Origin of the sequence: Frankia sp. KB5 (assembly GCF_002099325.1) — a bacterium.
GTDB lineage: Bacteria > Actinomycetota > Actinomycetes > Frankiales > Frankiaceae > Frankia > Frankia casuarinae.
In genome coordinates, this window is sequence record NZ_MRUJ01000024.1 from 1 (window position 1) to 48,973 (window position 48,973).

The window sequence follows — 48,973 nt, forward strand, 5'->3', positions numbered from 1 at the left end:
GTACGCGCACGCCCGGCCGGCCGGCGCGGTGCCCAGACCGGTCTTCTGGCCGCAGCCGAACGTTGATTCAGGGCTGGTGGCCTTCGCCCGCAGGCCCCTGCCCGGTCCGGCGCGGCTGCGGGCGGACGTGTTCGCCGCGATCGATGCCGCGTTCGCGCAGCGCCGCAAGACCCTGCGTACGGCCCTGGCGCCCTGGGCCGGATCGCCCGCCGCCGTCGGGGACTTGGCGCGTGCCGCCGAGGTCGATCCCGGTGCCCGGGGCGAGACCCTCGACATCGCGGCCTTCTGCCGGCTGGCCGCTGCCCGCGCTGCCCGCGCCGCCCGCTCCGACTGAGCCACCCGGCGCAACTGGGCCACCCGGCGCAACGGCGGGGAAGGGCGCAACGGCGGGGGAGGTCAGAGGTGCGAGATCCCGATCGCGCGCCGGACGCCGGCGAGCACCGGCCGGGCCCGGTCGCGGGCCCGCTCGGCACCCGCCGCGAGGATGCCGTCCAGCTCGCTGTCCGGGGCGATGAGCTCGGTGTAGCGCTCCCGCAGCGGTGACAGCCAGTCGTTGAGCGTCTCGAACAGGGCGTTCTTCACCTCGCCCCACCCGGTGCCGCCCTGCTCCAGACGGCCGCGCATCTCCTTGATCGTTTCTGGAGTCGCGAAGTTCTCGAGCAGAACGAAGGCCGCGGAACTGTCCGGGTCCTTCGGGTCCGCCAGCGGTGTGCTGTCGCTCACGATCCCACGGACGAGTTTCCGTAGCTGCTTCTCCGGCGCGAAGAGGGGGATTGTGTTCCGGTATGACTTGCTCATCTTGCGGCCGTCGATGCCGGGCAGTACCTTCGCCGAGCTCCCGGCCGGGAGGACCACCTCCGGGATCTTCAGGCTGAACACGTCGCCGAACAGATGGTTGAAGGAGCCGGCGATGTCGGCGGCGTATTCCACATGCTGCGACTGGTCCTGGCCAACGGGGACCACGTCGGCATTCATGATGAGAATGTCGACGGCCATCAGAATCGGATAGTTGAACRGGCCCATGTTGATGCCGGCGTCCAGATCGGGGACGCCGGCCTCGGCGTTGCGGTCACGGGCCGCCTTGTAGGCGTGGGCCCGGTTCATCAGACCCTTGCCGGTGACGCAGGACAGCACCCAGGTCAGCTCGAAGATCTCGGGGACGTCGGACTGGCGGTAGAAGATCGTGCYCGTCGGGTCGAGCCCGAGCACGAGCCACGTGGCCGCCACCGAGYGGGTATAGCTCGCCAACTCCTCGCGACTACGCACGGATGTCAGGGCGTGATAGTCGGCGACGAAGTAGATCGACTCGTAGGCCGAGGTGAGCTCCAGCGACGGCCGGATCGCTCCGATGTAGTTGCCGAGGTGCGGCTCGCCCGTCGGCTTGATCCCGGTGAGAGACACCTTCGGCTGTTGCGCTGCCATGGCAGGGCAGTCTACGGACGCGGGGCGGCCGCCGGGACGCCCCAGGTCGTTCGCCGCGGCCGTTCGCCTGCCCGCGCCTGTCTCGCGGCGGGGTGGGGATGCGAGCCTCGGTCAGGCGTCTCCGCCGAACAGGCCGGTCACCGACCCGTCCTCGAACACGGCCTTGATGGCCGCGGCCAGCAGCGGGGCGATGGACAGTTCGGTGATCTTGTCGATGCGAGCCTCGCTGGGCAGGGGCAGCGTGTTCGTGAGGACGACCTCGCTGATCTCCGAGTTCTTCAGCCGGTCGGCGGCGGGGCCGGAGAGCACGCCGTGGGTTGCCGCCGCGATGACGCCCGYCGCGCCGTGCTCCTTGAGTGACTCCGCGGCCTTCGTGATCGTGCCGGCAGTGTCGATCATGTCGTCGACGATGACGCAGGTCCGTCCGTGCACCTCGCCGACCACGTCGAACATCTTCACCTGGTTGGGAACGTCCGGGTCACGCCGCTTGTGGATGATGGCCAGCGGGCAGCCGAGCCGGTCGGTCCACCGCTCGGCCACGCGGACCCGGCCCGAGTCGGGGGCGACGACGGTCACCTCGGACGTGTCCAGCTTGGACTCGATGTAGTCGGTGAGCAGCGGCAACGCGAAGAGATGGTCCACCGGCCCGTCGAAGAAGCCCTGAATCTGGGCGGTGTGCAGGTCGACCGACATGAGCCGGTGCGCGCCGGCACCACCGTCGTCGACCCGCGGACCACCTGGATCGACGCCGACGTCACTCTCGAACCGGACACGACTATCGCCCCCAACACCTTCCTGCACGGCCGGACGCACGTCGCTCGCGGCGCCGTCATCGGCCCCGAATGCACCTTGACGGACACGACGGTAGGCGCGGGCGCGACCGTCCTGCGGACCACGGCCGAGCGGGCCGAGATCGGCTCCCGGCCACGGTGCTTCTTGTCCTGGCGCGCATAGGGGTAGAAGGGCGCGACGACGGTGATCCGTTTGGCGCTGGCCCGCTTCAGCGCGTCCACCATGATCAGCTGTTCCATCAGCCAGGTGTTCACCGGAGCCGAATGGCACTGGAGCACGAAGGCGTCGCAGCCCCGAACCGATTCGGAGAAGCGGACGAAGATCTCGCCGCTGGCGAATTCGTAGGCATGGGTGGGGACGGGCTCGACGTCGAGCGCGGCCGCGACCTCCGCCGTGAGGCCCGGGTGCGAACGTCCCGCGAAGAGCATCAGATTGCGCCGGTTCTCGGTCTGGTAGGCCACCGCGTACTCCTCGGGCGTGACGGGATGATCGGGCTGGCGTGATCGGGCTGGCGGGGGCAGCCCCCGGGCGGGTGACCCGTCCGGGGGAACGGCCGTGAGGCTGCACGGTTCAACACTCGGGCATACCCGGCCCCGCCCCTGTTTGYGCAGGCGGGATGGTACCCACGTGCCCGGATCGCCGCCTGCGGACCCCGGGCGGCCGACCCGGGCGGGGCAGGTCGGGCGGTGTGCATCCCCTCGCTGGCCAGAAGGTTTGGACGGACGTCTCTTTACGTTCTGCTCCCCGCGCCGGGAATGCCAGCGATGCCGGCCTCGCCCTCGCCGGTATGCGGCAACTCACTCCGGTGCGCCACGTCACCCTGATGAGCTGGGATCGGCACGGYGGCCTCGGCCGCGGACGGTTGCGGCATTTCATCGGGATGCTCGGGATCCCCGACGCTGCCGGGGGCCTGGACGCCGGCAGCGGCGGCCGCTCGTGCCGCCGGGCTGCCGGGACGGCGGCGGGAGACCCAGCCTTCGATGATCCGTTGCCGCCCCTCCCGGACCGCCAGCGCGCCCGGCGGAACGTCCTCCCGGATCACGGATCCGGCGCCGGTGTAGGCCCCGTCCCCGACCGTGACCGGAGCAACGAGCATGGTATCGCTGCCGATCCGGACGTCCGAGCCGATCACCGTGCGGTGCTTGGCCACCCCGTCGTAGTTCACGAAGACCGTCGTGCATCCGATGTTGCTGCGCTCGCCGACCACCGCGTCGCCGACATACGCCAGATGCGGGACCTTCGTCTGGTTCCCGAGATCGGCCGACTTCGTCTCGACGAAGGAGCCGATCTTGCCTTCGCGGCCCAGTCGGGTGCCCGGTCGGAGATGGCTGTAAGGCCCGACCACGGCCCCGGCGCCGATCTCGGCCCGCTCGGCCGTGGTCCGCAGGACGGTCGCGCCCGCGCCTACCGTCGTGTCCGTCAAGGTGCATTCGGGGCCGATGACGGCGCCGCGAGCGACGTGCGTCCGGCCGTGCAGGAAGGTGTTGGGGGCGATAGTCGTGTCCGGTTCGAGAGTGACGTCGGCGTCGATCCAGGTGGTCCGCGGGTCGACGACGGTGGTGCCGGCGCGCATCGCCGCCTCGACGATCCGAGAGATCAACACCGGCGTGTACGCGTTCGCAGCGGGCCCGCTCCAGACCGCGCTCGCGCGGCTGACCAGGGATAATGCTCAAGGCGAGGAGTACCTCACCGACGTCGTCGGGCTGCTGGTCGCCGCCGGGCAGCACGACCACCGTGTCGCCGGGCGCCAGCTCGCCGAGCGCCGCCAGGGCCACCCGGACGGCGTGGCCCGTGCCGTGTTGGCGGTCCTGGACGACCGGGACGACCTCGGGAGCCTGCTCCGCCAGCATCGCCGCGACCTGTTCGCGGCCGTGGCCCACGACGACCGCGGTACGCGCCGCCGCGAGGGCTCCGGCCGCGCTCAGCACGTGGTGGAGAAGGGAGCGCCCAGCGATGTGGTGCAGCACCTTCGGTCTCGTCGAGCGCATGCGCTTGCCTTCGCCCGCTGCCAGGATGATGACGGCCACCGGACGTGATGATGTCACGCGATCTCCCGAGTCTTCGGACCTGGACAGCGGTGGGGCGACGGCGCCCACACTACTCGTCGACCGGAAGGCGCCGGCAGATGCCACGGCCATCCCGGGAACACGCCGGCCCCGGACCGGGAAATGATGTGGGCCTGGYCACCGCCGTGGTGATGGTGCGGCGGCGGTGCTTCCGGAATATTCTTTTCGATGGTATTACTGGTGGTGCCTGGTAGTGCTCCGCCGCCACGACTCGAACGTGGACTAAGAGAACCAAAATCTCCTGTGCTGCCGATTACACTACGGCGGACCGCGAGAAAACACGCCAACTCTACCATCGTGGGGTGGCTCGGATGGTAAAAGCCGGGCCGCCACCGRCTACCCGGCCCGCCGGCCGGCGCGGGCGGCCGGCGCGGGCGGGCGTCCCGGACCGGGTTTGGCCGGCTGTCGTTCATCTCTTCGTCGCCTGACTGTCACTGACTGTCACCGACTGTCGGCTGATGGCGTTAAATGTCATTGGATGTCATTATTTGTCATCGGCTTGTCATCGACCTGTCGGTGATCGTGGTGCGCGGCGGTGCCGATCGATCCGGGTCGGGTCGGCGACGGATGGTTTGTTTGCGTGGCGGACGTGGAGGAGGGGGGACGTTGTCATGTCGGCGGGCTACCGTGGCGGATGGAGCGCCGGCACAGTGGGCCAGCCGCGACGGATGGAACGAGGCAATGACCGCTACCGACACGGTGACGCCGAGCGATAATCGGGCACCGCGGGACAACCGCGAACCCACCACGGGTCCGGTTCCCCGCCGGGCTGATCCCGCGAACAGCCGCGGTAACGCCACGCGGCCCCGCTCGATGGCGAAGGCCCACGCCGAGCAGGTCGTGATGGTGGTGACGATCGTGGTGCCGCTGGTCGCCCTGGCGGTCGCGATCCCGGCGATGTGGGGGCAGTGGATCTCCTGGCGGGACGTCGTCCTCGCCGTGGTGTTCTACGGCATCACCGGCCACGGCGTGACGATCGGCTTTCACCGTTACTTCACCCACCGCGGCTTCCGGACGTCCAGGCCGGTGCGGATCGCGTTGGCGGTCGCCGGCAACATGGCGATCGAGGGTCCGGTCATCCGCTGGGTGGCCGACCACCGGCGTCATCACGCCTTCAGCGACACCGAGGGCGACCCGCACTCGCCGTGGCGTTACGGTCCGGGGACGTGGTCGCTGATCAAGGGTCTCTGGCACGCCCACGTGGGTTGGCTGTTCGACGTCGAGCAGACCGACCAGCGTCGGTTCGCCCCGGACCTGCTCGACGATCCCGACATCATGAAGGTCAGCCGCTCGTTCGCGCTGTGCGCGTTCGCCAGCCTCGCGCTGCCCGCCGTGATCGGCGGCCTGTGGGGGGGTTCGTTCGCCGCGGCGCTGGAGGCGTTCTTCTGGGYCGGGCTGGTCCGTATCGCGCTGCTGCACCACGTCACGTGGTCGGTGAACAGCATCTGCCACGTCCTCGGCTCGCGTCCCTACCGGTCGCGGGACCGGTCGACCAACGTGTGGCCGCTGGCCCTGCTGTCGATGGGCGAATCCTGGCACAACCTGCATCACGCCGAGCCGACCTCGGCCCGGCACGGGGTGCGGCCCTGGCAGATCGACACCAGCTTCTACCTGATCAAGATGATGGAGACCGTTCACCTGGTGTGGGACGTCCGCTGGCCGGACCCGGCGCGTCTCGCGGCGAAACGCGCCACCGCCTGACCGGACGGCGGGTGGCGGTGGCTTGTCAGCCACCCTCGATCTCGGCGGCGAGGGTGAGCCAGGCCTCCTCGGTGCTGTCCTTGTCCGCGACGACGGCGCGCAGCTCGGCGTCCAGCGTCAGCAGACGCTCGTGATCCGTCGCGGCCTCGGCCAGCTCGTGATGCAGCTCCTGCTCGCGTCGGCTCAGGCGATCCAGGGCGCGCTCGAGCCGGGTCAGCTCCTTGCGGGCGGCGCGCAGCTCGCCCCCGGACAGGACGGGCGGCCCACCTGTCCGCCCGGCTTCGGCGACGGTGGTGGTCTGTCCGCCCGCTCCGCAGCCGGCGGCCGACGAACCCCGGGATGACGGTGCCCGAGCCGCGGCGTCCTGCCGGGCGGCCGCGCGCCGGGCGAGGTACTCCTCGATGCCGCCGGGCARCATGCGCAGGTGCCCGTCGCCAAGTAGCGCCAGTGTCACGTCGCAGGTGCGTTCGAGGAAATAGCGGTCGTGGCTGACCACGATCAGGCTGCCCGGCCACGAGTCGAGGAGGTCCTCGAGCGCGGTGAGGGTGTCGGTGTCGAGGTCGTTGGTCGGCTCGTCGAGGAGCAGCACGTTCGGTCTGGCCATCAGCAGGCGCAGCAGCTGCAGCCGGCGGCGTTCGCCGCCGGAGAGGTCCCCGACCCGCGTCCACTGCCGTGACGACGGGAGGCCGAACTGCTCGAGTAACTGGCCGGCGGTCCGTTCCCGGCCCTTCTCGACCTCCAGGACCTGCCCGACCTGTTCGACGGCCTCCAGCGCCCGCAGCGACGCCGGTAGTTCGGCAATCTCCTGGGACAGCAGGGCCGGTCGCACGCTGGCCCCCACCCGGACCCGGCCGGCCTCCGGCGTCACCGCACCCAGCAGCACGCGTAGCAGGGTGGTCTTGCCGGCTCCGTTGACACCGACCAGCCCGATCCGGTCCCCCGGTCCGACCAGCCAGGTGACGTCGTCGAACAACGTCCGGTCCCCGATCCGGACCGTGATGTGCTCGGCGTCGTAGACGTCCTTGCCCAGCCGGGATGCCGCGAAGCTGCGCAGCGCCATGGTGTCCCGGGGCGGCGGCTCGTCGGCGATCAGCGCATTGGCGGCGTCGATGCGGAAGCGCGGCTTACTGGTCCGGGCGGGCGGGCCGCGGCGTAGCCAGGCGAGTTCCTTACGCAGCAGGTTCTGGCGCCTGGCTTCGGTGGYGTCGGCCCGCCGGGTGCGTTCGGYCCGCGCGAGCACGTACGCTGAGTAGCCGCCCTCGTACGCGTCGACACGCCCGTCCACGACTTCCCAGACCCGTCCGCACACCTCGTCGAGGAACCAGCGGTCGTGGGTCGCGACGAGCAGTCCACCGCGGAAGCCGGCTAGATGCCGGGCGAGCCAGGCGACCCCCTCGACGTCCAGGTGGTTCGTCGGCTCGTCCAGGATCAGCAGGTCGGTGTCCTGGACGAGGAGCCGGGCCAGCGCCACCCGGCGGCGTTCCCCGCCCGACATCGGTCCGACCGGGTCGTCGAGCCGTTCGAGCAGCCCGAGCCCGGCGAGGATGCCCCGCTGCCGGGGATCCGCCGCCCACTCGTGCTCAGCGACGGTGCCCACGACAATCTCGCGCACGGTGCGCTCRGCGGGGAGCACGTCTGCCTGCGCCAGGGTGGCGACCCGGGTGGAACCGGCGGGCACGACCCGGCCGGCGTCCGGGGCCACCTCGCCGGCGATGATCCGCAGCAGGGTGGACTTCCCGGCCCCGTTGCGCCCCACGACCCCGATCCGTTCCCCGGCGCCGATCCCCAGGCTCACCCGGTCGAGCAACGTCCGGGTGCCGAACGCGGCGTTGACGTTCTCGAGGCTGACCAGGACGGCGCTCACGGCGCTTCGCCTGCTCCCTCCACCATCCTGGCGCCGCTCGCCGGCCCGGAGGCCCGGCGTACCGCGCGGGCGACCCCCATCCCGGCGAGGCTCGCCGCGAGCGCGATGCTCTCCTGCGCTCCGGCCGCGAGGAAGGCGCAGGTCGGGCCGGAGCCGCTCACGATCGCCCCGACGGCTCCCAGCTCCCGGCCCGCCTCCAGGACGCGGCGCAGGGACGGCCGAAGCCGCAGTGCTGCCGGCTGCAGGTCGTTGACCAGGGCGGCTCCGAGCTGGCCGGGGTCGCCGGTGCGCAGCGCGGCGAGCACGTTGTCGGCGGGGGTCGGGCCGGTCCGCAGTTTGCCCTCGGTCAGCCGGTCGAACTCCTTGTAGACCGCGGGGGTGGACAGGCCGCCGTCGGCGAGCGCGAACACCCAGTAGTACTCGCCCGTCGCCAGGACGTCGGTGAGCTGCTCGCCGCGCCCGGTGCCGAGTGCGGTGCCGCCGGCCAGGGGGAACGGGACGTCGCTGCCGAGCTGGGCGGCGAGTCGGGTCAGGGTCGCCCGGTCCAGGCCGGTCTGCCAGAGCGCGTCGCAGGCGACGAGCGCCGCCGCCGCGTCGGCGCTGCCCCCGGCCATCCCCGCGGCGACGGGGATGCCCTTCGTCAGGGTGAGATGAACCCGTTCCGAGGTGATGCCCGCGGCCTCGRCAACCAGGTGAGCGGCCCGGACGGCGATGTTGTCCCGGCCGGTGGGGACGATGGAGACCTCCGGCGTGGACGTCGCCGGACCCAGCGACGCCGGGTCGGCGCCCTCCCCGGACACCTCGACGGTCACGACGATGTCCCCGCTGGACCGGCCGTTCCCGTCGGACCCGCCGTTCCCGTCGGTGGTCGATGGCCCCGGGTCGTGGAACCGCGGGGGATCGACGGACGTCGCCGAGACGTCGTCGAACAGCGAGACGGCCTGCAGCACTGTGATGACGTCGTGGTAGCCGTCCGGTCGGAGCGGTCCGACGCCGAGATGCAGGTTGACCTTGGCGGGGGCTCGCACGGTGACGGTGGCGGGGCCGGCTCCGACGCTTCGGCGCGGACCCGGGTGGGATCGAGGCAGCGGATGCTCCTTCGCTCGGACRCACGCGCGCCCGCTGGGCGGCGTGGCGTTCGGTGGCGGCCGGCACCCAAACCTATCCGCCCACGCCGGGAGCGGATGAGCGTCCGCCCGCGAAGGATCGCGAGGGACGCAGCGAATCGGCCCCCGGCGACGCGGCGGGGACGATGCGCGCTTCCGTTCAGTGATCGTAGCTGTGCCGACGGGAACGGGTTGTTGTCCGACCGGAGAATTCGGGTATCCCTGATCGTGAACGGCCGCACCGGAGAGCGCCCGGACGGATCGTCCCTCGACGTCCCGCTCCTGGTCGGACCTGACCCCTTCCACCGCTTCGGGCGCTCCGACGATGCCGGCCAGGAAGGAGCACCATGACCACCACAACCAGCGCGGCCGGGCCCGAGGCGAAGGCCTCGGACGCAGGTGGTGCGCGTCGCACCACCGTGCCGGAGCGCAAGATATCCACCGAGCTGGTGACCGGCCGGGGCCGGACGTCGATCGCGGACGCCGTCGTCAGCAAGATCGCCGGTGTCGCGGCACGCGAGGTCTCCGGGGTACACAACCTGGGCTCGAGCGGGGCCCGCGCGATGGGTTCGTTCCGGGCCCGCATCCCCGGCGCGTYGGCCAGCGTCTCCCAGGGGGTCGCGGTGGAGGTCGGGGAACGGCAGGCCGCGATCGACCTCGACGTCGTCTGCGACTACGGGGTCTCCATCGTGGATCTGTCCCACTCGATCCGGCACAACGTCGTCACCTCTGTGGAGGGAATGACGGGCCTGGAGGTCACCGAGGTGAACATCGCGATCGACGACGTCTACATCGGCGAGGAGGAGTCGGAAGAGCCGCGGCGGGTCGAATGAGCACGAACCCGACAGCGGCCGGGCCGGTGAGCGGGTTCGCCTGGAACCCGGATGCCGTGGCCCGGACCGTGCTGTCCTGTCCCGGTGTCGTCCGGCTCATCGGCGCGCCGGTCCGGCACAAGGATCGTCACCGTGTTCCGGACGGCGGGGCGGGTGCCGCGGCCGAGGTCGCGACCTACCTTCCGGGCCGCCGGGTGGAGGGGGTACGGGTACGGCCGGACGGGATCCTGGTGCAGATCGTGTGCCGGTACGGGGAACGGCTCGGTGAGCTCGCCGCCCGGGTGCGCGCCGCGGTGCTGGTGGTCGAACCCGRCTGTCCCCGGGTCGACGTCGTCATCCGTGATCTGGCAATTCCGGATCCGGACCTGTCGTGTCCGCAGGGGCCGGACGCGGCGGTAGTCGGTCCGGGGACGCCCCGTTCGGGGACGCCCCGTTCGGGGGTGCCGGGTGCGGGGGTGCCGGAGATGGGGGTGCCGGAGATGGGGGTGCCGTGACCTCCGATCGGCGGCAGGAGTCATCCCGACGCCAGCTCGACGCCGCCCGACGCAGGGCCGAGATCCGCGCGTTCATCCGCACGCACCATCCGGATCGGGGAGGTGATCCACAGGCGTTCGCCGCCGGCCTGCGGGCCCTGCGATCCACGCCGGATGGGCCGGACGGGCCGGGTGTTCCGGGTGTCCGCCTCACCACCCATCACCGGCCCAACGCCGCGGACATCCTGTTCGCCTGGGTTCGCGGTCGCGGGCGCCGCTGTTCCGACTCCACGCGTCGGTGGTGGTCGCACCGCMGGGCGCGGTTCGGCCCCGGCCGTGGTCCTCGGGTGCGCTGAGGCGACACCGGGTCCGCGGRACCGCACCCCGGGCTCGGTTCCATGTGACGATCACGCGGGATGCCCCTCGATCTGCCGGTCCAGAGGGGYGGACCGGGTACTGCGGCCGGGCTGGACGGGGCCGGGCTGGACGGGGCCGGGCTGGATGGGCCAGGAAAGGGGAAGAGCCACATGCGATCGAGCGCGCTTGGCCTGATCATCGGTCTGATCGCCGGACTCGCCCTCGCCTTCGGGGGCTTCAGCGAGTTTCTGATCGTGCTGGTCTTCGGTGCGATAGGGCTGGTCATCGGCAAGGTGGTGGATGGTGATCTCGATATCACCCGTTATGTGGGCGGTGACCGGCGTCGGGGGCGGCGGTGAACGAGAGGGAGCGTGCGCGACCGGGCCGTCCCGCGGGTAGGCGGGCGGGGGCCGGTTCCCTGCGGGTGGCGGACCGGGTTGTCGAGAAGATCGCGGCCATGGCGGCGGCGGATGTCGTCGGCGTTACCGGACCGCCACGCGGATTCCCGCGCCATGGCGGCGCGCGGCGTCGTGGGCGTGCCGRGCGRCCACGGGTCTCGGYGAAGATGGAGGGAGCCACCGCCCGACTGACGATGTCGTTCTCCGTGCGTTACCCGATCCCGGTCACGGAGACGGCCGAGCTGGTCCGTTGCGAGGTGCGGGACCGGGTCGCGGCGCTCACGGGTGTGCGCGTGGCACATCTGGACATCGATATCCCGTCGCTGCCCTCCGATGGGTAGCGGCCCTCTTCTGTCCCTCCGGTTCGCGTTCAGACCACGGGTAACAGACCACGGGTAACAGACCACGGGTAACAGACAAGGTTGGGCTCGGTGAGGGGAGGGTGCCGTGCGGGTGGGGCGCAGGATCGTCGCCGGACTGCTCGCCGCGCTGATCGTGGCCGCCGGGGTCATCACCGTCATCGAGATCGTGGCCGCGGCCGGCRGTGGCAGGGGCTACGTCGTGGTCGACTGGCCGGCGTGGGCGGACGACCTGGCGGACACGGCCTGGTCCTCCGGGCCGGTCCGACTGGCCGCGGGGGTCTGCGTTCTAGTTGGCCTGCTGCTGATCTGGCTCGGAGCGCGGCGCGGAACGCCGTCCCGACTCGCCGTGCGGCGCGGCTGCGCGCAGACCATTGTCTTCGTCGAGCGGCGAGGGGTTGCGCGGGCGCTGCGCTCCGCAGCCCTGACCGTCGACGGGGTGCGGGCCGCCCGGGTTCGGGTCCGTGACCGGACCGCCGACGTCCGCCTGCGCCTTCGGCAGCGTGTCGCCGGTGGCGCGCGGGAGCGCGCGGGTGCCGTCCTGGCCTCTACGCTTGTCTCCTTCGAGCTGGCTGAGCCGCTCGAGCTGCGCATCCAGGCGACCCCGCCGGCCGCGGACCGGACCGTCAACGGGGCGGACCGGGCCGCTGGCGGTGCGGCATGACCGAGACGCGGGCAGCGGGCGGGCAGGCCGCCGAGGGCCGCTCGGCGGGTGGCGGGGTACCCGCGGAGCCCGGCGGGAGGCCGGCCGGGCTGTCCGAGCCGCCGCCCGACCGCCTCAACCGGGTCGCCCTGGTCGGAATCGGGTTGCTCTGCCTCGCGGCCGGTGTTCTCGCGTTGCTGGTGGGGGCCGGTGCGTTCGGAAACGACGTCGCCGACGAGGCGGTGCTCGACGCCGACACCCGTTCCTACCCGACCTCCCACGCCTGGTTCTGGCTCGTCGTGGGGATCGGTTCCGGGCTGGTCGTCCTGCTCGCCCTCGGGTGGCTTCGGGCGCAGACGGCGCTGGCGGCGCGGSGTCGTGGACTCTACGTGACGGATGATGCGCTCGGCGGTGTCCATTTGTCCGCCGCGGCACTGACCGACGCCGTCGAGGACGACGTGCTCGGGATCGTGGGCGTCGAGGCGGTGCGGGCGGTGCTGCGCGGCCGGCGGGAACCCGTGCTGGAGATCGCGGTCACCGTTGTCCCGGGGCCGGGGGTCGCCGGCGTGCTCGACGACATCCGTGGCCCGGTGCTCCATCGAGCCCGGACCGCGGTCGGTCGTCCGCGGCTACCCGCCAAGGTGGAGGTCCGCCCCGCTGCCACCATCCGGCCGCAGGTGCGCTGAGGTGCGGCCCGGCGTGACCGGGCAGGGTGACCAAGGCCGCGACGCACCCAGGGGCTTGACAGAACGGGGTCGTTTCCCCCATGCCATGGCGCGTCCGGTACTGTGAAGGACCGCGCCGCGGTGGTTCCACCGCCCTCCGGCGCCGGATCCCCAGTTTAGGAAAGGATGAGCGCCGCCATGTCCGAGGTCCGCATCGCCGCGGAGCCGCGCACCGAGTTCGGTAAGGGCGGGGCTCGTCGCACCCGTCGGGCCGGCAAGGTCCCGGCTGTTCTCTATGGTCACGGTAAGCCGCCGCGTCACATCGCGCTGCCCGCACACGACCTCCTCCACGCCTTCAAGACCGACGCCGGCACGAACGTCCTGTTGACGCTCGAACTGGCCGAGGGGACCGAACTCGCGCTCGCGAAGGACGTCCAGCGCCACCCGATCAAGGGCAGCTTCGAGCACATCGACCTCGTGCTCGTGGCCCGGGGCGAGAAGGTCGTGGCCGACATCCCCGTGCAGGTGATCGGGGAACCACACCCGGACACCCTGGTCGACCAGCAGGTCACCACGATCGCGGTGAAGGCCGACGCCACCCGGCTGCCCGGCCCGATCGAGGTCGATATCACCGGGCTCGAGCCAGGTACGAGCATTCTCGCCCGCCAGCTGGTCCTGCCGGCCGGCTCCGAGCTCGACGCCGATCCCGACCTGGTCGTCGTGCAGTGCCTGGCCAAGCGGACGAACGCCCAGCAGGAGGCCTCGCTCGGCGAGACTCCGGTGGCGGAGGAGGCCGGCGTCGCGAGCGCGTCCGTCTAGGCGGATCCGCTCCATCGCCGATGTCGCCTGCCGATGATGATCACCCCGACCGGCGATGGGCCCTGGCTCGTCGCCGGTCTCGGCAATCCCGGACCGACCTATGCCGGGAATCGGCACAACGCCGGCTTCATGGTCGTGGACCTGCTCGCCGAGCGGACCGGGTCACGGCTGAAGTCGCACCGTTCCCGGGCCGATGTCGCAGAGACCCGCCTGGCCGGGGCGCGGGCGGTCCTTGCCCGTCCGCTCTCCTTCATGAATCTCTCCGGCGGTCCTGTCGCGGCGGCCCGGAGCTTCTACAAGGTCGAGGTCTCCCGGCTCATCGTGGTGCACGATGAGCTTGACATCCCCTTCGGGGCAGTGCGGCTCAAACGCGGCGGTGGGGACAACGGCCACAACGGTCTGCGGTCCATCTCCTCAGCGCTCGGGACGCGGGACTATCTGCGGGTCCGGGTCGGCATCGGCCGTCCGCCCGGCCGGATGGATCCGGCCGACTTCGTGCTGCGGGACTTCACCTCGACCGAACGCCGTGAGCTGCCCCTCCTGCTCGAACACGCGGCCGACTCGGTCGAGATGCTCATCGCCGACGGTCTGGAGCCCGCGCAGAACCGCTATCACGCGTTGCTCTGAACCGCTCGACGGACGCCGCGTGTTTCTGCCGGTCCGGCGGGCACTCCGGGTGCTTGGCTACTTCAAGTGTTGGCATGGATGCGAAAGGTCAAYGGCATGGCCGGTTGCCGGGGAACCGGGGARCGGAGGCTTCGTGCACTGGCATGAGGGGGAGAGAAAGGGCGGGCGAGCGCGGAGGAGTGCCGGATGCTGGCGTTGACGGCGGGCCCGCCGGCCGATGGGCGGGCGTACAGCGTCGTGGCCCTCGGGGCACATGCGGACGACGTGGAGATCGGCGCCGCTGCCACGATCATGCAGTTGCTGGCCGCCCATCCGGAGGCCACCGTGCACTGGGTGGTCTTCTCGGGCGAGGGYGAGCGCGGCTCGGAGGCGGAGGAGAGCGCGCGTGAACTGCTCGGCTCCTCGCTCGGTTCGCTGCACCTGCACGAGGTCCGGGACGGTTTCCTCCCGCGGGAGTGGAGCGGGGTCAAGGAGGTCCTGCTGCAGATCGCCCGCCAGGTCACCCCGGACATCGTGTTCGCCCCGGCGCTCGCGGATGCCCACCAGGATCACCGGGTGCTCGGCGAGCTGGCGTGGCAGGCCTTTCGCGGGGCGCTCATCCTCGGCTACGAGATCCCGAAATGGGAGGCTGACCGGCTGTCCCCCAGCCTGTACGTCCCGATCCTCGAGGAGACGGTCGGGGCAAAACTCGATCATCTCAAACGTCATTTCCGCAGCCAGCAGGACCGCGCCTGGTTCGACGACGAGACCTTCCGCGCGACCCTGCGGCTGCRCGGCGTAGAGTGCGGGACGCGCTACGCGGAGGCGTTCGACGCCCGCAAGGTGATGCTCACCTTCTGATATGTCTCCCGCCCACCGGTCTTCCGCCCACCGGTCTGCTCCGTCGGCTCGGTGAGGCCCGGCGGGCAGGGACTCAGGCTGGCGTCAGATGTTCCTGGATGCGACCGATGAGCGCCGTGTGGTCGAGTTCCTGTAGCACGTAGGCCTGGCCGGCTGTTCCGATCTCGGCCGCCTTCCAGGGCTGTTCCAGCAGGCTGCAGGCGGCGTCGGCGAAGGCGCCCGCGTCCTCGGCGACGAGGAGGTGGGTACCGGGCGTCCAGCCGAGGYCGCGGCTGCCGGTGGGTGTGCTCACGACCGGCGTTCCCGCCGCCATTGCCTCGATCGCCTTGATGTTCACGCCGGATCCCGAACGCATCGGGTTCACCGACAGGGTGGCGGTGGCGAGGTAACCGGCGACGCTCGGCACGTCGGTGTGCAACTCCACGCCCTCGAAGCCACCGAGCCATGCCGCCAGGCCCTCCTCCGGACGCCGCCCCACCACCTGGAAGGTCGCGTCGGGATGGCGGACCCGGATCGTCGGCCAGCAGCCGCCGAGGAACCAGCGCAGGGCTTCGATGTTGGTCGGGGTGTCCAGCGAGCCGACAAAGATCAGCTTTTTGCCGGCGCTGTCCCGAGGCGCCGGCTTCCGGCCCGGCGGGRCCGGCTCGGTACCGGCCGACCCGGTGCCCGTCGGTGYGGTGAGGGCGYCGACGGGCAGGAACGGCGGYAGGTGGAACGTTGGGATGCTCGCCCGCGTACGCCGCCAGTTGTGGTCTTCCAGCGAGATGTCCGCGATGCAGGTGATGAGCGGAGAGTGGTGCATCGAAAGCTCCGCCAGCCGCAGTTTGTGATACTCCAGCTCGTAGGCGACGGCGCGCGGCCCCGAGCTGTTGCGGGCCAGCACCCGGAAGAACTCCGAGTCGACGTTGTGCGCGCGCACCAGATGCGGCAGCTTCCAGATCCGGGCGACCTCCTCGCCGAGATGCGACGTCCGGCAGCTGTAACTGATCACGGCGTCGGCCCGTGGCGGTGTCGACTCCAGCGCGCGGCGCAACGGACCGACCGGCCGGGATGCGTGCATGAATGGCCGGGCCRTCAGGTGTGCCCGTGGGCTGTCGTCACGAGGCAGCCGGATGACGGCCGAACCCGGCACGGCCTCCTCGTACACGGCGATATCCAGGTTCTCCCGGGAAGGCACCAGGACCTGCATCCGAACGCCGGCCGCGGAAGCCGCGGTGAGGAAGCTGAAGGTCTCCACCCGGCCGCCCGCGTCCGCCGGGAGAAACGGTTCCTCGACAACGACGATCCAGCGTGTGGAGTCGCTCACCGGACAACTGTAACGACCGTGGGGTCGGGTAACGACTGCGGGCTCGGTACTCGCGCGGGGTGTCGCGGACAGTTCCAGGTAGATGACAAGAGTGTCGTGAGGTGAGGTGAGGTGAGGTGAGGGTGGGGTCGAGGTGCGCGCAGGCCCGCCGGGGGTCCATCCGATTCCGCGGGACGACTTTGGCGCGGTGCGGGTGTCACGGCTGCGCGGCGTCATGGCGTCATGGCRTCAATGGCGCCGTACCRCAAAGGACGGAGCCGTTGGTTGTGGCTGACCGGCGGAACGCTACGGTAACCGCCATGACAGGTGTCCGGACCATCGGTCGAGGTGCCGCCGTGGCGGCGCTGGGAGCCACAACCGTTTACGGTCACGTCTTGTATCCGATCTATATCGGATTGCGCAGCCGTGGTCTGGAGTCGACGGCACCGCCGGACCCTGAGATCTGGCCGGGACTGAGCGTGGTCGTCTCCGCCTATCGGGAGTCGGCGGTGATCGGGGCGAAACTGGATGAACTCACCCGCGCGGACTATCCCGGGCCGATGGAGATCATCGTCGTGGCCGACGATCCGGAGACGGCCGAGGCCTCGCGCCGGCCCGGCGTGCGGGTGCTGTCGTCCGGGGAACGCCTCGGCAAGGCGCGGGCGGTCAACCGGGGAGTCGCCGCCGCCACCCACGAGCTCGTGGTGCTCACCGATGCGAACGCTGTGCTCGCGCCCGGTGCCCTGCGGGCAGCCGCCCGTCATTTCACCGACGAGACGGTCGGCGCGGTGGCGGGGGAGAAGCAGGTTGACGATCCCGACGGCGCCCAGGGCTTCTACTGGAAGTTCGAGTCCTGGCTGAAGCGCCGCGAGTCGGCGACCGGGGCGACCATCGGYGTGGTCGGCGAGATGCTGGCCTTCCGCCGCCAGGCGTTTCGGCCCCTGCCCGCGGACGTGGCCGTCGACGATGCCTGGCTGGCTCTCGACATCCTCGAAGGGGGGCTGCGGGTCGTCTACGAACCCGAGGCGTACTCGATCGAGTCGTCGAGCCCGGACTACTCGGCGGAGTGGGAGCGGCGGACCCGGATCGTCGCTGGCAACCTCGACATGCTCTGGCGGCGCCGGGCGGCGCTGGTGCCCGGCGCGCTGCCGGTCACCCCGCAACTGTGGGGCCACCGGCTGGTCCGCTCGTCATTCGGCCCGTTGGCGCAGGTCGTCCTGGTGGGGCTCGCCCTCCCGGCCGCCCGCCGGAGCTGGATTGCCCGGCTGTTCCTGGCCGGCAACGCCGTCGGCGCTGTGAGTACCGCGGCGCTGCTGACCGGGCGCACGCCGCCCGGTCCGACCCGCCTGGTCGCGCAGGTCTTCTTCCTGCAGGCCGTCGCGCTCGGCGGGGTGCGGCGCTTTGTGGCCCGGGACCGGCCCGCCGTCTGGCCCAAGCCGGAGCGGCCGGCCGTGGCCTCCGCGACGTCACCGGCGCCCCCGGGGTCGGTCCTGCCACCGGGGCAGACGACGCCGCCTGGCCCGCCGACCGAGTTGGCCCCGGCCGGCAACTGACCTGCTCCGGCAACTGACCTGCTCCGGCAACTGACGCCGCTGACGCCGGCCGGGACCGGCCTCGACCGGAGAACCCACCGCGGCCCRTCACCGGCTACGCCTATCGAAATACCACCCGCCGTGGGGTGGGAATACCGTGTGGCGCGACACCGCAACACCGCACGAGGCGTGGATATCCACCTGAGTGCGCGTCAGCACACGCAGTGAGGAGCGTRCCGCCATGTCCGTCGAGAAGTCCAACCGGTCCAGGTGGCAGTACGAGCTGGTACTGGTCAGTTTTCACAGCCGTGGCCAGCTCGAGCAGCTCTTCGCGACCCTTCCGTTGGACATGCCGGTTGTGATCATCGATAACGCGGAGGGCGTCGACCGCGTTGACGAGCTGATCGCGGACCGGCCCAACAGCCGTTACCTCGACTCCGGTGGCGGCAAGGGATTCGCGAAGGCCGCCAACATGGGCATCCGTTCGTCGCGCTACGAGTACGTGGTGCTCGGCAACCCGGACAGCCGGCCCACCGTGGAGGTCATCGACACGCTGGTCGACGACCTCATCGCCGATCCCGAACTGGTGACCAGCGCGGCCACCATGAAGGGGCACGACGACAAGCCCGAGCTCGGTAACGGCGGCTGGGAGCCGACGCCTCGCCGGGTGCTGCTGCACGTGCTGGGAGCGCACAAGGTGGCGCCGAGCTCGGCGCTGTTCGCCCGGCCGACACCGGGCCGCCCGATGAACCCCGAGTGGCTGACCGGCGCCTGCATGGCCGTCCGTCGGTCCACCTTCCTCGAACTGGGCGCCTTTGATGAGACGTTCTACGTCTACAACGAGGACATGGCGCTCGGCCGGGCGATCCGTGAGGCGGGGCTGCGGCAGAAGCTGCGCACCGATCTGCTGGTACCCCACGGGGCGGGAGGTTCCGGGGCCGGTAAGACATGGATGCTGCAGATGCGCGGTGCGTCCATGGTGCGTTATCTGCGTAAGCACAATGCGCCGGCTCGGGTGAACGTGATGCGCTCGATGCTCGTCGCCGGCTACGCCGGGCGTACGGTGCTCTCTCGGGCCCGGGGCAGGAAGGCAGTGGCCGACGAGCACGCCGCATATATCAAGGGCCTGCTGGTCGGACCGCCGGCCCAGTAGCCGCGCCCGTTCCTCGTTCGTTCCCTGCCTGTTCAGTGGGCTGTTTGTCCGATTCGTCCCTCTGGCCAGGCAGGGAAGTGAACTCGCTGGTCCCGGGCTCGCTGGTCCCGGGCTCGCTGGTCCCGGGCTCAGGTGAAGCGGGYCACCCGCCATTCCCGGCGACCGCGGCGGACCAGGATGACCGAGCCGTGCAGCAGATCCTTGGTCCCGACGGTGGCTTCCACGCCGACCCGTTCCCCGTTCACCAGGACCGCATGGTTGCCCAGGTGCTCGCGCGCATCCCGCTTGCTGCTGGCGAGGCCGGTGGCGATCAGCAGATCGACAACCGGCCAGCCGTCATCCTCGAGCCGGGCGGCCGGCTCCTCGACCGTGGGCACGTCGGCGAAGACGTCGGAGAGCAGATCCGCGCCGATCGCCTTCACGTCCCCGCTGAACAACGCCGCCGACGCCGCCTCGGCCGCGTCCACCGCGGCCTGACCGTGCACCAGTGCGGTGATCTCCCGCGCCAGGTGACGCTGCAACGCCCGCTTACCCGGAGCCTCGGCGTGCTCGGCGAACAGCCGCTCCAGCGGCTCACGGTCGATGAGCGAGAAGAACAGGGCGAACCGGCGTGCCTCGTCGTCGGACAGATTGATCACGAACTGGTACAGGGTGTAGGGCGAGGTACGGTCGGCCGAGAGCCAGACCGCACCCTTCTCCGACTTGCCGAACTTCGTGCCGTCCGAACGCAGCAGCAGCGGGCAGGTCAGCCCGTGTACCTGGGTGCGCAGCACCCGTCGCACGTAGTCGATCCCGGCGACGATGTTGCCCCACTGGTCGGAGGCGCCCATCTGAAGGGTGACCCCGTGGTCCTCRCACAGGCGGCGGAAGTCGTACGCCTGGAGCAGGGAGTAGCTGAACTCGGTGTAGGTCAGGCCGACGTCGGGATCGTCCAGCCGCCGGCGCACCGAGTCACGGCGGACCATCTCGGTGACGGGGAAGTGCTTGCCGACGTCCCGCAAAAACTCGATCATTCCGAGTCCGTCGAGCCAGTCGGCGTTGTCGACGAACTGTGGTAGCTGGCTGGAGTCCAGGGCCCGGGCGAAGACGGACTCCATGATCTCCTGTTGTCCGAGCATGTTCGTCCGTACCTCCTGGGCGGTGAGCAGGCTACGTTCCACCGACTTGCCCGACGGGTCGCCGATCAGACCCGTGCCACCGCCGAACAGGGTGACCGCGCCGATCCCCGCCCGTGCGGCCCGGATCAGCAGGGTCATCGGCAGCAGGTTGCCGATCGTCAGCGAGGGGGCCGTCGGGTCGAAGCCGATGTAGCAGCGCCGCCGTCCGCTGTCGAGGTGCTCCCGCAGCTCGGCGGGATCGGTGCTGTCGTGGAGGAGTCCACGCCAGGACAGCTCGTCCAGGAGCGCGTGTGTCATGGGCCCATGGTAGAAGTGGCGCGCCGGTCCGCAGTGACACCGCGAGATCACCCGGTAGGGGAGCGCGGGCGGACGCGGCTGCCCGCGCGGCCCGGTCCCGCCCGCGTCGCGCGCTGCCAGGCGTACAGCAGATGTGTCACGATCCCGAGCAGGACGCCCAACGAGGCCGCGATCCCGAGCCCGGCGGTCCAGACCAGTGGCGAGGGTTTCGATGAGTCTGGGCCGGCTGCGCCGATCGGACCGGTGTTCGTGAGTGTGGCGCCGGCCCCGTGGGTCGTCGCGTCGCCGGCGGACCCCCGGGCCTGCCCGCCGGGCATGATGCGGCCGGCGGCCGGCGCGGGCCCCCCCACCCCCCAGCGTGTCGGTGCCGACAGCAGCGGATTGCTCCTGACCACCGGCACGGCCCGGGTCAGCGCCGCGACGGGGTCGACGATGCCAAAGCCGAACTCGTCGTCGCGGCCAGGAGAGCCCGCATCCCGCGCGGTGTAGACGAGCCGCTCGATGACGTTGGGTGCGTCCAGGTCCGGCTGGGCGGCCCGGATGAGGGCGACAACGCCCGCGACGATCGCCGCGGAGTTCGAGGTGYCGCCCCCGGTGTCCAGGCCGTCCGGGGAGACCCGGGTCGGGACGGGGGCCCGGATACCGGGGGCCGGCGCGGCGATGACGGCCCGCGGCCCGTGGGCCGATTCCCGCCAGAAACCACCAGCGGCCGTCGATCCGGTCACCGCGACCACCCCCGGGATACTGGCGGGGGAGTTGATCGCGGTGTCGCCGGACTCGACGTTCCCCGCCGAGGCGACCACCACCACGTCGTGCGCGAGGGCGTAGCCGACCGCTTTCTCCTCGTCCGGGGTCGCCGTCCCCGTCGAGCCCAGGGAGAGGTTGATGACGTCGGCACCCAGGTCGACTGCCCGGCGGATGCCGATCGCGACCTCCTCCGAGTTCGCCTCGGCGCCGGTCGAGACGGGCAGGATCTTGGCGGCCGGGGCGATGCCGCGGACCTCGGGCCGGCCGTTGTCGTTGCGACCGGCGATGATGCCCGCCATGGCGGTGCCGTGGCCGTTCGGATCATCGTCGCGCCAACCGTCCCGCGCCGCCCCGGGGCCGATGCCGGTACCGGGAAGCAGCTGACCCCACAACTTGGGTTGGCTGGCGTCGACCCCGCCGTCGATGACGGCCACCACCGTGCCCGCGCCCTGGCTGATCCGGTGCGCCTGGGCGAGTCCCAGGACAGCGTGGTACCACTGCGAGCCTCGGGCGGGCGCGATCGAAGCCGGGCCGGGCCCGGCCGCGTGCGGCGGGACGGCGGCGCCGGCCGGAGCGGTCGTCATCACGAGGCCGACCAGCAGCGCGAGGCCGACCAGCAGGCCGAGCATGGCGCGGTGGTGCATGAGGGGGTCCTGCCTCCGGGGGCTGCCRCTCGGCGGGCGTGGCTGATCGTGTCCGGTTACGCGCCCTGTCTGAGGAAGTTTTCCACATTGCATGGTCTATGCAGACCACTGTTACAAAGCAGATAGCTCGTCCGGATAGCCCGAGGTGGTTTTCCCGGCTTCAGTGCCTTCGACGGCGCAGGAGACGATCGATGCCCAGTGGGGCGTGGCTCTGCCGGGTGACCGCCTCCCCGGTCCCGGTCCCGGTCGACGCGCAACCTCCACCGGACCGGGGCACGCTCCTCGCGTCCCTGGTTGCCGCCCTGGCCTGATGGTCGCTCCGTCGCCTACCAACACTTACGTGACGGTAGAGTGCCGAGGAACCGCGTATGGGCGCCGCGAAGAGTCGCACCGAGAGGGGCCGCAGCAATGACCGACAGAAGGGACGTCGGCACGGACGTCGGCGAGGGCGTCGCGTCACCGCCGGAACATCCGCGGATCGCCGAGTTGACCGCGCGTGCCRCCACGAGTGAGATCCCGACCGCGGCGCTGTGCCGTGATCTCGCCGTCGCGCACGAGCGGGCCGGCGACGACGCCGGGGCCRTGCGGTGGGCCCTGGCGCTCACCGACGCCGGCAGCGACCTCGGTGCCTGGTCGGCCGCTGCCGGCGTGCTGCGCCGCGTCCTGCCGCGGGTCGCGCCGCTGCCGAGGTCCGCGCGGGTGGCCGTGCTCGGCAGTTACACGACGTCGCAGTTCGCCGCGCTGTTGCCGCTGGCCGCGGCGCGAGCCGGGGTCGCCGTCGAGGTCTACGAATGCGGCTATGGGCAGTACCGCCAGGAGGTCCTGGACCCCGCGAGTGAGCTCTACCGGTTCCGGCCCGACGTCGTCGTGCTCGCGGTGCACGCCGGGGAGACCGCCCTGCCGGCGGTCGCCGACGACCCGGCCGCCGCGGTGGCCACCGAGGTCGAGCGTTGGACGTCGCTGTGGGACATGATCATAAATCGGTGCGGGGCCCGGATCGTCCAGCACACCTTCGCCATCCCCGGCGAGGTCGCGCTCGGCCATCTGGCGTTGCGGGTTCCCGGCTCCCGGCCGGCGATGCTCGCGCGGGTCAACGCCGAACTCGGCCGGGTGTCCGGCGAGCGGGGCGACGGGGTCGCCTTCGTCGACTGCGAGCGGCTCGCCGCCGACGTGGGCAAGCGTGCCTGGTTCGACGCGCGGTACTGGCACCGGTCCAAGCAGGCGGTGTCGCTCGCGCAGGTGCCGCTGCTGGCCCGGCACACCGCCGCGGTGATCGGGGCTCAGCTGGGAACGAGCCGGAAGTGCCTGGTCCTCGACCTCGACAACACTCTGTGGGGCGGCGTGCTCGGGGAGGAGGGCCTGGCCGGCATCGCGCTCGGCGATGGCGCTGTCGGGGAGGCGTTCGCCGCGTTCCAGACGTACGTCGCCGAGTTGAAGGCCCGCGGGGTCGTGCTCGCCGTCTGTTCCAAGAACAACGACGCCGACGCCCGGGAGGCGTTCGAGCGTCATCCGGGGATGCGGCTCGGCCTCGATGACATCGCGGTGTTCAGCGCCTGCTGGGACGACAAGCCGACGCAGATCCGCCGGATCRCCGCCGCGCTCGGCCTCGGCCTCGACGCGCTGGTCTTCGTTGACGACAACCCGGCCGAACGCGAGGTCGTCCGCCAACTCGTTCCCGAGGTGGACGTCGTGGCGCTGCCCGCCGATCCGCACGGCTACGTCCGGGCGCTGGCGGACTATCCCTTCTTCGAGGCCAGCGCCCTCACGGCCGAGGACGCCGCGCGCACCGCCGCGTACCGGGCCCGGGCCGAGACGGCTGCCGCCGCCGCGGCGGCGACCTCGCTGGAGGATTTCCACCGCGGGCTGGACATGACCGCTACCGTGGTCCCGCTCGACGACATGACCCTGCCGCGGGTCGCCCAGTTGGTCGGCAAGACCAACCAGTTCAACCTGACCGGTCGCCGCCGGGGCGCCGCCGAGATCGAGCGGCTGGCCGCCGATCCCGGCACGGCGGTGTTCTGCGTCCGGCTCGCCGACCGGTTCGCCGACCACGGGCTGGTCGCCGTGGTCATCGCGGTGGAGTCGGCGGACGCGCTGGACATCGACACCTGGCTGATGAGCTGCCGGGTGATCGGCCGGACCCTCGAGGACGAGGTGGCCGCGCTTGTTCTCGCCGAGGCCCGCCGCCGCGGCCTCGCCCGCGTGACCGGGCACTACCGGCCGTCGRCGAAGAACGTTCTGGTGGCCGGCCTCTACGAACGGCTCGGTTTCGAGCGGGTCGACCCGGCGCCGGCCACGACCCCGGCGGCGGAGACGACGTGCTGGAGCCGTGATGCGCGGTCGCCGTACCTGCCGCCTGGGCTCATCCGGGTCGTCGTGGCCGAGCCGTCCGGCGTCGTGGCCGGGCTGTCTCCCCAGGTGTTCCCCCAGCCGCGGCCACAGGACCGCAAGATGGAAGAGGTGCCTCGCTGATGGTGCAGGAGCGACTACAGCAGATCTTCCGGGAGATCTTCAGTGACGACGACCTCGTCATCAGCGACGGAATGACCGCCGCCGATGTACCGGGGTGGGACTCGCTCGCGCATATCAACCTCATCTACGCGGTCGAACGCGAGTTCTCGATCCAGATCGCCGATGAACGGCTCGCGAGTTTCGCCACCGTCGGTGACCTGCGCGAGCACATCGAGGAGCTGAGTGGTGTCCACTGAGATCGAGCGTGTCAACGGCCCCGGCCCCGGTGCCCCTCTCGGGTCCGGCGGGTCCGCCGGACCCGACTCCGCAGGGAGCGACTCCGCAGGGAGCGGCGCCGTCCGAGCCGATCAGCCCGCAGCCGCCCCGTCCCCCCGGGTAGCCGAGACGGACGGCGACCAGGACACCCGGGATGCCTCCGACCTCGGGCTGTGGGAGATCCTGCGGGAGGACTGGCGCCGGCACTACAAATCGTTCGCCCACCCGGGGCTGCACGTGCTCGCCGTCTATCGCATCGGGCAGTGGCGGCGCACCCGCAGCCAGCCCGTCCGCGGGATCGTGACCGTCTTCTACAAGGTGGTCAACAAATTGGTCATCCGTAACCTGTACGGGGCCGAGCTCGACGAGCAGGYGCGGATCGGCCGCCGGGTCCACATCGGCCATCACCAGACGATCCTCATCCCGCCRCACTGCGTGATCGGGGACGACTGCACCCTGCGGCACAACTTGACCATCGGCTACGCGAGCGGTACGGCGGGCCCGCGGGACGTGCCGAAGGTCGGCAAGCGGGTCGAGCTCGCCCCCGGGGTCCACCTCATCGGGGCGATCAGCATCGGCGACGACGCCAGGATCGGTCCGGGCTCGATCGTGATGACGGACGTGCCGGCGGGCTCGACCGTCTTCGCCGCTCCCGCGCGGGTGATGCGCCCACCGGGGCGTTGAGACCGTCCGGGTGACGCGCCCGCCGGCGCGCTGAGACTGCCGACGCGCCACTGCGGGATGTCGGCGACCGGCTCGTGGGATCGACTCGGTACGGTTTGAGGCCGGAACACTGGTGTCCGATTGGACCCGACCTGTGCCGTTGCCGAGATGGGGAGGACTCGCGGATGAAGGTGCTCGTGACGGGCACGGAGGGGTATCTGGGGTGCCTGCTCGCGCCCGAGCTGCTGCGTGATGGCCATGAGGTCATCGGCGTGGACACCGGCTACTACAAGTACGGCTGGCTGTACCGCGGCGTCGACCGGACCCCGTTGACCCTTGACAAGGACCTTCGCCATCTCACGGTCGAGGACTTCGCGGGGGTCGACGCCGTCGTGCACATGGCGGAGCTGTCCAACGACCCGCTCGGCGCRCTCGCCCCGGACGTGACGTACAAGGTGAACCACGTCGGCTCGGTCCGGCTGGCGAAGCTGGCCAAGCAGGCCGGCGTCGAACGGTTCGTCTACATGTCCTCCTGCAGCGTCTACGGCGTCGCGACYGGTGTGGACGTCACCGAGGCCTCGCCGGTGAACCCGCAGACCCCCTACGCCGAGTGCAAGGTCTACGTGGAGCGTGACGTCGCCCCGCTGGCGGACGACACCTTCTCGCCGACCTTCCTGCGCAACGCCACCGCCTACGGTGCCTCCCCGCGGCAGCGTTTCGACATCGTGCTCAACAACCTGGCCGGGGTGGCCTGGACTACCGGCGAGATCGCGATGACCTCGGATGGCACCCCGTGGCGCCCGCTGGTCCACGGGCTCGATATCGCGAAGGCGATCCGCCTGGTGCTGACCGCACCGCGCGACATCGTGCACAACCAGATCTTCAACGTCGGCGACAGCGAGCAGAATTACCAGGTGAAGGAGATCGCGGACGCGGTCGCCACGGTGTTCACCGGCTGCACGCTGAGCTTCGGTGACAACGGCGGTGACAATCGCAGCTACCGGGTGTCGTTCGACAAGATCGCCTCCACCCTGCCCGGCTTCTCCTGTGACTGGAACGCGCTCAGGGGCGCCCAGCAGCTGCACGACGTCTTCACCCGTATCCAGCTCGACAACGAGACGTTCACCGGCCGCGGGCACACCCGGCTCAAGCAGCTTCAGTACCTGATCCGCACCGGCCAGCTCGACGCCGACCTGTTCTGGGCCCACTCGTGATCATTACGCCGACGCCGATCGCCGGGGTGATGATCGTCGATGTCGAGCCGTTCCCCGATGCCCGCGGCATGTTCGCGCGCACGTTCTGTGCCGACGAGTTCGCCGCCGCGGGGCTCACGGTCGACGTCGCCCAGTGCAGCGTGGCCTACAACGCCTCCGCGGGCACCGTCCGCGGGATGCACTGGGCGGGGGAGCCGGTGCGGGAGACCAAGCTGGTGCGCTGCACCCGCGGCGCCCTGCTCGACGTCGTCGTCGATCCCCGCCCGGACTCGCCGACCTATCTGCGGCACGTGGCGGTGGAGCTCTCGGCCGACAACCATCGGGCGCTGTTCATCGACGCGGGCCTGGCGCACGGGTACCAGACGCTCGTCGACTCCACCGAGGCGACCTATCAGATGAACGTCCCGTTCACGCCGGGACACGACCGTGGGCTGCGCTTCGACGACCCGCGACTGGGCATCGTCTGGCCGCTGCCCGTCTCGGTGATCTCCGACAAGGACCGTGCGTGGCCGCTGCTGGCCGGCGATGGCCCGGCCGGACCATCCGGCGACGCCGCGCCACCCGGCCCTCCCGGCATCCAACGTGATGTAGCTCACGCATCCGGCGGGGTCGGCGCGACGGCCTGAATCCGTCGTCCCCGGTTCGGTCGACCGCCGGGCCTCCGCTCCACCAGTGAAAATCAATGCTGGCAGGGAAAAGTGGGCGGGTGTGGGGTGTTGCCCACGAACGGGGGCGGGTGCTGGAGGGCATCCCACGTCTTGCCAGCTGGACAACCAGGCGCGGACGTGAGGGTTGGATTACCGGGGTTTCCCCCGACCGGCTGAACGAGGCCGTCGGTCGACAGTCGGTCGACCGACGGCCGACAATGCCTGCAACGCCGCGGATACCCGCCGGGCGGGACGGCTGGCGGGGCCGGCTCGGCGGCGTCGGGGGGTGGTGCCACGGCTTCCTCTCGGCGACTGTGGGTCACGTGGGGGGTGGTGCCCACCGGCTAGCATGACCCGGCGTGCGCAGAACCCATGACCGCCGATCTTCGCCGGAAAATCATCGGGCTGCCGTCAGCGGTGCCGGCGGTGGCATCTCGCCGACGGAAACGAGCGCTCGTCCGGCGGTCGCCGCTGCGGCGGTGGGTGGCGGGTGTCCGGCCGATGACCGGTGCCCGCATGCCCGGTGCCCGCGCTCTCCTTCCTGCCTTCGCCGGCGATCGCCCGGCGGCGTGGCGGGCCCGTCCCGGCTTCACGAAGATCATGTCGTTCGCGGGACCGTCACATCCTTCTGGTCGGATGTGCGGTCATCATGTCGTTCGGCCTCTCGTTCGGCCTCTCGTTCGGCCTCGCGGCCGACTGGCACAGCCATTCCCGTCCACCAGATCGTGAAGATCGATGTCGACACCTCACCTAGGGGAACGCATGTCATCCGCAACCCCGGCCCAGCGCGGTAGTGACACCGCCGAGGCCGACGCGACCCAGAAGCAGGCGACCCAGAAGCAGGATGCTCCCCGGCGGCATCGCCACGGCGGTAATCGCCTGCCGGTCCTGCGGCGGACCGGCCCCGCGCCTGTTCCTCTCCCTGGGGTCCACCCCCATCGCCAACCGCCTGGTGCGCGCCGACGCCCTCGACGCGACCGATCCGTCGTTCCCGCTTGAGGTCGGCTTCTGCGAGGCCTGCGCACTCGTCCAGCTCACCCACGAGCTGCCGGCGTCCGAGATCTTCGACGAGGACTATCCCTACTTCTCCTCGTTCTCCGACATGCTCGTCCGCCACGCGGAGAAGCACGTGATCGACCTGATCGCGAGCCGCAACCTCGGGCCGGACAGCCTGGTGGTCGAGGTCGCCAGCAACGACGGCTACCTGCTGAAGGCGTTCGTCGAGCGGGGCATCCCGGTCCTCGGGATCGAGCCGACCCCGGGCCCGGCCGCGGCCGCCCGGGAGGCGGGCGTGCCGACCCGCGAGGAGTTCTTCGGCGCGGAGCTCGCCCGTCAGCTCGTCGCGGAGGGTCGCAAGGCCGATGTGATCATAGCGAACAACGTGATGGCCCACGTCCCGGACCTCAACAGCTTCGTCGAGGGCTTCTCGATCCTGCTCGCCGACGGCGGCCTCGTCGACGTCGAGAACCCCGGGGTCGGCGCGTTGCTGGCCCACACCGAGTTCGACACGGTCTACCACGAGCACTTCTGCTACTTCTCCACGATCGCGGTCGACGCCCTGATGCGCCGGCACGGCCTCGCGCTCGTCGGCGTCCAGGAGTTCCCCGAGCTGCACGGCGGCACCCTGCGGTGGAGCATGCAGCACACCGCCACCGCGGACCCGGCCGAGTCGGTGGCGGCGGTGCTCGACGCCGAGCGGGCCSCCGGGCTCGACACGTTCGACCGGTACGCCAGCTTCGGCGACGACGTCCGCGCCGTGCAGGACGAGCTGGTGGCGTTGCTGCGCTCGCTGCGCGCCGACGGTAGGACCATCGCCGCCTACGGCGCGGCGGCTAAGGGAGCGACCCTGCTGAACTCCAGCGGCATCGGTACCGACCTGCTCGATTTCGTCGTCGACCGCAACATCCACAAGCAGGGCCGGTACCTGCCCGGCGCCCGGTTGCCGATCCTCGATCCTGCCGTCCTGCTGGAGCGGCAGCCCGACTACCTGCTGCTGCTGGCGTGGAACGTGAAGAAGGAGATCATCGCCCAGCAGGCCGAGTACGCCGCGCGCGGTGGCTCCTTCATCGTGCCGGTTCCCCGGCCCGTAGTGCTGTAGGCAACCCATCGTGGTCTCAGGCCGTCGTTATTTCCGTCCGCGGTTGTGCGGACCCTGCTCGCTGGGCCGGCTGAGCCGGTCGGGCTGGTCGAGAGAGCGGGTATGACGGACATCGACGTGGACCTGAGAGCCACGGGTGGGGAGGACGACTCCCCACCCGAGGGTTCCCCTGACGAGACCCGGTACGTGCCACGATCCCAGCGTCCCGCGCGGGCGACCGGGCAGCGTCCCGGAGAGCGGACCGAACGTCTCGGCGAAGGGTTCGAACGCCGTGGCGGCCGCCGACCCGGCGAGGTTTTCGAGGTGTCCACGGGGCCGATCCGCCCGCAGCCCGCTCCGGCGCCGGCGCCGCGGCCGGAATCCGGGGCGGGCGAGCAGACCATCAAGGTCTCTGGACTGCCGTTGATCCGCCGCCCGCCCCCGGGTACCGTGCGGACCGGCCCGGTGCGGCCCCACGGCGATCCGTCGGAGCAACGGCCCACCGCTTCCCCGGGCGAGATCTCCGTGAGCCGGGTGCCAACGGCCGGGAAGGCGGGAGACGGGAAGGCGGGAGAACCGTCGGGCGAGGCCGGGGGAAGACCGCCAGTCGACCCGGTCCGCCCCGCGGGGCCGGTGTCCGGGCGGTCCGGGCCCGCGATCCAGCCGCCCGACGTCGTCACCGCCACGATGGACCTGAGCGCGCTGCAACGCCGGCTGCGGGCGGAGAAGACCGAGCTCCTCCGGCGGGTCGAGGGGCAGACTCCCCGGCATCGCCGCTCGGACCGGCGGGCGCGTCGAACCGACGAGACCGATCCGGAGAGCACACAGATCTTTCCGCGGCCGCCCCCCGCCGGGCGTGGCGGCCGATTTCCCGGGGCGGGCACCGCGCGGTCCCGCGGTCGACGAAGGCCCGCCGCGACGGGCGGCGGCGAGCGGGCCGCCGCGGCCGCGTCCTTCGGGCCGGGGCCCGGTAACGGGGCCGACGGCCTGGTGGACGATCTGACCGGCGACGAGGGTCCGGGCCGCGAGGGTCCGGGCCGCGAGGGTCCGGGCCGCGAGGGTTCCGGCGGCCGTGGCGGAGCCAGGTCGAAGGCGATCTGGACGCTGGCGGAYCAGGCCGTCTCCAGTGCGACGAACGCCGCGGTCTCGTTCCTGATCGCCCATCAGGTCAGCGACGTCGAGTACGGCGCGTTCGGTATTGCGTACACGTTGTTCTCCATCGTCATCGGCCTGGTCCGCGCCGGAAGCTGCATGCCGCTGAGCATGTTCTACTCGGGTGCCACTCGGAGCGACTTCCGGGCGGCGGCCACCGCCACCACCGGCTCGTCGTTCGTCTTCGGTGTGGCCGTGGGAATCGCGTTCGTCGGTCCGGGTCTGCTCCTCGGCGGCCCGGTCGGGTCGTCRTTGTCGGCGATGGGCCTCGTGCTGCCCGGCCTGCTGCTGCAGGATGCGTGGCGCTATGTCTTCTTCGCGATGGGGAAGCCCTTCGGCGCCTTCGTCAACGACACCGTCTGGGCGGTCGTCCAGATTTTCGGGATCTTCCTGCTCATCCACCGCGGTGTGACCRCATCCCCGCCGCTGCTGCTCGCCTGGGGGGCCTCGGCTCTCGTCGCGGCCCTGYTGGGGATAGCCCAGGCCGGCTTCTGGCCGTCGCCCGGCGAGACCCTTCGATGGCTCCGCAGGAACAAGTCGAACTCCGCCTATCTGGCGGCGGAGTTCATCACCGTCCAGGGCGCGATGCAGACCTCGCTGCTGGTGATCGGAGCGGTGGGTTCGCTGGCGACGGTGGGCGCCCTGCAAGGTGCGCGCACGCTGCTCGGCCCGACCACGGTGGTCGGGGTGGGGGTCGTGAGCTTCGCGTTGCCGGAGTTCTCCAAGCGGACCTCCATGACCCGCCACGCCCGGGAGCGCGCCGCCTACGCTCTCTCGGCCCTCGTCCTCGCCATCGGCACGGCGTGGAGCCTGATCTTCTACCTCCTTCCGGAACGTTACGGCCAGGCGTTGTTGGGCGACTCGTGGGACGGCGTCAGGAACATCCTGGGGCTGTCGATTCTGCACTATCTGGCCGCGTCGGTCCCGGTCGGACCGGCCTGCATGGTCTACGCACTCGGAAAAGCCAAGATCACATTTCGGGTCAATGCGGTCTTTGCGCCGATGTTGTTTGGTTTTCCTATCATTGGGTTGCTTGTCGGGGAGGCGCGGGGTGYGGTCGTCGGCTATAACATTGCTTTCTGGTCCATTGCGCCGGTGTGGTTTGTGCTGCTCCGTCGACTCGCTCGGGAGCACGACGCGGAGCAGGCCGCGCTGCGGGCGGCGCGGGGCGGCTCCGGGCCTGACCCCGCCCCGGCGGGGCCGGGAGGACGAGAGCTGCCGCGCCCGCGCCGGGCCGGGATGAGCGACGCACGTCGGTCGAGACGGTCGAACGCTGGCGAATCTGACCATCGAATGGATCCCGTGGATGATGTCGAGGGTATGGATGTCGCTCCGGAGCACGGCCCTCGCCGGCCTGGTCGCGGAACCGGATCGCGGCGTGGTGGGCGGGGCACCTGAGCATCCGCGCGGCGTCAGTCATAGCTATAGACCGTTTACTATCCGCTATCGGCTATGCTCACAAATCGGTTCCGTCAGATCTAGACCGTGGTCCGGCAAACGGGCCGGATGCTCCTGTGGGGGGCCACATTGAGTTCGCTTCATGTCCCGCTGGAGGAGTCGTTGCGTCGTCTCGCCGGCACTCCGATCCGGGTACGGGCCCGGTCCGCTCGTTCCGAGTCCGTGGCGGGTGCGTCATGAGTCGCAACGTGCAGGCGGGCAACGAGACCAGCCGGGCTCCCTCCGCCCCGTCCCTGCTTCGTATCCTCCAGCCACGGCTGCTGGTTGTCGCCATCGTCGTGGTCGTCTTCGCGGCTCTGGCGGCCGCCTACTCCAAGACGCAGACGGCGACCTATCGGTCGAGTGCCCGGGTCTTCCTCTCGACGGACTCGGGTACGCTCGGCGCCAACTCGGTCGACGCGACCCGCTTCGTGCAGACCCAGGCGCAGTTCGCCCAGTCCTCGGCGGCCGTCGCGGAGATCGCGAAGGAACTCAAGCTGCCCGAGCTGGACGTCGCCGCCCGGCTCAGTACCTCGCCGTCCGACGAGGGCTACTTCTTCGTCATCAAGGGGACGGGCCCGAGCCAGCAGGCGGCGGACGCGCTGGTCAAGTCGGCCGAGGATGCCTACAGCAAGCTTTTGACGACCTATGGCCCCAACAGCCAGGCGAATATCAGCGCCATGATCAAACTTCGTGACGGGCTGGTGGCGGAGCAGGCCGCTGCGGGCCAGGGAGCCGGTATTGCCGGGAGCGTCGACAACACCGTCCGCAACACGCAGATCGCGAACCTCAACACGCAGATCGCCACCGCCCGTACCGCCTCCGCGCTGGCGAGCGCGTCGATCAAACTGGCCGAGCCACCCGTCGCCGAAGGCCAGAGCGGGCCGAACCTGTTCCGTAACACGCTGGTCGCTGCGATCGTCGGGTTGCTCGGTTCGATCGCGGCGATTTGGATCATGTATCAGCGCCGGCCCACCATCCTCGACCCGCACAACCCATCCGACACCCTGGGCGTGCCGCTGATCGCCGTCCTGGAGCCGGGACGGACCACCGCCAGCGCGGCCGAGACCCTGGTCTCGGCGATGTCCGCGGTGATGTCCCCGACGAGCAAGGTGATCGCGTTCACCCCGGCGTCGCGAGGGGACCTGACCGCCGATCTCGTCGCCTCCGTGGCCGCCGCATGGTCCGATGATCAGGGCGTCGTCCTGATCCTGGACACCTCGCCGTCGTCCGAGGTGCGGGGAGTTCTTGAGGGACTGCCCCGGGCGACCTCCGGGGAGCTGCCTCGCTGGGCGCACGAGCCGACCTGCCTGGCACGCTCGTCCGGCACCGGACGGGGGCACATCCTCTACAACCGCGTGTCGCCGGCCCGGGCCGCCCGGCCCGGTGGCCTCGCCCCGATCCTCGCCGACCGGGCGCCGGTCGTCGACCTCGTCATCCTCGTCACCTCGGCGCTGGCCGAGCTGCCGATGACCGCGGCCTCCGCCATCCAGGCCGACGCCGTCGTGGTCATCACCTCCACCGAAACCAGCCTCAAGGAGCTTGAGCAGGTGCCGCGGGACTGGCCGGCGCTCGCCGAGCGAGTCGTGGGCGTCGTGCACGACGGCCGGACCGGCATCCGCCGGGCCGTCGCGGCGGCCCCGGAGCGTCGTTCGTCGGTCGACACCATCACCTCCAATTCCCCGGTGGGGGACTCGGCCGCGGTGAGCAAGCGGGGCGGCGGCGTGGACTCGGAGGCCACCGACCGCTACGCCCGCCCCGGCAAGCGTTAGAGAGCCCGTAGCCGCGAGGGTCCGGGACCCCGAGGTTCCCTGGATTCCAGGCGTCGCAACGCCGGTATGACGAGCCGGGCGGTCAGCGTAATCTGACCGCCCGGCTCCTTCGTTGTACCGGCTTCTTGTCGCGGCTTCTTGTCGTATCTCCGGTCCCTGGGTCTGGTCCCGGCGCCCGGTCCCAGTTCCGGCCATCGCGATGGCCCTACCTGCCAAGATGAGGCGAGAGGCGAGAGGCGAGACGAGCACGGGCAGGGATGGCGGTATGGGCGGATGGCGCCATCCGTGCGCTGTGGTGCGTGCGGTCGCGCGCCTGCTGCGCGCTGGGTCAGATCGAGGCGAAGGACCGGCCCGGTGCGGGAGCCGGTGGGATCCGCGGTGACGGCGCTCCCGGATCCCTCTGGAGCCTGACGGTCTCCTCGGGGGTAACCGTGAACCAGGTGACGAGCAGGAGGCCGAGCCCGGTGACAACCGGGGCCAGCAGGCCTCCGGACAGCACGCTATAGAAGATCAACACCGACCCGGAGAGCACGAACGACTGCGAGCCGCGTACGAACATCGCCACCACCAGACCGATGAACGCGGTGGTCCCGACGACGCCGTACTCGAGGATCAGCTTGGGCAGGAGGGCGTAGTTCAGCGGCAGTCCGGTGCGGTAGAAGAACGCGGCCGCGTCCCGGTCGGYGAACCCGGGCCCCGAGCCGAACGCCACCGTCATCGGGTCGCTGCCGAGCGCGTCCCAGGTCCGCTGGTACGGCTGGACGAAGCGCAGGCTGCCGCTGGACGTCGATGAGGATGTCTCCGTAGCACGCGCGGCGAAGATGCTCGATGCCGGGGTGAAGCTGATGATCAGCGCCACGAGGCTCACTCCGAGCAGGGCGGTGAGCGCGAATCGGGCGCCCTTGTGAACGGCCAGCAGGACGCCTGCGCAGGCCAGCAGGAGCAGACCTGTGCCGGAAACGGTGCTCAGGATGGCCAGCACAAACATGATCATGCGCCACCAGCCGCCGTTGCGCAGTGTGCAGACCACGATACCGAAGCCGAGGAACTGTGAGCAGAATGACGCCTCGAGGCAGATGAAGGCGTTCGACTTGTACAACGACGAGCCGTACTGCACGGGGTAGGACGTGTTGAACCCATGCATCAGGAACTGCGACGGCACGATGTCCTTGACGACGTCGGTGTACGGAACGCCGACGAGCTGAATGGCGAACTGGAACAGCGCGAGACCGGCGAGTACCGTGATCATGATCAGAAAACGGTCCAGCAGCCGGGGCAGGAGAGCGCGGGCGTCCGCGCCGCGCAGGCCGAGGACGAACGGCACGTACGTCRCCAGCAGCAGCAGCAATGAGGTGAAGGACGTGTCGTCCTTCTCGCGGAGGAAGCAGACGAGTGCCGAGGCCGAACATGCCGTCATCGCGACGAGGTAGGTGGTCACCCGGCTGGAGTTGTACGTCAGACCTCCGCGGCGCAGCATCAAGGCCGCGCAGACATAGGTGATCGGCAGGATTACCTGGACCTGTGAACCGCCCACCGGGAAAGCGATCCGTTGCAGGAAGATCTCGCAGAAGAGCAGGATCGTCAGCATCCGGAAGGTGGCGTCGTTGACCGACTTCCCGCTGCCGGCCTCCTGGGTCGGGATCACCCACGACCGTGGAATCCTGGTCGTGAGCGTGGTGGTGACCACTGGTTCCCGTCCCCCCCGTTCCTGGTCAGTGGGCTCCCGGGCGCCGCGTCCGGCGACGGGGGTCCGGCGATGGAAGCCCATCCGCGCGTCGGCAGGTCGGCTAGCTGGCGCTACGGGYGGACGGCGTGGGCGATTCAGTCTATCCGGGGCCCTCGTGCCGTCTCGCAAGGTGGTCTCCGTGCCGTTTCCGGAGCGCATGGTTGCGTCTCCGTCACGCCTTGCAGCCAGCTGCTGGGGGGCTCTTCGAACCCGGCACGGGCGATGAATAATAGCGGTCGTCAGGCTTGACCGCCATCGGTTCGTATCCGTGCAGATCTGGATTCCGGCGGGGCGGGGCGGACACATGCCCTCGGCCACCCGGGACCCGGACGCTACACCGCTGACCTGCTCCGCCGCGGCCGCGGAGGCCGGTTCGTCCTGGTCCTGGATCTTGCTTCCGGATCTTGGTTCCGGTCCCGGGGTTCCGGTCCCGAGTCCGGGACCGCGCCGTCGGCGGACTTCTGGGCCTCGGGGCCCGTGGGCTCTGGCGCGCCCACGGGCCCCGAGTCGTTGCGCAGCGTGAGTGCGTCAGTAGCTCTTCTTCGCCGGCCGCAGGTGCAGCTCGGTGATCTCCGCGGTGGGTGGGAGCCGGATCAGATAATTGACGAGATCGGCCACGTCGGCCGCTTGGACGAGCAGCTCGGGTGCGTACTCACGGCCTTCCCGGGCGTAGATCGCCTCCTGCCTTGGGGTCGCCGTACGGCCGAGATGGATGGTGGTCACCCGGATGCCGTCGGCGTTGATCTCCTGGCGCAGGCTGTCGGCGAACCCCCGCATGGCGTGCTGGGTGGCGGCGAACACGCTGGTGCCCGCGCCGGCCCGGATGCCCTGGGTGGAGTTGACGATGACGATGTCGGCGCCGCGGTCGGCCCCGGCGACCCGCAGCGCCGGCAGCAGCCGCTGGGTGAGCGCGTATGGTGCTCGGACGTTCGCGAGGTACTGGGCGTCGAGATCGGCCAGCGACACGGCGTCCACCCGGGCGCTTCCGTAGGCGCCGGCGCTGTGCACCAGATGATCGACGCGGCTGTAGCGGTCCGTGACCTCGGCGGTGAACGCGACGACGGCCGCGTCATCGGTCAGGTCGAGGCGCACCGGCGTCAGGGTGCCCGGACCGCTCGCCTCCTTGCCGAGGGCGTCGAGCCGGGTCTGGTCGCGCCCGAGCGCGAGGACGGTGGCTCCGCCCGAGGCCAGCCGCAGCGCGGTGGCCCGGCCGATGCCGCTCGACGCACCGGTCACCACGGCGACCCGCCCGGCGAGCGGAACCTCGTCCGCCGCCGGGTCGCCCGCGCCGGATCCGTTCGGGGCCGCCGTCATGCGTTCTGGTGGGAGAACACCAGCATCGCGTCCTCCCGCGGCGGCGCGGTGTCGTAGGTCAGGCAGATGTCCTCGGGAATCCGGCTCAGGTCGGTGCCACGCAGGTAGTCCCGCATGGTCGTGCCGGTGCACTCCGCGTCGACGTTCGGCGCTCCGACGTGGTTGACCACGTCGTCGAAGTGGACGGTGCGGAAGTCCATGCTGAACCGGGTGCGGCCGGAGTTGTTCGGCACCGAGGAGTGCAGCTGGGCCGCCGAGAAGATCATTATGCCGCCGGAGGGGGCGACCACCCGGGTCTGCGGAAAGATCTCCACCTCCTCCTCGGGCTTGGGCTGCTTGCGGGTGTCGGACTTGATGTGCTTCGCGGCGTCGGCCCGGTTCTTCGCGTTCCACTCGTAGTAGTCGTAGTCGCGGGAACCGTTCTTCACGCCCTGGGAGAAGTAGCGCGGGTGGAAGGCCATGGCGTTCTCCGGCACGATGTCGAAGATCGGCATCCACCAGTTGAGCTGGCAGAACGGTGCCGAGTACCAGGTGTCGCGGTGCGGGTGGAAGGCATAGGCGATGCCCGAGGTGAGGTAGTCGTCCGACGTCGAGGTCCGCAGCCGGGGCACGTCGAAGTAGGTCTTCGACAGGTCGCAGCCGTGCTCGGCGAGAATCGCCGGCAGCAGTTCCTTGCAGGTGGGGTGGTGGATGAACCGTGGCTTCAGCTCGGCGAGCAGGGCCGCGTAGTCCTCGACCGGCATGTGGTACTGCGCCGTCTCGGGGTCGAGATCGCCGAAGGCCTCGCGGATCAGGGTGCGGCTGAACTCGACGAACTCCCGCGTCGCGGGCCTGGGCGCGTAGACGAACAGCTCGCCGGCGTAGAGCCTCGCCCGCCGCTCGTCATCGGACAGCGTGGATTCGACCAGTACCGAACTCATTAGGTTCCCCCTCGGAACGAACATGGGTGAGAAGCAGCCGGGCCATGGCGAGTTCGTCCGGCGTGGTGACATGGATGTTCGCCGGCTCGCCGGGGACGACCACGACCAGGCCGCCGGCCGCGGCAACCATCGCCGAGTCCTCGACGGCCTCGCGGGCCTCCGCGTGCACGGAGCGCAGCAGGTCCGCCCGGAAGGCGTGCGGGGTCTGCACGAGCCGGTGAGTCTCCCGCGGCAGCGAGGCCCCGGTGACCAACCGGGGGGTGTCGTCGGGGGGGCTGCCGAGCACCGTCGAGCGGATCTCCTTGACGACCTCGGTGAGCGGGAGCCCGGGTACGGCCGCGTCGGCGCCGGCGCGGACCTCGTCGATGACCCGCTGGTACAGGGCGGGAGTCGCGAGTGGATGGGCGGCGTCGGTGACCACGATGACCCCGGCGTCCGCGGGCACGGCAGCCAGCCCCGCCCGGACGGACTCGGCCCGGGTGGCGCCGCCAGCGACCATCCGCACTCCGTCCGGCGGTGACCAGTGGCCGATCAGGGCGGCGGGGACGACCACGACGATGCCGTCACTGGCGGGCCGCGCCGCCGCGACCGGATGGGCGAGCAGGGGCTCACCCCCGAGGTCGAAGAACTGTTTCGGCCCGCCGAAACGCGTGCCGCCGCCGCCGGCCAGCACGATCGTCCAGACCGGGCCGCTGTTCCCGGTGCTCCCCGCACCGTTGGCGACGGCGACAGCGGTGTCGGTCACCGCCGGGCTCCCGCGGGCGCGGCGCTGGTGACGTCGCTGCTGGTGACGTCGCTGAGTAGATCGACGCCCGCCAGGGCATCGGCCGCCGCCGCGACGGTGTCGAACGGCAGGTCCGCGCGGTCGGCGATGTCGAGCAGGCTGCGCGTGCCGTCGGCCAGGTTCAGCACCCACAGCAGGCCCATCTCGATCGCCTGGCGGTTCATGGTGGCCCCGATGGCGCGGTACAGGCCCCGCCGGCCGAGCTGCGGCTCCCCGTACGGGGTGGTGTTGCGCCAGATGCGGTCGCGCTCGCAGATGTCGATCGTCCGCAGCAGGATCGCGAACGAGTCGGCCAGTGACTGCGGGGTCACGAAGTCGAGGTCGTCCGCGGACGTGTGGTACTGCGGATAGTCGCCGTGCTGGCCGCGCCCGAACCGGCCGACGGGCAGGTCGAAGCCAGGGGAGCAGAACTGCCGTTCGTCGTAGCCGTAGGGGGAGAAGTCGACGACCCGGTGYGGCCGCCCGGTCTCGGCGAGCGCCGCCGCCGCGGCCCGGTCGACGGCGGCGTTACCCCGCCGGCTGCGCTTGTAGGTCGGGTCCGACYGGTCGCYCAGGCCGGTCAGCACCAGCCCGTRCCGAATGCGCCCGACGGTGTCGCGGTTGCGCGCGAGCCAGGTGATCGATCCGATCGTGCCGGGGATGAACAGCAGCCGGAAGGTGTGCCGGCGGGGCAGCCCGGCCAGGGTGCGGGCCAGCAGGGTGGCCGTGGCGATGCCCGAGCAGTTGTCGTTCGCCATCGCCGGGTGGCAGGTGTGGGTCGTGATGAGGAACTCGTCGTCCGTGGTCCCGGGCAGCACGATCTCGCCGTAGGTCAGCGACCCCGCGGTGAGGGTGGTGTCGATCTCCACGTCGTACTCGCCGTCGGGCAGCGCGGCGAGCTGCCGGTCGGTCAGGCAGAAGCCCCAGTTCTCGGTGTAGTAGGAGGTCCGGTAGGGCACCCAGTCCGGGCGGTCCGGCATCGAGAACAGGTGCGGGCGCAGCTCGTCGAGGGACAGCCGGGCGCGGACCGGTGTGCTGTACCCCAGCAGGTGCAGCGGGTTGTCAGCGGCGTCGACGACGGTCTTGCCGTCCGGGCCGGTCAACCGGGCCGAGGCGACGTTCCATTCCCGGGGCACGGTCCAGTCCAGGACCGGTGTCCCGCTGGGGACCTCGTGCACCGTGAGCGCGGGCTCCGGGCCGAGCGCCCGCGCGACGGTGGCGAGCGTCGTGCGGACACCGTCCCCGGTGATGCTGCGCATGGGGGGCAGCAGGGTGGCGACCAGGTCGTGCAGCCACGTACCCGGGTCGGCGCCTGCCGTCGCCGCGTACTCGCCGGCGTCGGCGGGCTCGGAACCGTTCGGGGGGGAAGCGTTCAGGGGGGAAGCGTTCGGCTCGGGACCGCCGGAGCCGCGGGAGGAATCGCTCATCGCTGGACCCGTCCGGAACCTCAGCCGGCCCAGACACGCCAGGGCGCGGCACCGGAATCCCAGAGCTGGTTCAGCTCGGTCCAGTCGCGGAACGTGTCCATACCCATCCAGAACCCGTCGTGAGTGTGCAGGGTCAGCTCGCTGTCCCGGGCCAGCTGCTGCAGCGGGTGACGCTCCAGCAGCAGCGCCGGGTCGTCGTCGAGGTACTTGTCGATGAACTCGCGCTCGAAGACGAAGTATCCCCCGCTCMCCCAGCCGGTCTGCGGCGGCTTCTCGGCGAAGAGGGTGACGGCGTTGCCGTCCGTGGTCAGCTCGCCGTAGCGACTCGACGGCCGGACGCCGGTGACCGTCCCGATCCGCCCCGACGCCAGGTGGTCGGCGAGCACCGCGCCGACATCGACGGCACCCACGCCGTCGCCGTAGGTCAGCATGAACCGCGGGCCGGTCAGGTACTGGGCGACCCGGCGCAGCCGGGCTCCGGTTCCGGTGAGTAGGCCCGTCTCGGCGAAGGTCACCTCCCACGCCTCGTCRCCCACGGTGTTGTGGAACTGGGGGGTGTGGTCGTCGGAGAGCGTGAGGGTGAAGTCGGCGACCTGCGCACGGTAGGCGAGGAAGTAGTTCTTGATCAGATCGCTCTTGTAGCCGAGGCAGAGCACGAACTTACGGAAGCCATAGTGCTCGTAGGTCTTCATGATGTGCCACAGCACCGGCTTGCCGCCGATGTCCACCAGCGGCTTGGGTAGTTTCTCGCTGGCTTCCCGCAGCCGGGTTCCCATCCCGCCGCACAGGATCACGACGGGGATGTCCGCCACGTCGGGAATCTCGCTGGTCTGGGCGATCTCGATGCTCAAGGCTGTTGCGTCTCCCGTGCTCATGCCCCGGTCCGGACGCACTCGGGGCGGATGGGCGTCAATGGCCTGGTCGTTGCGGGACCGCGACGCGCTCCGGGTGATCCGGGGCARCCGTCCCGCGGGCCGGCTGGTCGTGACCGGTGGGGGCARCCACCGGGCGGTCCGGCTGCGCGGGCGGCGCGTTCCCACGCGGGTGAGGACGTCGCTGCTCGCCCGCGAACGTGCGTGCGGGCGTGACCCGTGGCAACGGTACCGTATGGTCCTTTGCCGGCTGGCGGTGTCCCTACGAACCCGCGTATGCGGCATAGACCCCACAGCCCCGCGGGCCTCCCACGCGTCTGACTTCCCTGACTTCCCTGGCTCCGGGACCGGATGACGGTTTCGGTGGGTCGGGTGCGCGTGTCGAACAATTCTCTCGGAGCGGGAGGGTTGGTCTACGGATGGCTGATCGTTGCACTGCGTGATAAGCCGAGGCCGCCGAAGGTGCACTTCGTCGGTGGTTGTTACTGTTTAGCGATCACTCTCGGATTACCGAACGAGCCTCGGCTCAGGTGTCGACGGTGATGGCGGACCTCGTTGCGAGCCACCGGATCGGGGAGAGTGTCGCGCTTGGCCGCACTTTTGCACTACATGAGTAAAAATGACTTTATAGATAGAAATGTACGACTGGGGTGATGCGGGTGCGCGGGCGCTCCTGGTCGGATGACCCTCCGGCCGCTGGTCGCTGGCCGGTGGCCGGATCGCCATCCTCGGACCAGGACGGCACGGTGCATCACTCCGAGACGGACCCGCCCCGTTCGGCCGATCGGCGGCCCGCCGGTGGGAGCGCCGGCATGCCGACCCCGTCCCGGGGCGAGTGGCCGGACGCCCGGCTGCTCCCGCTGCGCCGTCGCCGAAGCGACACGACGCCGCGGATCCTCCGTTCCCCTAGCGAGGGTTCCCCCACCGAGCTGGTCCACATCCGCCGCGACGGCGCTCCTCGCGACGCGGATGGCGGCCCGGTCACAGCCCCCGGCGGGGACCGGCCGGACCCGGTGCGGGCACGTCCGGACGGCGCCACCACGACCGTGTTCCATTGGCACGGGCGGCAGGCCCCGGCCGGGAAGAGGCTGGACACGCCGGACACGAACGTTCTGGCCCGGGACGTTCTGGCCCGGGACGTGCCGGTCTGGGACGGGCCGGTGCCGGACGCGCGTGTTCGGGCGGACGGCGGCGGTGAACCTGGCCCGGGTCGTCTGTCTCGCGTCGCCGGTTGGATCGCTGCGCGCCCGGGGGGCCGAGCCGGCCGAATCCCGCGTCTCCCGCTTGTCGCGGTCTCGATCGCGGTCGTGACCGCCCTGACCGCCTGGGTTCTGGTGTCCTCCGGAGGACACCCCACGGACACGGTGGCCGGCGGCCCGACGTCCGCCCCGCAGTCGCAGCCCCCGCCGCAGTCGCCACCCGCGCGGTCGCCGAGCTCCGGCCCCTCGCCCGCACCGGGGGTCCAGCCGCCGGTCACCGTGCCCCGGGTGCAGCGGGCCGCCACGACCGGTGAGTTTCCCACGGGGGTCGCCGCGCACACGTTGGCGCAGGCGAACCGCTGGGCGGAATTCCGTGGCCGGCCCAACGACGTCGTCGTCATGTACACCGAGCGGTCCAGCTGGCGGGCGATCGTCGAGCCCTGGATCGGTCGCGGCGCCTCGACCTTCGCCGGGTTCTCCGGCACATGGGTCATCAGCCAGCCGCTCTTTCCGGACGAGGGGCCGGAGAAGGGCAACCTCGCCGACTGCGCGGCCGGCCGCTACGACGCCGAGTGGCGGCAGTTCGGCCGCTGGCTGGTGAGCATGGAGCGGGGCGACTCGTTCGTCCGGCTGGGCTGGGAGTTCAACGGGCTGTGGTTCGCGTGGGCGGCCACGGACCCGCAGCAGTGGGTGCAGTGCTTCCGTAACGCCTCATCGGCGATCAAGGCTACCAGTCCGCGGGTCCGCATCGACTGGAACCTCAACGCCCACGGCTCGACCACGTCGGTCGGCGCCTTCGATCTCTACCCGGGTGACCAGTACGTCGACGTCATCGGGGTCGACAGCTACGACCAGTACCCGCCGAGCCCGACCTACGCTGACTTCGACAACCAGTGCAACGAGACCGGCGGTCTCTGTCAGGTGATCATCTTTGCGCGGATCCATCACAAGCTGTTCTCGGTGCCGGAGTGGGGCGTGGTCAGCCAGCAGGGCACCAAGGCGGGTCGGGTCGGGGCCGCGGGTGGGGACAACCCCGTCTATATAGAGAAGATGCACGAGACGTTTGTGCGTAACGCGGACATTCTCGCCTACGAGGCGTACTTCCCCGATGCCGTGCCGAACAACGTCCGTTCCTCGTTGGTCGACCCCACCATCAATCCCGCGGCGGCGGCGATGTACCAGCGGCTCTGGGGCTGATCCCTGGGGGCTGATCCCTGCCGGGGCTGGCTCGTCCCTGTTCGCCTGGTGGCCCGGGCTGCGGGGGTGTCGCAGGACACGGTCTTGCGTGGGGCGGACAGCAGTCCTCAGCACGATGGGCACGGGGGTGAAGACGGGCATCTTAGACCCCGCGTCGTCCGCCGCGTCCGCCGCGCCCGCCACAACCAGTACCCGGTCAAGAAGCCCGGCCAGCGCGGCACCCGCCACGACGCCCCGCCCACGATCAGGCTCGCCAACCCGGTACTCCCTGGCATCGGGCGCCGGTGATCGGTGCTTACCCGGGTAGCTGCCGCCAGATTGCGCGCCAGCGGGTGTCGGACAGGGAAGCCGGATCGGCGCCCTCGGCACGGACTGTGCCCTCGACGGCGGCCAGCCGGTCCCGGAAGCGACGGGCGGTCGCCCGAAGGGCCCGCTCCGGATCGACGGAGGCCGTCCGGGCGAGCGCGACGGCGGCAAAGAGCAGATCACCGATCAGGTCGTCCCCCGCCGTGCCCGACCGGGCCAGTACGGCGGCCGTGGCGGCGATCTCGGTGACCCGATCGCCCGCGTCGGTCACACCCCACGCGGCCGTCCCGGTCAGCGCGAGATCCGCCGGGACGCCGATGCCGGCCGCCCGCTTCAGCAGCTTGGCCGCGAGGGACAACGCCGGTTGGGAGAGTGGGACACCCTCGGTCACCGAGACGCGCCCCTTCTCGACCGCCTTGATCGCGTCCCAGTTGGCGACGACGTTCGCCGGACCGTCCACGACCACGTCACCGAACACGTGCGGATGACGGCGGATCAACTTGGCCACCAGACCGGCCGCGATGTCATCGACGTCCCAGCCGTCGTCGGCGCGCTCGGCGGCGATCCGAGCGTGGAAGAGCACCTGCATCAGCACGTCGCCGAGTTCCTCGCGCAGCTCGGTGAGATCGCCGTCCTCGATCGCCTGATACGCCTCGTACGTCTCCTCGACCAGGTACGGTGCGAGCGAGGTGTGCGTCTGCTCGGCGTCCCRGGGGCAGCCGCCCGGCGACCGCAGGCGGTCCATGACCGCGACGGCGTCCAACAGGCTCGAGCCRGGCAGCTCCCTGGTGGCCACGAGGCTCGTCACTTCGACCCCGGTCACCCCGTCGACGCCGGCATCGTTGCGTTCCCCGGATCCACTCGCCTCGTCGAGGAGGCAGTCGAGGATGTTCGGCGCAAGCGGATCGGGTAGCCAGGCGACCTCGGCCGCCGCGGGATCAGGCAGGGYGGCCCGGATGAGGGTCACCGCGCCGGCCAGACCGCCGGGATCGCCGGGATCGCCGGGATCGACGATCAGGACGGTCGCACCGGCCGCCCGCAGCGCGGCGAGCTGAGGATGCGTGGGGCTCGCGGTCAGGACGGGYACCGTGCGCACGACATCCCACGCCCGGGCCGTGAGAATTCCCGGTGCCACCCGGGGGCTGGTGACGACCACGGTGATCCGCATCAACATGTCGCCGTCCGCTCAGGATCGGGTGGTCAGGTCCAGGATCGGCGTGGGCGCGGGCTTGCTGGCGATCGAGCCCTCAGCGGCGACCACGGCGAACTGCTTCGTGTCCCAGGTACCAAATCGTGGGTTTATCGAGATGGGATCCCGGGACTCGGCCTGCGCGAGTAGCGGACGCACCTTCGTCGCCCGTTTGTCCGCCACCAGGAACCGAGCCAGGTAGGGCTTGGCCTGCCGGTAGCTGAGAGGGATCTTCCCGATCTGATCGACGATGCTGTCGTACTGGGCGCGGGTGTCCGCGTCGGAGGCGAGGACACCCGGGCTGATCTTGTCCCCGAGCGCCGACTCGAACGCTCCCGAGCGGACGATCGTCGCCACGTCCTGCTGGGCGAAGCCTGCCGCGGCGGCTCGCTGCTCGAACGCCTTCACGCTGCCGAACTGCAGGATCGCGTACGCCTGGTAGTAGGACGCGATGTCCTGGCCGGTCAGCGAGATCCCCAGCCGCTTCGCCTCACCGGAGATCAATTCGAGCTGCACGAGCGTGGTCAGGGTTCGTCGCTGGAGTTCACCCCGGTTGAGACTCTGCGACGCCGACTGCGAGGTCTGCGGGATCGGTACCGTCTGCGCGGCCTTGAGCCCACGGTCGACGATGCCGCGCAGCTGGGAGGTCCCGATGGTCTGCGAACCGACCTGGGCGGCGGCCCCGGCATGGGTCGTGCACCCGGTACCGACGAGCATGAGGAGCCCGACACCGGCGAGGAGACGGGAAAGCTTCACGAGCCGAGACGGTATCCGCTCAGCGTGGCGTACGGTACGGCGCCCTACGCCAGGAGTCAGATCGAGGCCGCCGCGGCGGCGACCGAGTCGCCCGCGACCGCATGCAGGAGCTGGCCGACCCAGACGAGCAGGGCCCGGTCCCGCAATGGCCGGGAACCGATGCGCCCCGTCTCGGTCGGCGCGGGAACGAGTACGGTCCGCACCGCCGGTTTGACCACGGYGCCCCGGTAGAGCCGGGTCAGCCGGAGTGTCTGACTCTCCCGCAGCTCCAGCGGAGCGAACCGGATCTGGCGACCGGCGGTGATGATCTCCGTGACGCCGAAGCGCCGGGCAAGCACCCGCAGGCCCGCGACGGCCAGCAGGTTCTCGACCGGTTCGGGCACCGGACCGAACCGGTCCACGAGCTCGCCACGCACCTCGTCGATGTCGGCGTCCGTGGCGGCGCCGGCCAGCCGCCGGTAGGCATCCAGCCGCAGCCGCTCGCTCGGCACGTAGTCATGCGGCAGGCTCGCGTCGACCGGCAGCTCGACCTTGACCTCCGGGGGCTCCTCGACCCCCTCCCTGCGGTACTCGGCCACCGCTTCGCCGACCATCCGCACGTACATGTCGAACCCGACCGAGGCGATGTGCCCGGACTGCTCGCCGCCGAGCAGGTTGCCCGCTCCCCGGATCTCCAGGTCCTTCATGGCCACGGCCATTCCGGCACCAAGGTCGTTGTGCTGGGCGATCGTGGCGAGCCGGTCGTGGGCGGTCTCGGTCAGCGGCTTGTCCGGCGGGTAGAGGAAGTAGGCGTACGCCCGGTCCCGGCCCCGCCCGACCCGGCCGCGCAGCTGGTGCAGCTGGGACAGGCCGAACACGTCGGCCCGCTCGACGATGAGGGTGTTGGCGTTGGAGATGTCCAGGCCCGACTCCACGATCGTCGTGCAGACCAGCACGTCGAACTTCTTCTCCCAGAAGGAGACCATGACCTGCTCAAGCGCGTCCTCGTGCAGCTGGCCGTGGGCGGTGGCGATCCGCGCCTCGGGAACCAGATCGCGCAGCCGGGCGGCGGCCCGGTCGATCGTCTCCACCCGGTTGTGGATGAAGAAGACCTGCCCCTCGCGCAGCAGCTCCCGGCGGATCGCCGCGGCCACCTGACGGGCGTCGTAGGCGGCGACCGAGGTCAGCACCGGGTGCCGCTCCTCGGGCGGAGTGTCGATGGTCGACAGCTCCCGGATGCCGGTGATCGACATCTCCAGCGTGCGGGGGATCGGTGTGGCGCTCATCGTGAGCACGTCCACCGCCGTGCGCATCTTCTTGAGCTGCTCCTTGTGCTCGACACCGAAGCGCTGCTCCTCGTCGACGATCACCAGGCCGAGATCCTTGAAGCGGTTCTCCCCGGACAGCAGCCGGTGGGTGCCGATGACCACGTCGACACTGCCGGTAGCGAGCCCCTCCTGCACCGCCTTGTGTTCGGCGGGCGAGTTGAACCGGCTCATCGCCTTCACCACCACCGGGAATGCGGCGTAACGCTCGGAGAAGGTCTGGAAGTGCTGCTGGACCAGCAGCGTCGTGGGCACCAGCACCGCGACCTGCTTGCCGTCCTGCACCGCCTTGAACGCGGCCCGCACCGCGATCTCGGTCTTGCCGTAGCCGACGTCGCCGCAGATTACCCGGTCCATCGGGACCGGCTTCTCCATGTCGGCCTTGACCTCGTCGATGGCGGCGAGCTGATCGGGTGTCTCTCGGAACGGGAAGGCGTCCTCCAGCTCACGCTGCCAGGGACTGTCGGGAGCGAAGGCATGCCCGGGAGCAGCCATCCGGGCGCTGTAGAGCCGGATCAGCTCACCGGCGATCTCCTTGACGGCCCTGCGGGCCCGACTCTTGCGCTTGGCCCAGTCGGCGCCGCCGATGCGGTCCAGGCTCGGCGCGTCACCCCCGACATACCGGGTGATCTGTTCAAGCTGGTCGGTCGGCACATACAGTCGGTCGCCCCGGGCGTACTCCAGCAGAAGGTACTCCCGCTTGGCGCCCGCGACGGTCCTGGTGACCATCTCGACGTAGCGGCCGACGCCGTGCGCGTCGTGGACCACCATGTCCCCGGGGAGCAGGGCGAGCGGATCGATGCCCTTGCGCCGCCGGCTCGGCATGCGCCGCATGTCCTTCGTGCTCACCCCGCGGGCACCCGCGATGTCGCTTTCAGTAAGAACGGCGAGGCGCAAAGTATCGCTGGTGAAGCCGGTGGCGAGCCGACCGCAGGTGACTATGGCGACGCCCGGAGTGAGCGTGGCCTCCTCGGCGAGGCCGGCGCCCAGGTCGGCGTCGCGCAGCATCTCCACCAGGCGCTGCGCCGGACCGTGCCCCTCGGTGACCAGCAGCACTCGCCAGGACTCGGCGAGCCAGCCCTTGACGTCGGCGATGACCGCCGCGGTGTCCCCGTGGTAGATCGGCGCGGGCCGGAGGCTGGCGACCACCGTGTTGTCGCCGTAGTTGTCGCCGTAGTTGTCGCCGTAGTTGTCGCCGTACTCGGTCCCGTCGTAGGCGGCGCCCGTCAGCCCGGTGCCCGCCGGTTCCCGGTCGCTGCCTGCCGGGGTCGACATGAAGGGAGTGACCGACCACCACGGCAGGCCGAGATCCTCCGCACGCTCGCGGACCTCGATGATCGATCGGTAGGCGGCCGCGCCGAGATCGATCGGCGCGCCGCCACCCAGCGCCGCGACGCTCCACGACGCGTCGAGGAACTCCTGGCTCGTGCGCACCAGTTCGCTCGCCCGCGAACGGACCCGTTCGGGATCGCAGACCAGCACGTGGGTGCCGGCCGGCAGATCGTCCAGGAGTAGTGACATGGCGTCGACGAGTACCGGGGCGAGCGCCTCCATCCCCTCCACGGGGATGCCGTCGGCGATCTTGTCGAGCAGGTCCAGCAGCTCCGGGTGGCGCGTCGCGAGGTCCGCGGCCCGCGCCCGCACCTGCGCGGTCAGTAGCAGTTCGCTGCACGGCGGCGCGAACAGGACACGGCCACCACCGGTCGCGCCATCATCCTCCGGTAGCGCCCGCTGGTCCGCCACGGAGAACCGGCGGATGTCCTCGACTTCATCGCCGAAGAACTCGACCCGCAGCGGATGTTCCTCGGTGGGCGGGAAGACGTCGAGGATGCCGCCGCGCACGGCGATCTCGCCGCGCCGCTCGACCAGGTCCACCCGGTGATAAGCGATGTCCACCAGCCGCGTCACCACGCCGTCGAGGTCGGCCGTATCGCCCTCGGCGAGGGTGACCGGTGCGAGCTCGCCGAGCCCGGCCACCTGGGGTTGCAACACCGCACGGATCGACGCGACCACGATCCGCAGTGGCGGCCGACCGGTGCTCGCCGGATGCGCGAGCCGGCGCAGCACGGCGAGGCGCTGCCCGACCGTGTCAGCCCGGGGGGACAGCCGCTCGTGGGGCAGGGTCTCCCAGCTCGGGAAGACCGTGACCACATCGGGACCGAGCAGGCTGCCGAGCGCCGACGCCAGATCCTCGGCCTCCCGGCCGGTAGCCACGACAGCGAGGACCGGCCGGTCGGCCCCGACCGCCAGGGCCGCGGCGGCGAAGGGCCGCAACGCCGCGGGACCAGCGAGGTCGAGGACCGGTTCACCGACCGCGCCGATCGCCTGGCCCAGGGCAGGGTCCCCGCCGGGACGGGCGATCAGCGCGTCGAGCAACGGCGCGAGGGTCATGGGGTGCGTCCCTGTGCCTCTCGGTTGGTTGGGATCCGATGGTTGGGATCCGACGACGTGACACGGCGAGGCCGATCCGGCCCYGATCTACCGTCCGGCCCGGCCCCGCTCCACACGACGCTTCCGCCCGGCGATGCCCCGGTCCGCAGGCGCCGGCAGCGGGTCAACCTCGATACCCA

40 protein-coding genes and 1 pseudogene are annotated in these 48,973 nt (G+C 70.8%); 23 read left to right on the forward strand and 18 right to left on the reverse strand.

The features are described from left to right. Positions 1-334 (forward strand): rRNA adenine N-6-methyltransferase family protein (locus KBI5_RS02860; RefSeq protein WP_277870078.1); only part of this gene is annotated, 334 nt, incomplete at its 5' end. A 62-nt stretch (positions 335-396) separates the two neighbouring features. On the opposite strand, the gene KBI5_RS02865 is transcribed toward KBI5_RS02860, so the two are convergent. From KBI5_RS02865 to KBI5_RS02885, 4 genes and pseudogenes are all read right to left on the reverse strand, one after another. Continuing rightward, on the reverse strand, positions 397-1,422 hold the full coding sequence (locus tag KBI5_RS02865) for a tryptophan--tRNA ligase (RefSeq protein WP_085014237.1): 1,026 nt from the start codon (positions 1,420-1,422) through the stop codon (positions 397-399). Positions 1,423-1,533: 111 nt separating this feature from the next. Beyond that, positions 1,534-2,103, reverse strand: coding sequence for a ribose-phosphate diphosphokinase (gene prs, locus KBI5_RS02870; protein WP_241882626.1), 570 nt, complete (start codon positions 2,101-2,103; stop codon positions 1,534-1,536). Next, positions 1,995-2,675, reverse strand: a complete 681-nt coding sequence (prs, locus tag KBI5_RS27525) for a ribose-phosphate diphosphokinase (protein ID WP_241882621.1) — start codon at positions 2,673-2,675, stop codon at positions 1,995-1,997. Before prs (KBI5_RS27525) ends, prs (KBI5_RS02870) begins: the two co-directional genes overlap by 109 nt. 269 nt (positions 2,676-2,944) lie before the next feature. Next, positions 2,945-4,259: pseudogene (locus KBI5_RS02885) on the reverse strand (NTP transferase domain-containing protein). A gap of 702 nt (positions 4,260-4,961) precedes the next feature. Between KBI5_RS02885 and KBI5_RS02895 the strand changes: the two are divergent. Beyond that, the gene (locus tag KBI5_RS02895; RefSeq protein WP_085014238.1) at positions 4,962-5,981 is read left to right on the forward strand and encodes an acyl-CoA desaturase; all 1,020 of its coding nucleotides are present in this window, start codon (positions 4,962-4,964) and stop codon (positions 5,979-5,981) included. 25 nt (positions 5,982-6,006) lie between these two features. On the opposite strand, the gene KBI5_RS02900 is transcribed toward KBI5_RS02895, so the two are convergent. Then, complete coding sequence (locus KBI5_RS02900) at positions 6,007-7,845, reverse strand: ABC-F family ATP-binding cassette domain-containing protein (protein ID WP_085014239.1); 1,839 nt, start codon at positions 7,843-7,845, stop codon at positions 6,007-6,009. Then, positions 7,842-8,873, reverse strand: coding sequence for a 4-(cytidine 5'-diphospho)-2-C-methyl-D-erythritol kinase (locus tag KBI5_RS02905; RefSeq protein WP_085014240.1), 1,032 nt, complete (start codon positions 8,871-8,873; stop codon positions 7,842-7,844). The genes KBI5_RS02900 and KBI5_RS02905 overlap by 4 nt, the downstream gene beginning before the upstream one ends. 425 nt (positions 8,874-9,298) lie before the next feature. Between KBI5_RS02905 and KBI5_RS02910 the strand changes: the two genes are divergently transcribed. The 10 genes from KBI5_RS02910 to KBI5_RS02955 all read left to right on the forward strand — a co-directional run bounded on the left by KBI5_RS02910 (position 9,299) and on the right by KBI5_RS02955 (position 14,965). Continuing rightward, a complete protein-coding gene (locus tag KBI5_RS02910; protein ID WP_085014241.1) occupies positions 9,299-9,784 on the forward strand; it encodes an Asp23/Gls24 family envelope stress response protein in 486 nt (161 codons plus the stop codon). After that, positions 9,781-10,278, forward strand: a complete 498-nt coding sequence (locus KBI5_RS02915; RefSeq protein WP_198537474.1) for a hypothetical protein — start codon at positions 9,781-9,783, stop codon at positions 10,276-10,278. The genes KBI5_RS02910 and KBI5_RS02915 overlap by 4 nt, the downstream gene beginning before the upstream one ends. Continuing rightward, complete coding sequence (locus KBI5_RS27530) at positions 10,275-10,613, forward strand: hypothetical protein (RefSeq protein WP_049760994.1); 339 nt, start codon at positions 10,275-10,277, stop codon at positions 10,611-10,613. The genes KBI5_RS02915 and KBI5_RS27530 overlap by 4 nt, the downstream gene beginning before the upstream one ends. Before the next feature lie 171 nt (positions 10,614-10,784). Then, on the forward strand, positions 10,785-10,973 hold the full coding sequence (locus KBI5_RS02925; RefSeq protein WP_035732549.1) for a DUF2273 domain-containing protein: 189 nt from the start codon (positions 10,785-10,787) through the stop codon (positions 10,971-10,973). Then, positions 10,970-11,353, forward strand: coding sequence for an Asp23/Gls24 family envelope stress response protein (locus KBI5_RS02930; RefSeq protein ID WP_241882622.1), 384 nt, complete (start codon positions 10,970-10,972; stop codon positions 11,351-11,353). The genes KBI5_RS02925 and KBI5_RS02930 overlap by 4 nt, the downstream gene beginning before the upstream one ends. A 112-nt stretch (positions 11,354-11,465) precedes the next feature. Then, positions 11,466-12,035 (forward strand): DUF6286 domain-containing protein, encoded by a 570-nt coding sequence (locus tag KBI5_RS02935; protein ID WP_133056952.1) that lies wholly within the window; start codon positions 11,466-11,468, stop codon positions 12,033-12,035. Further along, entirely contained in the window at positions 12,032-12,700 is a 669-nt protein-coding gene (locus tag KBI5_RS02940; RefSeq protein WP_085014243.1) for a hypothetical protein, read from the forward strand. The genes KBI5_RS02935 and KBI5_RS02940 overlap by 4 nt, the downstream gene beginning before the upstream one ends. A 177-nt stretch (positions 12,701-12,877) precedes the next feature. Next, the gene (locus tag KBI5_RS02945; RefSeq protein WP_035732506.1) at positions 12,878-13,498 is read left to right on the forward strand and encodes a 50S ribosomal protein L25/general stress protein Ctc; all 621 of its coding nucleotides are present in this window, start codon (positions 12,878-12,880) and stop codon (positions 13,496-13,498) included. 33 nt (positions 13,499-13,531) lie between these two features. Beyond that, positions 13,532-14,125, forward strand: a complete 594-nt coding sequence (gene pth / locus KBI5_RS02950) for an aminoacyl-tRNA hydrolase (RefSeq protein WP_011438325.1) — start codon at positions 13,532-13,534, stop codon at positions 14,123-14,125. Positions 14,126-14,311: 186 nt separating this feature from the next. After that, positions 14,312-14,965 carry a PIG-L family deacetylase gene (locus KBI5_RS02955; RefSeq protein ID WP_085014244.1) on the forward strand — a complete coding sequence of 218 codons (654 nt, stop codon included), beginning with the start codon at positions 14,312-14,314 and terminating at the stop codon, positions 14,963-14,965. A gap of 73 nt (positions 14,966-15,038) precedes the next feature. Here KBI5_RS02955 and KBI5_RS02960 read toward each other — a convergent pair whose 3' ends face one another. After that, positions 15,039-16,271, reverse strand: coding sequence for a glycosyltransferase (locus KBI5_RS02960; protein WP_085014245.1), 1,233 nt, complete (start codon positions 16,269-16,271; stop codon positions 15,039-15,041). A 299-nt stretch (positions 16,272-16,570) separates the two neighbouring features. On the opposite strand from KBI5_RS02960, the gene KBI5_RS02965 reads away from it, so the two are divergent. Together KBI5_RS02965 and KBI5_RS02970 are read left to right on the forward strand one after the other, a co-directional pair. Next, complete coding sequence (locus KBI5_RS02965) at positions 16,571-17,803, forward strand: glycosyltransferase family 2 protein (protein ID WP_070982138.1); 1,233 nt, start codon at positions 16,571-16,573, stop codon at positions 17,801-17,803. 220 nt (positions 17,804-18,023) lie between these two features. After that, positions 18,024-18,935 (forward strand): glycosyltransferase, encoded by a 912-nt coding sequence (locus tag KBI5_RS02970; RefSeq protein WP_011438321.1) that lies wholly within the window; start codon positions 18,024-18,026, stop codon positions 18,933-18,935. A 128-nt stretch (positions 18,936-19,063) separates the two neighbouring features. Here the strand turns inward: KBI5_RS02970 and tyrS are convergent, their stop codons facing one another. Next, positions 19,064-20,350, reverse strand: a complete 1,287-nt coding sequence (gene tyrS / locus KBI5_RS02975; RefSeq protein ID WP_085014246.1) for a tyrosine--tRNA ligase — start codon at positions 20,348-20,350, stop codon at positions 19,064-19,066. A gap of 47 nt (positions 20,351-20,397) precedes the next feature. Beyond that, positions 20,398-21,741, reverse strand: a complete 1,344-nt coding sequence (locus KBI5_RS02980) for a S8 family serine peptidase (RefSeq protein ID WP_085014247.1) — start codon at positions 21,739-21,741, stop codon at positions 20,398-20,400. 408 nt (positions 21,742-22,149) lie between these two features. Between KBI5_RS02980 and KBI5_RS02985 the strand changes: the two genes are divergently transcribed. The 8 genes from KBI5_RS02985 to KBI5_RS03020 all read left to right on the forward strand — a co-directional run bounded on the left by KBI5_RS02985 (position 22,150) and on the right by KBI5_RS03020 (position 33,430). Then, positions 22,150-24,213: an HAD-IIIC family phosphatase gene (locus tag KBI5_RS02985; RefSeq protein WP_085014248.1), complete on the forward strand. Its 2,064-nt coding sequence runs from the start codon at positions 22,150-22,152 to the stop codon at positions 24,211-24,213. Then, positions 24,213-24,449: an acyl carrier protein gene (locus KBI5_RS02990; protein WP_011438317.1), complete on the forward strand. Its 237-nt coding sequence runs from the start codon at positions 24,213-24,215 to the stop codon at positions 24,447-24,449. The genes KBI5_RS02985 and KBI5_RS02990 overlap by 1 nt, the downstream gene beginning before the upstream one ends. Next, positions 24,439-25,152, forward strand: a complete 714-nt coding sequence (locus tag KBI5_RS02995) for a serine acetyltransferase (RefSeq protein WP_241882623.1) — start codon at positions 24,439-24,441, stop codon at positions 25,150-25,152. Before KBI5_RS02990 ends, KBI5_RS02995 begins: the two co-directional genes overlap by 11 nt. A gap of 164 nt (positions 25,153-25,316) precedes the next feature. Next, on the forward strand, positions 25,317-26,345 hold the full coding sequence (locus tag KBI5_RS03000) for an SDR family oxidoreductase (protein WP_011438315.1): 1,029 nt from the start codon (positions 25,317-25,319) through the stop codon (positions 26,343-26,345). Continuing rightward, a complete protein-coding gene (locus tag KBI5_RS03005) occupies positions 26,342-26,971 on the forward strand; it encodes a dTDP-4-dehydrorhamnose 3,5-epimerase family protein (RefSeq protein WP_011438314.1) in 630 nt (209 codons plus the stop codon). The genes KBI5_RS03000 and KBI5_RS03005 overlap by 4 nt, the downstream gene beginning before the upstream one ends. A gap of 865 nt (positions 26,972-27,836) precedes the next feature. Further along, on the forward strand, positions 27,837-29,090 hold the full coding sequence (locus tag KBI5_RS03010) for a class I SAM-dependent methyltransferase (protein ID WP_085014250.1): 1,254 nt from the start codon (positions 27,837-27,839) through the stop codon (positions 29,088-29,090). A 102-nt stretch (positions 29,091-29,192) separates the two neighbouring features. Further along, positions 29,193-31,619, forward strand: a complete 2,427-nt coding sequence (locus KBI5_RS03015) for a hypothetical protein (RefSeq protein ID WP_085014254.1) — start codon at positions 29,193-29,195, stop codon at positions 31,617-31,619. A 236-nt stretch (positions 31,620-31,855) separates the two neighbouring features. Further along, on the forward strand, positions 31,856-33,430 hold the full coding sequence (locus tag KBI5_RS03020) for a Wzz/FepE/Etk N-terminal domain-containing protein (RefSeq protein ID WP_011438310.1): 1,575 nt from the start codon (positions 31,856-31,858) through the stop codon (positions 33,428-33,430). Positions 33,431-33,758: 328 nt separating this feature from the next. Here the strand turns inward: KBI5_RS03020 and KBI5_RS03025 are convergent, their stop codons facing one another. The 6 genes from KBI5_RS03025 to KBI5_RS03050 form a co-directional block, all read right to left on the reverse strand. Continuing rightward, positions 33,759-35,117, reverse strand: coding sequence for a hypothetical protein (locus KBI5_RS03025; RefSeq protein WP_241882624.1), 1,359 nt, complete (start codon positions 35,115-35,117; stop codon positions 33,759-33,761). A 567-nt stretch (positions 35,118-35,684) separates the two neighbouring features. Continuing rightward, entirely contained in the window at positions 35,685-36,470 is a 786-nt protein-coding gene (locus KBI5_RS03030) for an SDR family NAD(P)-dependent oxidoreductase (protein ID WP_011438308.1), read from the reverse strand. Continuing rightward, complete coding sequence (locus tag KBI5_RS03035) at positions 36,467-37,390, reverse strand: hypothetical protein (RefSeq protein WP_023840069.1); 924 nt, start codon at positions 37,388-37,390, stop codon at positions 36,467-36,469. The genes KBI5_RS03030 and KBI5_RS03035 overlap by 4 nt, the downstream gene beginning before the upstream one ends. Further along, a complete protein-coding gene (locus KBI5_RS03040) occupies positions 37,353-38,135 on the reverse strand; it encodes an IspD/TarI family cytidylyltransferase (protein ID WP_011438306.1) in 783 nt (260 codons plus the stop codon). Before KBI5_RS03040 ends, KBI5_RS03035 begins: the two co-directional genes overlap by 38 nt. Next, positions 38,132-39,580 (reverse strand): DUF4910 domain-containing protein, encoded by a 1,449-nt coding sequence (locus KBI5_RS03045; protein ID WP_116289830.1) that lies wholly within the window; start codon positions 39,578-39,580, stop codon positions 38,132-38,134. The genes KBI5_RS03040 and KBI5_RS03045 overlap by 4 nt, the downstream gene beginning before the upstream one ends. 20 nt (positions 39,581-39,600) lie before the next feature. Continuing rightward, entirely contained in the window at positions 39,601-40,455 is an 855-nt protein-coding gene (locus KBI5_RS03050; protein ID WP_085014257.1) for a sugar phosphate nucleotidyltransferase, read from the reverse strand. 809 nt (positions 40,456-41,264) lie between these two features. On the opposite strand from KBI5_RS03050, the gene KBI5_RS03055 reads away from it, so the two are divergent. Further along, on the forward strand, positions 41,265-42,848 hold the full coding sequence (locus tag KBI5_RS03055) for a glycosyl hydrolase (RefSeq protein WP_023840071.1): 1,584 nt from the start codon (positions 41,265-41,267) through the stop codon (positions 42,846-42,848). Positions 42,849-43,143: 295 nt separating this feature from the next. Here KBI5_RS03055 and mazG read toward each other — a convergent pair whose 3' ends face one another. From mazG to mfd, 3 genes are read right to left on the reverse strand one after another with little or no spacing between them, the layout of a single operon-like run. Further along, positions 43,144-44,328 carry a nucleoside triphosphate pyrophosphohydrolase gene (mazG, locus tag KBI5_RS03060; protein ID WP_085014251.1) on the reverse strand — a complete coding sequence of 395 codons (1,185 nt, stop codon included), beginning with the start codon at positions 44,326-44,328 and terminating at the stop codon, positions 43,144-43,146. Positions 44,329-44,340: 12 nt separating this feature from the next. Beyond that, positions 44,341-45,099, reverse strand: coding sequence for a SurA N-terminal domain-containing protein (locus KBI5_RS03065; protein WP_023840073.1), 759 nt, complete (start codon positions 45,097-45,099; stop codon positions 44,341-44,343). A gap of 56 nt (positions 45,100-45,155) precedes the next feature. Beyond that, positions 45,156-48,794 carry a transcription-repair coupling factor gene (gene mfd / locus KBI5_RS03070; protein ID WP_085014252.1) on the reverse strand — a complete coding sequence of 1,213 codons (3,639 nt, stop codon included), beginning with the start codon at positions 48,792-48,794 and terminating at the stop codon, positions 45,156-45,158. Positions 48,795-48,973 lie beyond the last annotated feature (179 nt).

Bases quoted from the DNA above. Each gene is read 5' to 3' on its own strand.
- KBI5_RS02925 (WP_035732549.1), top strand. From the start codon at position 10,785: ATGCGATCGAGCGCGCTTGGCCTGATCATCGGTCTGATCGCCGGACTC.
- KBI5_RS02945 (WP_035732506.1), top strand. From the start codon at position 12,878: ATGTCCGAGGTCCGCATCGCCGCGGAGCCGCGCACCGAGTTCGGTAAG.
- pth (WP_011438325.1), top strand. From the start codon at position 13,532: ATGATGATCACCCCGACCGGCGATGGGCCCTGGCTCGTCGCCGGTCTC.
- KBI5_RS02970 (WP_011438321.1), top strand. From the start codon at position 18,024: ATGTCCGTCGAGAAGTCCAACCGGTCCAGGTGGCAGTACGAGCTGGTA.
- KBI5_RS02990 (WP_011438317.1), top strand. From the start codon at position 24,213: ATGGTGCAGGAGCGACTACAGCAGATCTTCCGGGAGATCTTCAGTGAC.
- KBI5_RS03020 (WP_011438310.1), top strand. From the start codon at position 31,856: ATGAGTCGCAACGTGCAGGCGGGCAACGAGACCAGCCGGGCTCCCTCC.
- KBI5_RS03030 (WP_011438308.1), bottom strand. From the start codon at position 36,470: ATGACGGCGGCCCCGAACGGATCCGGCGCGGGCGACCCGGCGGCGGAC.
- KBI5_RS03035 (WP_023840069.1), bottom strand. From the start codon at position 37,390: ATGAGTTCGGTACTGGTCGAATCCACGCTGTCCGATGACGAGCGGCGG.
- KBI5_RS03055 (WP_023840071.1), top strand. From the start codon at position 41,265: ATGCCGACCCCGTCCCGGGGCGAGTGGCCGGACGCCCGGCTGCTCCCG.